Below are 56,991 nucleotides of genomic sequence, written 5' to 3' on the forward strand. Positions count from 1 at the left end.
CGTCTCTGCGCGCGCGTCTGGCGCTTGCCACGAAATGTTGACTGATCGTCATCTTTCGTAACCACTCGTTCCCGCTTTCCGACCTGTCATCGGCCCGATATTGCCTCTCGGCACCAGATGCCAATAATCTCATCATTACCTTTTGGAAATGTTTCGCCTTAAACTGGAGACCACATGCGTGCTGACCGACGCGGCTTTACCCTGATTGAGTTGATGGTGACGGTGGCCATCGTCGGCGTGCTCGCCGCGATCGCCTATCCGTCGTACACCAGCCACTTCGTCAAGTCCAACCGGGCCCAGGCGCAGGCGGTGCTGATGGAGATCGCGCAGAAGGAATCGACCTACGTGGTCGACACCCGCACCTACACCAACAGCCTCTCCACCCTCGGCGTGACCGTGCCGGACAAGGTGCTCGCCCAGTACACCATCGAGATCACCGCTCCCACCTCCACCCCGCCCAGCTATACCGCGACGGCGACCCCGATATCGACCGGCCGCCAGGTGGCCGACGGCGCCCTCAGCATCGACAGTTCGGGCGCGAAATCGCCCAGCAGCAAGTGGTAAGCACGCCATGAAGATACTTTCCCCGCGCGTTCCATGTTGTCCACGCCGCCCGCAGCGCGGGCTGACGATGGTCGAGGTGCTGATCACGCTGGCGGTCGGCGGCGTGATGTTTTCCATGGCCGGCCCTGCCTTCACGGAGATGATTGCCAGGCAGCGCATGAAATCGGCCGCCACCGACATCTACATCGCCCTCGCCAAGGCCCGCAGCGAAGCCCTGCGCCTGAATGCCAACGTCACGCTGCAAGCGGTCAATGCCTCGCAATGGGACCAGGGCTGGTACATCGCCGATCCGGATGCCTCGGTCTCGAAAAAGCTGCTCGAACACGGCGCCACGAGCAGGATCGCCATCACCGGCAGCAACGTCACTTACCGCCCGTCGGGACGCATCACCGGCTCGACCGCGCCGAGCTTCAGCATCAGCTCGACCGCGGCCACCACCAAGATGTGCGTGAACGTCGACCTGAGCGGCCGTCCCTACCAGAAATCCGTTGCGAGCAACTCATCATGCTAAGCCGCATTCCTTACCAAGGCCGGCGCGAGCGCGGCATCACGATGATCGAGGTCCTGGTGACCATCGTCATTCTCGCCTTCGGCATGCTGGGCCTGGCCGGCCTGCAGAACAAGGTCAACATCGGCATGCTCGAAGCCTACCAGCGCGGCCAGGCGGTGATCCTACTGAACGACATGGCCGAGCGCATCAAGGCAATGCCGATGATCCCCTGCCGCAACGTCAAGGCGCTGGGCAGCACCACCCGCTGCGACCAGTTTTCGACCACCGTCAACGCCAGCTACACCTCGGCCGTCGCCGTGGTGCGCGACTATGCCACCGGCAGCGCATTGGGAACGGGAGACAGCCCCGCGTCCGACTGCAGCACGCTGACCAACCAGGCCCAGCGCGACAAGTGCGAATGGAGCAAGGCCCTGCAGGGCGCGGGCGAAACGACCGGCGGCGCGAACGCGCAAAAGGTTGGCGCCATGAACGGCGCGCGCGGCTGCATCACCGAGATCAGCGCGCCGAACGGCACCAACGGCGCCTGCACCGCCGGCGTCTACCAGATCACCGTTTCCTGGCAAGGCATGCATGCCACGCAGGCGCCCAGCCTGACCTGCGGCAGCGGCCAGTATGGCGCGGAAAACATGCGGCGCTCGATCGCCACGCGGGTAAGCATTCCCGTGCCCAACTGCTAACAGGCAGGCAACGACATGACATCATCACGCACACAATGCGGTTTCTCCCTGGTCGAGCTGATGATCGCGCTCACCATCGGCCTGCTGATCCTGGCCGGCCTGACCGCGACCTTCATGAACAGCAACAGGACGCGCAGCGAAATCGAGAAGGTGAACCGGCAGATCGAGAACGGCCGCTTCGCCATGGACATGCTGACCGAGGAACTGCGCATCGCCGGCTACTACGGCGAGCTCGACGTCAGCCGCCTGACCGCGCCGCTGACTACGCCCGACCCCTGCCAGACCGGCGTGGCGGCCCTGAAGGCGGCGCTGCCCATCGTGATCCAGGGCTATGACGAGAGCAACAGCCTGAGCTGCCTGAGCGACGTCAAGACCGGCACCGACGTCATCGTGGTCCGACGCGCCAGCACCTGCTACGTCGGCGAGGCCGGCACCAACTGCGATGCCGTACAGACGAGCGTTCCCTACCTGCAGGTGGCGCTCTGCAACACGCAGTCGGCCACCCCCTTCGACCTGAACACCGACACCTCGCTGCTCACCCTCAACGCGCTGAACTGCACCGCCGCGGCCCCCCTGCGCCGCTACCGCACGCACATCTACTTCATCGCCAACAACGACCAGAGCGGCGACGGCATCCCCACCCTCAAGCGCGCGGAACTCGGCGCCGGCGGCTTCACCATCGTGCCGCTGGTGGAAGGCATCGAGAACATGCAGGTCGAATACGGCATCGACACCAATTGCGACGGCACGGCCGACCTCTACAACGCCAGCCCCGACACCTACACCGCAACGTACTCCGCCAGCTGCGTCGCGCCCAACACGCCCAACTGGAAGAACGTCACCTCGGTCAAGCTCAACCTCCTGGCACGCAACACCGAGCAGACGCCGGGCTACACCGATACCAAGACCTACGTCCTCGGCAGCAAGGCCGACGGCACGTCGAACAGCTACGGGCCGTTCAGCGACAGCTACAAGCGCCATGTCTATCAGGCCAGCATCCGCCTGGCCAACGCAGCAGGAAGAAAACAATGAAACGACCGATGCTCAAACACCAGAAGGGCGTGACGCTGATGGTCGCGCTGATCATGCTGGTGCTGCTGACCCTGCTGGCGCTGACCAGCGCGAACCTGGGCAACAGCAGCCTGCAGTCGGTCAGCAACATGCAGCAGCACAACGACGTGTACTCCGCCGCGCAGGAAGCGGTCGACCAGGCGATCAGCGACCAGTTCTACCAGAACCCGGCCGCGATGATCACCGATCCCAACTGCGGTGCGAACACCAAGTGCGTGGACGTCAACGGCGACGGCACGAACGACATCCGCGTGACGCTGCAGCAGCCGGTCTGCGTCAAGGCGCAGCCCTACATCCCGCCCGACCTGAGCGACCTGCAGGAAGTGACCTGCGCCCAGGAACAGGACCAGACCGGCATGTCGATGGAACGCAAGACCGTGAATTCCGCCTGTTACGACACGGTGTGGGAAATCCGCGCCCAGTCCAAGGACATGGTGAACAACGCGACCGTGAATTACGTCCAGGGCGTGGCCGTTCCGGTATCCGAAAAAGACGTACCCGGCAGCTGCCTGCCGTCCTGACTGCTCTGATGAAGCCAAAGGGTCCCATCATGAAAAAATACCTCCAACCCGTTTGCCTGGCCCTGTCGCTCGGCGCCGCCGCGCTGACCACCGCCCTGCCCTCGCTGGCGGAAGACACCGACATCTTCAAGGCGGCCGCCACCAGCGCCTCGGGTCCCAAGATCCTGATCGTGCTGGATAACACCTCCAACTGGGCGCGGCAAAGCCAGCAGTGGCCGGGCGGCATCCAGCAAGGACAGGCGGAAGTGCGCGCCATCCAGACGGTCGTCAACTCCCTGACCAGCACGGACAACATCAACCTCGGCCTGATGGAATTCGTCACCAACGGCAACGCCAACGACAATGGCGGCTTCGTCCGCTACGCCATCCGCGACATGGCGCAAAGCACCAACCGGACGAACTTCGGCACCAAGCTGACCACCATCTTCAACAACATCAACAGCCCGAGCGAAAAGCGCAACTCGCGCACGCCCTACGGCAACCTGATGTACGACGTCTACAACTACTTCGCAGGCGCGGCCAGCTACTGGGGCCAGAGCGCGGCGCCGAACCCGGATACCGACGCGGCGGGCTACTCGACCACCTACAGCAACTTCGCTTCTCCGCTAAGCGCCGCGGACACTTGCACCAACAATTACGTCATCTTCATCGGCAACCCCAATTCCAGCGGACCGGCGGCCGACGATTCCGCCAATACCGCGCGCCTCGCAGCGCTCGGCGGCGACACCACGCAGCTGCGCATGCCTGGCGTGACTACCAGCATCACCGTCAGCGCGGCTTCCAGCACCGAACTCGGCAATACCTCGCTGTGCTACTCCAGCCTCGGCGCCGCGCAGACCGCCTATGGCTACGGCATGAACACCAGCGACAACGTGTGCGAACTGTACAGCGCCAAGGGCACGGTGACTTCGGCTAGCGTCACCGACAAGTACACCCAGAGCTGCAAGCAGTACAGCAACGGCACCTCGGATACCGATACCGTGACCGCCACCGACTTCCAGGCGCAGTGTTCCACCTTCACCGAAGGCTGCCGTCTCGGCGACCTCGTCAACAACCCGAACGTGACCGTGGTGACGAGCGGAACGACCGCCTACCTCAGCTCCGCCCCCGCCGCCACCGCGGCCGGCGCGGGCGCGGCGGCCGGCCTGACCTGCCCCGCCAATGCCATTTCCTGCACCTACTCGGTCGATGCCGGCCAGGATGCCACCGGCGGCGTGGCGCAATCGAACATCACGTCCAACAGCTGCTACTGGACCGGTTCCGGCGGACAGCCCAGCGGCACCACGCAATGGAGCATGGCGAGCAATGACTACGGCAGCGCCACCTGCCCCGCGAACTACACCTGCTCGTACACCATGACCAGCATGACGGACGCGAACATCTGTACGACGCAGCGTACGAAGAAGGCGGTGCTGAACCAGACCCTGACGCCGAAGAAGCGCTACACCGTGACCCAGACCGCCACCGTTCCCGGGGGCACCTGCGCCACCGGCAGCAACCAGTACAAGGTCCTGGGCACCAACCTCGTGCAGACCAACGTGCTGAGCACCACCACCGTGGCCGACAACGGCCCGCGCAATGCCGACGAATGGGCCCGCTTCATGTTCCAGGGCGGCGTGCCGCTCGCCGGGGATGCCAGCAACCGCAAGTCGATCTCGACCTATACCATCGACGTCTACAACAAGCAGCCGAACGCCGACCACACCTCGCTGATGATGAGCATGGCGAAGAATGGCGGCGGCAAGTACTTTTCGGCAATGAACGAGGCCGAGATCGTCAAGGCGCTGAAGAACATCCTGAGCGAGATCCAGGCCGTCAACTCGACCTTCGCTTCCGCCAGCCTCCCGGTCAACGCAACCAACCGCGCGCAGAATGAAAACCAGGTGTTCATCGGCATGTTCCGCCCGGACAACAAGCCGCGCTGGTTCGGCAACCTCAAGCGCTATCAACTGATCAACCAGGGCGGCAACATCGAACTCGGCGACAACGACAGCCCGCCCAAGCTGGCTGTGAACCCGGTCACCGGCTTCGTGACGGATTGCGCCATCAGCTACTGGACCAGCGACTCGGCGACCTACTGGCAAAGCGTGACCGACGGCATGTCGCCCACGTCCCAACTGCTCGACCCGTCGACGATCAAGGGCAAATGCGATGGCTACAGCCCCTACTCCGACCTGCCCGATGGCCCGCTGGTGGAAAAAGGCGCGGTCGCCGAGGTGCTGCGCAAGGGCAACAATCCGAGCGGCGCGACCACCTGGGCAGTCAACCGCACCATCTACACCCGTTCCGGCAGCAGCCTGACTTCGTTCGGCGCCGCTTCCGGGCTGTCTTCCAGCCTGGTCGACTTCATTTCCGGCAAGGACGTCAACAACGAGACCGGCGGGGGCGATGCCACCAAGACCCGTCCGTCGATCCATGGCGACGTGGTGCACTCGCGTCCGCTGCCGATCAACTACGGCGGCACGACCGGCGTGGTGGTGTACTACGGCGCCAACGACGGCACGCTGCGCGCGGTCGAGGCCAACACCGGCAAGGAAAAGTGGGCCTTCATCGCGCCGGAGTTCTACTCCAGGCTCAGCCGGCTCAGCAGCGACTCGCCGAACGTCAACGTTCCGGCGTTGTATCCGAGCGATGGCAGCAACAAGGATTACTTCTTCGACGGCCCGCTCGGCTTCTACCAGAACAGCGACAACACGAAGGTCTGGATCTTCCCGACCATGCGCCGCGGCGGACGCATGCTGTACAGCTTCGACGTCACCACGCCCGACACGCCAAGCCTGAAATGGGCGATCGGCTGCCCCAACCTGGCCGACGACACCAACTGCACCACCGGCATGTCCGGGATGGGCCAGACCTGGTCGGCGCCGCGCGTGGCGCGCATCAAGGGCTATTCGGATACCACGCCGGTGCTGATCGTCGGCGGCGGCTACGATGCCTGCGAGGATGACAACACCAAGTCGCCCGCCTGCACCTCGCCCAAGGGCAGTTCGATCTACATCCTGAACGCCAATACCGGCGATGTCATCCGCACCTTCACCTTCACCGGCGCGCGCAGCATGGCGGCGGACATCACCCTGGTGGACGTGGATGCCGACGGCATGGCGGATTATGCGTATGCGGCGGACACCGGCGGCAACGTCTACCGCCTGGACTTCGTGAACTACGACAAGACCACGCTTGCTTCCAATCTCTGGTTCGGCCGCCGCGTGGCTTACACCAACGCCAGCGGCGCCGACAACGGCCGCAAGTTCCTCTACGGCCCGGCGGCCTACGCCGTCGCCGGCAAGGTCTACCTTGCCATCGGCTCCGGCGACCGCGAGCACCCGCTGCAGCAGCACTATCCGTACAGCGACGTGGTCAACCGCTTCTTCGTGTTCAAGGATGACCTGTCCATCGTGGCGACCAGCACCGCGGCACTCAACCTCGATGCAATGACCGACCTGACGACCAACACCACCTGCGACCAGACGCCGATCCTGCCGACCTCGGCCAGCAATGGCTGGTACATGAAGCTGAACCAGAACGGCCAGGGCGAACAGACGGTCACCTCGGCGCTGATCGCGGGCGGCATGGTGTACTTCAGCACCAACCGCCCAGTGCCGGCCGGCGCCTCCTGCTCGGCCCAGCTCGGCGAGGCGCGCGGCTACGCGGTGAACCTGTTCACCCGCTCCGGCGGCATCGGCACGCCGGACGCCTGCGGCGGTGCCTCCTCGGGCATCTTTACCGGCGGCGGCCTGCCGCCCTCGCCGGTGCAGGCCACGGTGCCCGTCGGCGGCAAGAACGTCACCGTCTGCATCGGCTGCGCCTCGCAAGTCACCGGCAACTCGGTGATCGATTCGAGCAAGGTGAAGTTCCTGGTGCAACCCAAGCGCCGCCGCATCTACTCGAACGCCAAGACAGACAACTGATCTTCGGCGCTCCATGCAAGCCGGCCTGCGGGCCGGCTTCTTTTTTTGGCGGGGCGCAGTACACTTGCGCCTGCGCCCCCGATACCATCGACATAAAGACCATCAACATCATGCATCTCGACAATCCCCTCTCCGACAAGGAATTCCAGGAACTCGACCAGTTCCTGCTCTCCGACCGCTGCGCCGACGACGGCATGACCATGGACTCCCTGCACGGCTTCCTCACCGCGCTGGCGATCGGTCCGGAAGAGGTGCCGATGGCAGAGTGGCTGCCGGTGGTCTGGGGATCTGCCGGCGAGAAAGGCCCCGCTTTCAAGACGCCCAAGGAACAGCAGCGCATCGTCGGCCTGATCGGCCGTTTCATGAATGAAATCCTGATGACCTTCGACGTCGCCCCCAAGGATTTCGAACCGCTCTACTGCGAGTTCGAGGAAAACGGCAAGACCCTGATCGATGGCGAGGGCTGGGCCTGGGGTTTCTGGGAAGGCATGCAATTGCGCGCCGACGCCTGGGAACCGCTGTGGGAATCCCCGCTGGCCGACATGGCCAGGCCGATCGTCCTGCTCGGCGCGGAGGAGATCGAGGAAGACGACATGCCGCTGGTCGACGACGAGGTCAAGCGCAGCAAGCTTGCCATCGAGGTCGAAGCGGCCATTCCGCACGTGCACCAGTTCTGGAAGCCGCGCCGCAAGTCGGCGGTGCAGCAGGTGCGGCATGATGCCCCGAAGATCGGGCGCAACGATCCTTGCCCCTGCGGCAGCGGCAAGAAGTACAAGAAATGTTGCGGTGCGGAGACGGCGGACGAGGCATAAGCCGTTTCATTGCCTGCCGTCATCCGGCACCTGCCTGCGACAAAGGAACATATCCCCGCTTTTGTTATCAACACAACCATGCCCTTTGCATGACGTCCTCCCGGAACCGCCGAAACGCATGCAAGGCGGCAACGACAATCATTAAGGCGAGGATCATGCATCATGTGCGGGATAGCAGGAGAAATCCGGTTCGATAACCGGTTCGCGGACGTACGCCTGGTCGCGGACATGGCCGAGAGCCAGGCCCGGCGCGGGCCGGATGGCGAAGGCATCTTCAGCCTGGGCGGGCGCTGCTTCGGGCACCGGCGCCTGAGCATCATGGACCTGTCCCAGCGCGCCCACCAGCCCTTCATCGACAACGAGCTCGGCCTGGGGATCGTGTTCAACGGCGCGATCTACAACTACCCGGAGCTACGGGCGGAACTGATGGCGGCGGGCTACCGCTTCGCCTCCCACGGCGACACGGAAGTCATCATCAAGGCCTGGCATGCCTGGGGCCCGAAGGCGCTCGACCGCCTGCTCGGCATGTTCGCCTTCGCCCTGTGGGAGCGCGACAGCGGCATTACCTACCTCGCGCGCGACCGCTTCGGCATCAAGCCGCTCTATTACGCGCGCAACGACGAGCGCATGCTGTTCGCCTCCACGCTTCCCGCACTGCTCAAGGGCGGGGTCGACACCGCGATCGATCCGGAGGCACTGCATTACTACATGAGTTTCCATGCCGTCGTTCCCGCGCCCAACACCATCCTGCGCGGCGTGCGCAAGCTGCCGCCGGGCACCTGGATGACGGTGCATTCGGATGGCAAATGCGAAGAGAAAACCTGGTGGCGGCTGTCGTTCGAGCGCAGCGCCGAGGATGAAGGGCGCGGCTTCGACGAATGGAAGGAAATCGTGCTGGCATCGCTGCGGCTGGCGGTCGAGCGGCGGCTGGTCGCCGACGTGCCGGTGGGCGTCCTGCTCTCCGGCGGGCTGGACTCCAGCCTGATCACCGGCTTGCTGGCCGAGGCCGGCGCCACGCAGCTGCGGACCTATTCGATCGGCTTCGACGCCGTGGACAAGGAAGCGGGCGACGAATACCACTACTCCGACCTCGTCGCCCGGCACTACGGCACCGTCCATGAAAAGATACACATCCCCGCAGGCGACCTGCTGACCGCCCTGCCGGAAGCCATCCATGCGATGGCCGAGCCCATGGTCAGCCACGACTGCGTCGCCTTTTACCTGCTGTCACGCGCGGTCTCGCAGCACAGCCGCGTGGTGCAAAGCGGCCAGGGCGCCGATGAAGTCTTTGGCGGTTATCACTGGTATCCGCCATTGACCGACGTGCAGCAAACGGACCAGGGAGCGGATGCCTACCGCCGCGTGTTTTTCGACCGCAACCACGCGGAAATGGGCGAGATCCTCGCGCCCGGACTCGTCTCGCGCGACTTCAGCGGCGAATTCCTGGCGCGGCACTTCGCCCTGCCCGGCGCGGACAGCGTCATCGACAAGGCGATGCGCCTCGACACCACCATCATGCTGGTCGACGATCCGGTCAAGCGCGTCGACAACATGACCATGGCTTTCGGCCTGGAGGCGCGCGTTCCCTTCCTCGACCATGAACTGGTCGAGCTCGCGGCGCGCATCCCGGCCAGGCACAAGATCGCCGAGGGCGGCAAGTATGTCCTTAAGGAAGCGGCGCGCGCGGTCATCCCCGCCGAAGTCATTGACCGGCCGAAAGGCTACTTCCCCGTCCCCGCGCTGAAATATCTGCGCGGCGACTTCCTCGACGGCATCCGGGACATCCTGGGTTCGCGCAAGGCGCGCGAGCGCGGCCTCTTCCAGTGGCAAACCGTGGACAAGATGATGGAATCGCCCGACAGCCACATCACAAAGCTGCGCGGCTCCAAGATCTGGCAAGTGGCACTGCTGGAGTTCTGGCTCCAGTCCCACGGCTTGTGAACGCCCGGCCTGCGCCCGCGGAACGCATGCCCATGCGGCGCGAGATGCGCCATGGCATGGCAAGGATTACCCTACTTGGAGAATGACGATGAGTTATCCCGAAACAAACCAGCACGCCGATGCGGGCAGGCCCATGCCGCCGCCGGGGCTGGACGACAGCGAACACGACTACCAGGAAAGGCTGGAGCAGCAGGAACAGCAGGCGAGTCAAAACGAAGACCTCCCTGAAAACTTCGCCGGCGACGGCAGCGAGGCCGCCGGCAATGCGGGCATGCTGCCGAACGCCATCATCGAGGCAGGCTGGGGGCGCGTGCTGTACGGCCCTTCCTTCGACTCGCCCCGCCACCTCGCGGAAGCGATGCTGAATGAAGCGCCCGGCAAGCGCGACATCGCCCTGCACGTGGTCGATCCGCAGCTGGTGCTGGCGGAAGCGCCGGTCGATCTCTTCCTCGACCCGTCCCTCCTGTTCCGGCGCGAGCTCGACCCGGCGGAAACGATGGAAGACGGGGCGCCCGGCGTCATCATCCGCCCGCTCACCACGCGCGCCGACATCGCCGCCATCAACCGGCTGTACAGCATGCGCAGCATGGTGCTGCTCGACACCGCCACGGTCTGGTCGCAGCGCGCCTCGGAAGCGATCACCTACCTCGTCGCGGAAGACGAGCAGACGGGAGACGTGATCGGCTCGGTGATGGGCATCGACCATGCCGCCGCCTTCCGCTGCCCGCAGCGCGGCGCGAGCTTCTGGTGCCTCGTGGTCGATCCGCAAACCTCGCTCGCCCGCACCGGCCAGTCGCTGGTGACTTACCTGATGAAGCACTATGCCCGTCGCGGGAGTGCTTACCTTGAACTCTCGGTGCTGCACAACAACGAGCAAGCCATCAACCTCTACCGCAAGCTCGGCTTCCAGCAGGCGCCCGGCTTCGTGATCAAGACCAAGAACGCCATCAATGAAGGCCTGTTCACCGACACCACCGACATCGCGGCGCTCAACCCGTATGCGCGGATCATCGTGGACGAGGCGCGGCGGCGCGCGATCAGCGTCGAGGTGCTCGACGCGGCGGCGGGCATCTTCAAGCTGCGGCATGCCGGCCATGAAATCGTGTGCCGGGAATCGCTCAGCGAACTGACCGGCGGGGTGGCAATGACCTGGTGCCAGGACAAGGTCCTGACGTCGCGGCGGCTCGCCTCCATCGGCCTGCGCGTCCCGCGCCAGCGCACCGCCGGCGACGCCGCGGCCGACGACGCTTTCCTGCAGGAACATGGCGCGGTGGTGGTGAAGCCTGCCTTGGGTGAGCAAGGCAAGGGCATCAGCATCGACGTGCGCACACCGGAGCATCTGCGGGACGCCATCGACCGCGCCCGGCAGGAAGGCGGACCGGTCGTCCTGGAGGAATTCTGCAGCGGCCAGGACCTGCGCATCGTGGTCATCGGCTACAAGGTGGTCGCCGCCGCGATCCGCCGTCCTGCGCAGGTGACAGGCGACGGCAATGCCACCATCGCCAAGCTGATCGACGCCCAGAGCGCCCGCCGCGCCGCAGCCACCGGCGGCGAAAGCAGGATTCCGGTCGACGAGGAAACCCGGCGCTGCCTCGTTGGCCAGGGACTGAGCCTGGAGTCGGTTCCGGAACAGGGACAGGTCGTGCAGGTGCGCAAGACCGCCAACCTGCACACCGGCGGCACCATTCATGACGTGACGGCCGAACTGCATCCGGCGCTCCGCGAGGCAGCCGAGACCGCGGCCCGCGCCTTGCGCATTCCCGTGGTCGGACTGGATTTCCTGGTGCCTTCGCCCGACAGCGATTCCTACGTGATCATCGAGGCCAACGAGCGGCCCGGCCTCGCCAATCACGACCCGCAACCGACGGCGCAGCGCTTCATCGACCTCCTGTTTCCCTACACCGCATGAGAACGCATGAATACGCATGAGCGACCTGCATAAACTCGAGATCGACAAGGGTTACCTCGTCGGGACCCTGCTCGACCTCCTTGCCATTCCCAGCCCGACCGGCTTCACCGACGAGATCGTGCATTACACCGGTGCGCGGCTGGACGAACTCGGCGTGGACTACGAACTGACGCGCCGCGGCACCATGCGCGCCATTCTCCGGCGCAACATGCCGGAGCGCAGGAAGTCCAGCCCGGCCTGCGCCGTGGTGTCGCATCTCGACACGCTCGGCGCCATGGTGCGCGAGATCAAGCCCAATGGCAGGCTTGCGCTCATGCCGGTCGGCACCTGGTCGAGCCGCTGGGCCGAAGGCGGACGGGTCACCATCTTCTCGGAAGACGGCAAGCGCTTCCGCGGCTCGGTCCTGCCGCTGCTCGCGTCCGGCCACGTCTACAACGAGGCGATCGATACCCAGCCGGTCAGCTGGGACCAGATCGAACTGCGCGTCGACGAAGCGGTGGAATCGGCCGCATCGACCGCCGGGCTGGGCATCCGCATCGGAGACTACGTGGCCTTCGACACCTCGCCCGAAATCCTGGAAAACGGCTTCATCGTGTCGCGCCACCTCGACGACAAGGCAGGCGTGGCGTCGGTGCTCGCCGCATTGAAGGCGGTGCTGGACGCCAAGGCAGCGGTTCCGATGGACTGCCACGTGGTGTTCACGGTCTCCGAGGAAGTCGGCTCGGGCGCAAGCGCCGTCATCGAAAGCGACGTCAGCGAAGTGATCGGCATCGACATCGGTCCCGTCGCCGCCGGCCAGGGCGCGCGCGAGAACGGCGTCACGATTCCCTTGATGGACTCGGCCGGTCCGCACGACTATCACCTGACCCGCCGCCTGCTCGCCCTCTGCGAGGAACACGGTATCCCCGCCCACCGGGATGTCTTCCGCTTCTACCATTCCGACGCCGGCGCCGCCGTCAGCGCCGGCGCGGACGTGCGAACCGCCCTGCTCTGCTTCGGCGCCGATGCCTCGCACGGCTATGAGCGCACCCATCTCACGGTGCTGACGCAGCTCGCCGAGGTCATCGCCCTGTACATGCAGGCGGGACCCACGATCAGGGAAGACCGCCAGCGGCGGCTCGATTCGGTCGAACCGTTTTCGCACCAGATCGAACAGGACGGAGATGAGCCGGGGTCGGTGATGTCGCGGCGGACGGGCGAGGAGTAGCGGGCCTCCTCGTACCTCGCCTCAGTCCTGCCGCCTCGCAAGGGGTTCAAAGTAATACGCGCAGAAAGGCGCTTTTCCGCATGCGCCGTTCATGGTCGGGTACAACAGCATCAGCGAATGCATTGCCTTTGCATCCGACGACAACGAGCACAGCATGACGTAACCAGGCGCCACGTCGCTGACGTCGATGCACTCGCTGAATGTCGCCGCGCCCTCGATCAGCGGCCGGATCTTGTGAAACTCCGGTCCGTCCTCGGCGTCGTCGTAAAAATCGGGATGGTCCTTCATCACCATCCTCGTCCGCGCCAGATTGCCGTTCGCCACCTGCACATCCCCGGGAGACGAGGGCTTTGTTTTCAGCTCTTCCTCGGGCTTGCCTGGCTGGTCGTTGCGCACAACTGAAATCCGGCAGGGTTCGTTCGTGACGCAGTTCACCAGCCACCGCGGGTCGTCATGCCCTGCCCTCGCCGCGCGGTGGAAAGTGAACCTCAATGAGTGTAAAAAACTAATGACACTAATTTGACAAGGGCGCTCGGAAAGCAAATGCTAGTATGACGATCCATTGGCACTGCATAGAGTGTTAGCAAACGGCGATTCGACCGATAAGCGGATTAATTGAGAACTAAGCGACGGCAACCGAGATGAACAGCAAAGTCAATTTCCTGAAAAATACTCGCGTCAAGCTGCGAGCCGTCACCCGCACCGCCATTCTCTTTGTATGTCTCGCAGGATGTGCCAGTCAACCTCAAGTGGTTTTCCATACATTTGAATTCGACGCCATTCTAGATAGCCCAAACGCGAGAATTCTTGACTTCAAGTACGGGAATTCAAAGCAGCCGGTGGCGTCACCGTCACGCTATGCGGTTGCCATGGACCAAGCCGGCCAGCGGATGGCAATGGGAGGGTACATCTTAAAACCTGACTTCCTTTACGTGAAATGGCGAAATAAAGCCACAGGTATCGTATTCGAAGAATCGGCTGAATTAAAGAAGAGATTACCGTCAGATATAACAAAGTGCATTGTTCGATTCGTCATCAGAAATGATCATCTCTTCATCTATCTTCTAACGCAAGAACCAAAACCGGCAGACTGGCCAAGTTCAGAATTCACCGGTTTTGAACATAAGAAGGTTTATCAAGTGTATCCAAGCGATTCAGAAAGCTAGCAGTTTTAACTGTTTCTAGTCGCCTATTACAAAAGTCGGCGCCTTATCTAGCGCATCGATTCCTTTAAATTTAACGCATTCAGCATGCCGAAAGGCAGGGCAGTGCTCATTCAAAAATATTAGAAAATTGGGATGGAAACTCAACTTCAATTAGATAAGCCGGCCACGAATTTGCTAATCTCATCGGAAATCGCTATGGCGGTCCATCAGTCGATGGACATCGCTAATTCTTCACGCGATCATGTCCCATTTGGCGAATACATCTTTTTTGCTGGGTTCGATGGAACAAATAACGACATGAATAACGTTCAACTGTCGAAGAACCCATTTGACACGAACGTAGCCGAACTATTTAAACAAACCTTCGGCGCGATTGAAGATGATAAGACAGACGTTGAATATTTCCCCGGCCCGGGTTCGAAAAATGCGCTCGATGTAGTTCTCCCTACCTCGTACATCGCCACATCGGCCAACCTTGCGTATGAAAAATTTGCCATATCTGCTAAAACTTGGCTGTTGAATCATCCAGGCGGAAACGTGAATGTGATGTTGACCTCCTTTAGTAGAGGAGGCGCTTCTGCCGCCATTTTCTCCCAACTTCTTTACGAAAAAGGCCTAGTTGATCCGACCGACAATTCAAAAATTCTTATTCCTCCCGGTCAGATCAAGGTACGCGCCGGTTTAATTTTCGATCCCGTGTACTCTCAGATTAAGGGCAATCTAGCTTTTGCGCCGAACGCCAACAACATTACTATCGTACGAGCGGAAAATGAATATCGCTATGAGTTTGAATCTGCAGATTACACAAGTCAGAGCGACATCACGATCAAGGATTCGATCGGTAATCATTGCGATATCGGCGGCGGGTACGATAACGGAATCGATGCCCTTAACTTGCAAGCAGCGACAGAGTTTTTCCGTTCTTCTGGGTTGGTAATCAAGGACCCCGATCCGGAACGAACGTTTGACTCGTCATCGCCAGTGGTGGTCCATAGCGAAAAATGGGATGCTTTCAATAACCAGAAATGGACCGAATACGGTACCTTCGCGTCTGACACGCAGCGCGTGTCAAAATCATTCATCAATCCGCCTTCGCAAACCACCGACGAAAACGGCACCACCACCCGCTTCGTCGCCCAGAACGGCAACATCCTCACCGACGCATCGCTTCGCAACCCCGACGGCAGCTTCAAGGAACGCATCTTCACCGTCACGAAGCCGGACGGCCTCTACAACGAAATGCATTTCGACGCGCAGGAACAGCTCATCGCCCGGGCATACAACTGGAAGGATGGCGCCGGCCGCGAGGTGCGCCACCACGACGTCAACCTCAGTGAAAACCTGTATCACGACTATGTCCACGAAACCAGCGACCCGGAATCCAAGGTCGTCTGGGAAGCCTACAACTGGAAGGACGGCCTGCAGCGGGAAGTACGCCATCAACACGACATCCTTGCCGACCTGTATCACGACTACGTGCATCAATCAAGCGACCCGGAATCACGCGTCGTCTGGGAAGCGTTCAACTGGAAGGATGGCGCGAACCGCGAGGTCCGGCGGCAATACGACGACCAGACGACGCTCTACCATGACTACATCCATGCCACCTACGATCCGGCCTCGCCAGTCGTCTGGGAAGCCCTGGACTGGAAGGACGAACTTGGCCGCGACGTCCGGCGGGACCTGGACACGCAGACGACGCTATACCACGATCGCATCCACGCCAACTCCGATCCGGCTTCACCGGTCATCTGGGAAGCTTTTGACTGGAAAGACGAGCTTGGCCGCGACGTGCGGCGCGACATGGACCCGCAGACCTTCCTCTACCATGACCGCATCCATGCGACGCCTGATCCGGCCTCGTCCGTGATCTGGGAAGCCTTCGACTGGAAAGACGAACTCGGCCGCGACGTTCGGCGCGACCTCGATCCCAAAACATCGCTTTACCATGACCGCATCCATGCCAACTCCGATCCGGCGTCGTCCGTGATCTGGGAAGCCTTTGACTGGAGGGACGAGCTTGGCCGTGACGTCCGGCGCGACCTCGACCCAAACACCTCGCTTTACCATGACCGTGTTCATGCGACTTCCGACCCGGCTTCGTCAGTCATCTGGGAGGCGTTCGACTGGAAGGACGGGGCGGGCCGGGACGTTCGGCGCGAAGTGGATTTGCAGACCTCGCTCTACCACGATCGCGTTCATGCCACCGCCGACCCGGCTTCGCCGGTCATCTGGGAAGCCTTTGACTGGAAAGATGGGGCGGGACGCGAGGTGCGCCGCGAACAGGATCTGCAGACGCATGCATTCCACGATTTCGTGCATGCCAGCGCCGACCCGAACTCGCCCGTGGTGCAGGACAACTTCGTCGATAACTTGGGACGCTTCATCGAGCAGGGCCATGACGTCGCGTCCGGGAAAGTCATCAACCGGACAACGCACCAGAGTTCGCAAGGGAATTCCCCCGTCGTCGAAGTCGACACCTTCAACCTCAAGGGCGAAACCATCACGACCGATACTTACAGGCTGAGCGGCGACCACGTCGACCGTCACGACTGGGTTTACCACAACGCGAACATGAAGCTTCACCAGACTGGATGGGAAACGTTCACCCGGACGTGGGCAGGCGTGGAAATGCACGCCTTCGACAAGAGCACCTACGACTCCACCGGTTTCTCGGGCAACAAGGAAGGCGTCATGCACGAGTGGTACACCAATGTCGGCAACCAGGGCGCGGTGTTCACAACGATCGTCGGGAGCAAGTCCGTGCTGCAGGGACAATACTGGGAGAACGGAGTGCATCATTATGCGGGGGATGAATTTCTTAATCCGTTCGCTTTGGTGGCTGCGTGATGCTGATGCGGTAATGGCTTGGTCGGTGGACAAAGACATACCCATAGAACGCTGCTTCAACCGCCATGTGGGAGTCAGCTTGGACGACCTCGTTCGATGATTCTGGGAGATACCATTCTCCGCCGGAGTAAGTACCTGAGTCCTGGAGCACCTGCCTCTCCTGTCATTCCCGCGAAGGCGGGAATCCCATTGTTCGCTTCTCCGGACGACCGAAATGGGATCCCCGCCTGCGCGGGGATGACAAAGGTAGGCGGAGATGACCGATGCCGATGCCGATGCCGTCAGCATTCGAAACCAACACCCGGCGCCGCGAGAGGACCAAGCCCCCCGCCCCATCAAATCCCGTAGGACCGCTTCTGGTTCGGCTTCACATTTCGCGTAGCGTCAAAAATCTCCGACAACGGCAGCTTCGGCGACCGGTCCGCCGTCAGCAAGCCGTTCGCTTCCTGGAAGGTATCGGCGAACTGGGTATAACAAAAGCCGGAGAACAGCGGCGTCTCGTTCACCACCTCCAGCAGGCGCTTGTAGGCATCGAGGAATTCCTGGTCGCTCGCGGCAAGCGAATATCCCCAGACGCCGTTGACGCCCTCCTCCGGCTTCTTGGCATAGGTGATGCCGCCGAACTCGGTGAGCACGATGGGCTGGCCGCGATGCGGATAGCCATCGAGCGTGAGGATGCGTCCGCCGGGGCGCCGCCTGTCGAACAGGTCCTTGGCGTTCTGGTGCGAATAGCGGACCGCGATCCGTTCGGGGTCGGGATCGTAGTCGTGTATGCCGAGCAGGTCGGTGGCGGAGGCTTCCCAGCCGTCGTTGCCGATGACGGGCCGCGTCTGGTCGAGGGTGCGCGTCAGGTGGTAGAGCGCCTCCACCGCGTTGCGGTGGGCCTGCATTGAGGTGAGGTTGGGCACGCCCCAGGATTCGTTGAAGGGCACCCACACGATGATGCAGGGATGGCTGTAGTCGCGATCGATGACTTCGGTCCATTCGCGCACCATGCGGTTGATGGCCTGCGGCGTGAAGCGGTAGGACGAGGGCATTTCCTCCCAGACCAGCAGGCCGAGGCGGTCGGCCCAGTACAGGTAGCGCGGATCCTCGATCTTCTGGTGCTTGCGCACGCCGTTGAAGCCCATCGCCTTGGCCAGTTCCACGTCGCGGCGCAGCGCGTCGTCGTCGGGCGGCGTCAGCAGGCTGTCGGGCCAGTAGCCCTGGTCCAGCACCAGCTTGAGGTGATAGGGCCGGCCGTTGAGCATGAAGCGGTCACGGTTGATTTCCACCGAGCGCAGGGCGGTGTACGACTTCACCTTGTCGATCACCTCTTCGCCATGCCGCAGGATGACGTCAACGTCGAGCAGGGTCGGGTGTTCGGGGCTCCACAGCAGTTCGTTGCGCGAATCGTCGATGCCCGGATCGGAGATCGCGATGCGGCGGTTGGCTTCGCCGCTGATGACCTTGTAGCGGTCGTCGGACAGGACCTTGCGGCCATTGCGGATTTTGACCTCGACGGTCAGGTCTTCCTGCAGGTCGCCGGCGATGATGGTTTCGCAGCCGACTTCGAAGCCGTCGAAATGCGGGGTCCAGCGCAGGGTCTTGATGTAGGTGGTCGGCACGCGTTCCAGCCACACGGTCTGCCAGATGCCGGTGGTGCGCGGATACCAGATCGAGTGCGGTTCGAGCTGCCAGTCCTGCTTGCCGCGCGGCTTGGCGAGGTCGAGCGGATCGTCTTCCACGTACACCGTCAGCGTATGCCGCGTGCCTTCGCCGAGGGCGCGGGTGATGTCCGCATGGAAAGACGAATGACCGCCTTCATGCTCGATGACCTGATGGCCGTTGACCCAGACCTTGCATTGGTAATCCACTGCTCCGAAGTGGAGCAGGATGTTGCCGTGCTCAGGCTGGATGTCGAACTCGCGCTGGTACCAGACGGCCGAATGGAAGCCGCGGTCGGCGATGCCGCTCGCCTTGGATTCCGGTGGATAGGGAACGGTGATGTCGTGGGTCCATTCGATCGGATCGGATGGGTGCTTGAACTGCTTGTTGTTATCGAAGGCAAATTTCCACTGCCCGTTCAAGGACAACCAGTGCTCGCGCACAAGTTGCGGGCGCGGATACGCGGTTTCAGCCATTCTTTTTCCTTATGTCGGTGGATGACCAGCGCGCCAGCCCGCCGCTCAATGCGCCGCCAGCGGGCCAGCCAACCGTGCCGGGCGTCCTCCACGGCCGCCCGGTCCACTGTTTGGAGTATTTCACGCCGAGGCTGTTCCCTGCATTGCAAAATGTCTTGCCTGAAAACCTGTTTCAGGCGGCCGCCCGCTTGTCGGCGTTCCATGCCATCGTGTTTTCATGCATGTAGCGGTCGAGGGCGCTGGCGAGGCTGGGCAGGATCAGTCCGCGCTCGCTGCTCAGGGCGGTGATGCCCCGGCCGCCGCCGTGGGTCTTCACCAGCGCGGCGGTATCCATGCCGGCCCGGTGGGCGGCGCGCTCGGCCAGTTCGTACCACGACACCAGGCCCTGGTTGGCGAGATGCCAGATGCCGGTTTCATGGTCCATCAGCAGGTCCAGCGAGCAATGGGCGAGGTCCGGGACGTAGGTCGGCGACACCAGCACGTCGTCGCGCACTTCCACCTTCACGCCGGACGCCAGGTCGCGCAGGACGTTGTGAACGAAGTTGTAGCGGTCCCAGGGTCCGAAGAAGGCGCTGGTGCGCACCACCAGCGCCTCGGGGTGGGCCATCATGACCCGCCGCTCCGCATCCGCCTTGCTGCTGCCATAGACGCACGACGGCGAGGGCTCGTCGCTCTCCACGTAGGCGCGGCCGAGCGAGCCGTCGAACACGAGGTCCGAGGAAAAGGTGATGTAGGGAATGCCGAGGTGGGCACAGGCGCGGGCCAGCACTTCCGCGCCATGCGCGTTCTCCCGGAAGCAGCGCTCCTGCTCGCGCGACGCCTCGGCCACGCGCACGTAGCCGGCGGTATTGATCACCGCCCAGGGCCGATGCCGCGCCAACGCGGCTTCCACCGAGGATTCGTCGGCGATGTCCATGTCCTTGCGGCTCAGCACGTCATGCGCGAGGCCGCGGAAATGGCAGATGCGCGACATCGCCTGGCCGAGCGTTCCGGTCGCGCCGGTAATGACCAGCTTGCGGGGATGGCTGATGATGGCCGGAGAGGATGGCGCGGATGATGCGGCGTGGTGCGGTTCCGGCGTGAAGAAATAGCGGTCTTCGCGCTGCCACCAGCCGATGCCGTCGAGCACCGGATGATCGAAGCTGCCGGTCTTGGCGAGCGAGGCGGCGGCCTTGCCCAGCGCGGTCAGGCGCGGCGGCGTGCAGCGCGCGTCGAAGGCGCCGCTCTCGTAGAACCCGTCCTTGCACAGCAGCAGCGTATTCCAGTCCACGCAGCCGAACATCGACCAGATGGTGACCGCGCGGATGTCGGCGCCCTCTTCCCGCAGCTTGAGCGAAGCCTGCCAGATCTGGGTCAGCCATCGCAACTGGTCGTCGCGGGCGCCGCCATGGTGGGCCTCGGTGACCACGATGGGCAGGCGATACCGCTCCCAGACTTCGCGCAGGCGCGCCTCCGGCCCGGTCACACCGTTCGCGAGCGGCACGCGTACCGCCTGCACGTCGACGTAATGCGGATGGTCGTCGCAGCGGAAGCCGGAGGGGTAGCGGTCCATGTCGCTGTCGAGGAAACGTTCGCTTGTCAGGTAATGGTTGATGCCGACGATGTCAGGCGGACAGGGTTCATCGGCCAGGTCCTGCAAGGCCGTTTCCGGAACGCCGGCGTCGAGGAAGGATTGGTACCAGCCGTGCTGCGGACCGACGCGGCCGACCAGCAGGTCGAAGGCCAGCCAGCGGCGCTCGTTCTGGTAATCGGCCTCGTGCTGCAGATCCGGGATGCTGAACGCCTTGCCCATGTCGTCGGTCTGGACCAGCCGGGCGCCCGGGATGACGCGGCGGATCGCCGCCATGGCCAGCTTGACGCCGCGGCATTCGTTGAACAGCGCGCGCAGCATCGTCGCGGTATCGCGGCCATGGGGATACCAGTGGCCGTAGAGGCCGGAAAAGCGCGCGGTGGTCAAGGGTTCGTTGACCGGCGTAAACATTTCCAGCCAGGGGTAGCGGCGCGCGACGTTCTCGGCATGGCGCGCAAGCTTCTCGGGAAATTCGGGATCCAGCAGGTCGGTGTAGCGCGGGCCGCTGCCATGGTGGACCAGGCCGGCGATGGGATTGATGCCCAGCTCGCGCAGGCGCTGCAGGCGCGCGTCATGCCAGCGCCAGTCGCAGGTCTCGGGATCGTCCGGCGAAATGGTCTCCCAGAGTACCGGATAGCGCAGGGTCTTGATGCCCATTTCGGCGATGGCGTCGAGGTCTTCGATGCGGTCCTGGTGGCCGGTCTCCGCGACTTGGTCGCGGTACTCGTTCCGCAGGCGCACGACCGTGCATTCGATGCCGCCCCATAGTTCGAGCGGCGGTTTGGGGTTGGCTTGGGCTTGATGGGTCTGGCTTGTGGTCATAGGTCAATCCATGGTGGGAGAGCCGCCGCGCGTGTGCGACGCGCGATGAAGACGAAGGTTGGTCTTCGCGGCTCGGGAATGCCAGGCGGAATGGAATCTCGTGCCCTGCGCAGAATCGCTGCGCCGATCGGATCGGCCGCGTCGGCAAGGAAAGCGGCAAGTCGGGATTCGAGGTCGCATTTCGCCAGGCGCTCGGCAAGTGCCGGAGACAGGCATGGCTGGAACATGCCCGTCATGCCCGGTCACATCACCCGGTTCGTGTCGTTAACAGAAGGATAAGAATTGTTAGTGACAAGCTGACCCGATATCAAGGCGATTGTTCCCCGAAGAGAGTCGCCGCACAGTGCAGCGCAAGGAAATCGCACTTGGCGTGAACCTCGCGGCACCGGCCTCAAGGCCGTCGTTCAACGGCCGAAAGACCGCAAGGCGTGGTTGAGCTGAATCTGCAGGCGATCCACCTCGATGGCGAGCATCGCGTTGTCGCGGTTGATTGTATTTTTTTCCTCGACCAGCCTGTTGAACTCGGTCAAGAGCGCGTTGCGGCGCTCGGAGGAAAGGTCGCTGCGCGCCAGCTCGGTCCGGATCGCGTTGATGCGGTCGTTGGCATTGCGGGTGCGTGTGGCATTGTGGCTCTGGCGTCCGCGGCGCTGGGCCAGGTCCTGTTCGATGGCATGGACCTGCTGTCCGCGCTGGTAGTTGTCGATGAAGGCACCGCGCATCGAGGCCGGGCAATCCGCCGCGTTCTGCTCGCTGCCGCGCCGGCCAACGGTGAATCCGTTTTCCGGCTGGCAGTAGCTGAACAGGCCCTGGGAGCGGCCGCGCAGGTAGGCATTCAGGTCAGGACGGACGCCGGATTCCGCGCAGGCCTTCGCATGATCGTTGACGCGCGCCCCAGAGAGCCCCTGGGCGCCATCCGCATAGCCGATCTGTTCCCAGTTCGCCTGCCGGCATTGCTCGGGCGAGAGGCTGGCGCAACCGCCGGCCAGGCTGGCTGCGGTGAGGAGGAGCAGGACGCGGAATGTCGGAAGTGTGTTGGTCATGGCGAAAAAAAACCGGCACCGCGGCACGGTACCGGTTGATTCAGGTTGCTCGTCGCGGGCCGCGGCGTGCGGCGTGTCCGCGCTCAGGGACGCGGCGTCACGGCCACATGCACGCGCATGCGCTGTCCCGGATCATAGGGCATCAGCGCGCTGTAGGTGCGCCCGTTGTACTCGTAGGTGACATTGTAACCGTTGTTGCGGGTTTCCCATTGGTCAACGGTATAGCAGCGCTGAACCGGCTGCTGTTCCACCACCGCGCCGCCGCCCGGGGCGGTGTTTTCCATGCGGTCGCCGACGATGGCGCCGACGATGGCCCCGGCAGCGGTGGCGGCGGTCCGGCCATTGCCGTTGCCCACCTGGTTGCCGAGGAGGCCGCCGGCCACGCCGCCGACGATGGAGCCGCCGACGCCGCGCTGGGCCGGGTACTGGTGCTGAACGGCGACGTATTCGGTGCGGCATTCCTGACGCGGCCGGTTCACCTGTTCAAGCTGGGGAGAAACGCTCACCACGCGCGCATAGTCATCCCATTCGGCGGCGATGGCGGCGGAGGACATGCATGCGCATGTCGCGGCGAATGCCAGTAAGGCCTTTGTTTTCATACATTTCCTTCGGTCAAAAACGGTCTGCGTGAATACTACGAACTTAACGCAAGGAAGGAAATCGTGTTGACCAGGAAAAATGTAACGCTGTGTATCGCCCTACTTGATCATTTTGTCAGATTGCGGTACCGCGGTTGACGGCATTGCGTGACAGCTGCACCAGCAGGCTGCCCTTCACCATCGACAGGGCGACGTTGCTGCCCAGCCGGAAGCCTTGCATGGCGGCGGCGTCGAGCAGGCTGAGGACCTGTTCCGGCGTCAGGGCGTGAATGTCATCGCGGGAGTACAGAAGGTCGCGGTTCTTATCGTGGAGGTCGGCAACAATTTCGTCGGGCGTCATGGCAGGCTCCAGGGCATGGGCGTGAACCATCACGATACGCCGGCCACGTCAGGCGGCCCTGAGCAATGCCTATGGGTCGGGGATGACCGGTTGCGAAGCATCAATCCTTATTAACTTCATGGAAAGTCCGGCGCGGCCTGGGAAGCCGTCGCGTGAATCGCGGGAAATCGTCTCAGCCGGCGGAACCGTTGAAGACTTCTTCCTCGGTGCGGTAGTCGTCCGCGCAGTCCTTGCTGCAGAACTTCCGGACGTTGTCCAGCGGCTGGTTGCAGTACCAGCATGCACCCTTGGGCCTAAGTGCCGCGAAAGGCGTGAGGGTGGCTTCGCCGCCGGCGTCCCGGCTTGCCAGATTCACCTGGTTTGCATCATCCATGGTCACGTCTCGCCTCAAGCCATCAAAAAACAACCCGCCATCCTCGCGGACGGCGGGCAAGTTCCAACCTTGGAGGAGTACGGCTACTGGAAGCCTCTCGCAGAACACCAATATCCGTAATGACAGTAAAGCATTTCCGCCAGCAAACGCAAGAAAAGAAAGTGCCCCTCTCCATGAGGATGCTCACAGTGCGGTACCGAACTTCCTGCATGCCCTCTCGAAGGAATATGTTTCCGCCGTGAACTTTTCCGCGACGGCCCGCGTCCAATCATCCCATTCCATCCATGGACCATCGCGCGTTCACTTCACATCGCCCGGGAGGCAAAGTGTCAGCAGTACGAGAGCAAGAGAAAGAGAGCCCCGAACGCAGCCAGTCGGAGACGCCGGAGAGCGGCGGCGCTTCCGGCGCAATCGAGATTCGGGAAGGCGACTGGAGGGCCTATCGCCAGCATGTCGGAAGATTCAAGGAGAACAAGGCGCTGGCCGAACGCTTCGACAATGCGCTGGCCTACAAGCGCGCCTGCGCGCTCGCCTACCTGGGACGGCGCGCCCAGCTGCATGGCGGCGTCTGCAGCACCCGCCATCCCCACATCATGACGCCGCAGCTGATCGCCGACCTCGAGTCGAGCAACCGCGCGATCCGCTATGCGCGTTATCCGTGGCTGAGGGCGCTGATGAACCTGCTGCAGGAAATCGAGCAGATCCAGGACCAGATCTCGCCCAGCAACGTGCTGACGCTGGTGCCGGGATCGAAGTGATCGGCAAGGCATGAAACAATCACCGCCCGCGCCCGCCGCGGGCGGCATCCCCGGCGTCAGGTCTGTTCCTGCGCCTCTTCCGAGTTCACCCAGAGCTCGTGCCTCACGTTGGTCGTCTCGTCGCCGACCTTGCTCTGCCAGCTGCGTTCGAAATAACTCTTTTCCTGCTCCGACGGCGCCTCGAACCACACCACGATGAGATTGCCCTTGTGGTCGTGCAGGTGCGACAGCTTTCCCAGAAAGGCCGGGTCGCCGGCCACGTCTGCCAGCGCAACGGCGTAGCCGTAAACCCGGTTCAAGCGCTCGATGCGGTCGGGTTCGGTATTGCTGTTGGTGGCGCTGATCTTCGGGTGATCAAGGTACATTGCCTGGTCTCCAATTCATTTTTCCGCCTTCGCGGATGGAAGGCGCACAGCCGATTGTAGCGCCAACCCGGCCTCCGAAGTGAGCGGAACGACCGGCGCGCCGCACTGCACCTGCGTCAAGGTCGCACGCGGCGACGCCACTACCCGCATCCTGCGCCACGACGGGCCTTCCTGCGAACGGGAAATGACCACGTATCGGGCATGATCCGCGTCCAATGGTACGTTGATTCCTGTCAAGATGGCCTTGTCGACGATCGTTACCATCGGGAACGTCAGGGCTGCAGGCAGCGGCAGCCTGGCCGCGACGACCGAAAACAACATCGAAGGAGACCGGATGAGCAGAACAATCGCAGAACCGAGGGTGGGCGAGGATGGCGTGACGTTCACCGTGGAAGTCGGATTCATCGGGCGCGAATGCCTGGTGTCCAAGAACGCGCTTGCGCACCTGCGCCGCAAGAAGGGCGGGCAGAGCGATCCGCTCGCGACCTACAGGTCGTTCGAAGACGAGATCCACAGCGTCGCGCGCAGACTGGTCGTCGCGGGCGTCAGCGGCACGCCGCTTGTGCTGGGCGCGGCGTATTTCGTCTGACCCGGTTGCGCCTGCGGCAGAGACAGGCTCAATGGCAGTGCGGCGCGCGCGGGCGCGTCGTCTGCGAGACGGATAGTCGGTAATCAATGACACACATCAGACGGCCCGCGAAGATCAGTATATTTCTGACCATTATCAAAAAAGCATCTAACTGATTGGTCAGAATAGAACCGGCTTATACCTGAACCACTCAACGGGGACTTTGACAGATGAGCGAGATGAACCAACAAAAAAGCGAACAGCAACACGGTCAGTTCCAGTACGATCCCAACAATCTGCTGGAATCCTTGATCGAAAGGCTGAACCTGAAAAACGATGCGGCGTTGTCGCGCGCGCTGGAAGTGGCGCCGCCATTGATCAGCAAGATCCGCCACCGCCGCCTGCCGGTCGGGGCGTCGCTGCTGATCCGCATGCATGAAGTGTCGGACCTGAGCATCAAGGACCTGCGCGAACTCATGGGCGACCGCCGCACCAAGTTCCGCATCAGCGACAAGCAGTTCAAGCCGAAGAATCAGGCATCGTCCTGAGCGGCGAGGGCCATGCCCGTTCCATGCTTCCCCGGCGGGAGGAAGCACGCGGGCTGACTTCCATGCCCTCTCCGCTTGTCCCGCCTGTCGGCCGCGCAGCCTGATGCGCGTTCTGGCTTACGTGGTTCATCGTCATCACCGGCGCGAAGCTCGATGACTTGCCCAAGGCATGTCATCGAGCCGTCAACGCCATTCACATTTTCCGGGCGCGGCCGCCAGTGGCCGAGCCTGGGTTTCCTTTTTCCTTCCGGTCCATCACTCATTTAGCCGCGATTTCGCGCGGACGAAAAAAAACCCGCTGACCTTGCGGAGAGCGGGTAAATCCAATTCAAGGAGAGTTGGAGGAGACAGGTATTACTTTAGGCCAAGGCACCGGGAATGTCTGCTTTCGATTCGTGATGGCAGTTATCACCTCCGCTTATAGCATGACGTTCCATGCGCTCCATCAAGCATGAAGGCTACCGCGCGCGTAGCATGAATTGCCATCGGCCGAGGGATGGGCATCCCGTGAATTCGAACAGGAGGTGGAGAATGACAATGGAAGACCATCAGGTGCCGACGGAACCCGTGCCCGTCAGCGAACCGGTTCCCGAGCAGGAGCCGGAACCGAAGGACGACCCCGTGCCTGATCACCATCCCGTCAGCGAGCCGCGCCGGCCGCGCTCCTGACTTGGGGCGCATCACCCATGTGCCGGGAGGCCCGCGTCCCGCCTGCGAGGCGATCGCCGTCCTGCACGCAACGACATGCTTGCGGGCGCGCTGCAAGCGGCGCCGGAGCCTCGTTCCCCTGAACGCCGGCGATCCGCCGGCGCTAGCCCTGCGCGGCCTTACCCGAGCAGCATTCCCGAACCACTGTCTTGCCCATGAATGAAGACTGGGTCGCCACCATCGGCGTGGCGCTCGCTCCCTGGTGGCTGATGCTGCGCGAATTGCCCTGGATGGCCATCTCCATCCAGCTGATCCTTGCCTGGATCGTCGCCGTCGTCATTCACCATTTCCTTACGCCGGTGCTGCAGCGTCTTGCCGCGCCCCTGCCCTTCTCGCGCCGGCTGCTGCAATACGGCCACCGCGCCGGCAGGGCCGTCGTGTTCCTGCTGCTGGCGCAGGTCATCCTGCGCAACGCGCCCGACACGCTGGCAGGAGTGGAAGCCGTACGCCACGTAGGCGCGCTGGCGCTGATCTCTGCCATGACCTGGCTGGGCGTGCGCTGCGTGCGCGCCGTCATGCACGTGATCATCGAACTGCATCCGGCCGATACGCCCAACAACCTGGAAGCGCGCCGCATCCAGACGCAGACCAGGGTGCTTGGCCGCACCATCATCGTGGTCGTCATCCTGATCGGTTCGGGCGCCGCCCTGATGACGCTGCCCCTCCTGCGGCAGATCGGCACCAGCCTGCTTGCCTCCGCCGGATTCGCCGGCCTGGTCGTCGGCTTCGCCGCGAAACCGGTGCTTGGCAATCTCCTGGCCGGCATGCAGATCGCGCTCACGCAGCCGATCCGCCTCGACGACGTCGTCATCGTGCAGAACGAATGGGGCCAGATCGAGGAAATCACCGGCACCTACGTGGTGGTGCGCATCTGGGACCAGCGCCGGCTCATCGTTCCGCTGCAGTGGTTCATCGAGAACCCCTTCCAGAACTGGACCCGCACCAATGCCGACATCCTGGGCACCGTGCTCATTTGGGTCGACTACCGGATGCCGGTGGCCCTCCTGCGCGAGGAGGCGGAGCGCCTGTGCCGCGACGCGCCGGAATGGGATGGCCGTCTGGTCCAGACCCAAGTGGTGGAATCGAGCGAACGCGCCATGCAGGTGCGCATCCTGGTGAGCGCCGGCGATGCCGGCCGCGCGTGGGACTTGCGTTGCCGGATCCGCGAAGGACTGGTCGACTTCGTGCAGCGCCGCCATCCGGAATACCTGCCCCATCTGCGGACGTCATCTTGGAAGGACGACGGCGACGAGCAATTACCTGCAGGAATTGATAAACGTCAATAACGTTGCCTCCTGGCTTGCTACATTGCTCTCTCCTTTACTTGGAGTCAGCAATGGAACAATTTCAAGCCGCCTACGCTCTGAACGAATACCTCATCAAGACGACGGTCGAGGTCTGGACCGCATTCGCCTTCCCCACGTTGTACATGGCGAAATATCTCTGATCCCCCGTCGCAGGCTTGCGATTGATGCGCGTGGATCGTTGATCTTGAGCAGGAGACCATTGCCGGTTCCGACCTACTATGAAATCCGGCAATGAACACCCTCGAGCAAACCGACGCATAACACCATGGGGCGAATCCATACGCATTATGACAATCTGAAGGTGGCGCGCAACGCGCCTCCCGAGGTCATTCGTGCTGCCTACAAGACGCTCTCGCAGAAATACCATCCCGACCGCAATCCCGGCAACAAGGAAGCGATCCGGATCATCCAGATCATCAATTCCGCCTACGAAGTCCTGTCCGACCCGGTCAAGCGCAAGGAACACGACGACTGGATCGCCCAGTCCGAAGCGGGTTCCGATCGCAACCGCTCCGGAAGCGGCTTCCGTTTTTCACCGGATCCGGTCGAGAGCAGCCGGTCGAGCGCCATGTACCGCCGCACCCGGTCCTCGAGCAGGCGCAGCCGCCGGGAACACAGCGTGCCAACGCCGGCCGACATGATCCACCAGCTGCGGGCCATGGTTTACCGCTTCACCAAGTTCTTCTTCCGCAAAGCCTGACATCCGGACGACCCCAGCCCGCTGCGGGACGCACGCGGCGCGGCCTTGCCGGCCGTCCATGCTGCGCCAGGGGCCTTCCGCCTCCGACCGGTACCCAATCGAACGCACGACGCCCTCATCCAGCATGATGCCTTCCCTTGCCAGCCTCCTGCCACGCCTCCTTGCCTTGTCATGCCTGCTCGGTTCTCTCTGCGCCTGCGAGAGCAGCGCCGGCACGAACGGTACGGGTTCGCGCGACAAGGCCGCCGTCGCCGGCCCCGCGGGACAGCGCGCTGAGGACTACATCCTCAGCTTCGTCGACGAGTTCGACCAGGGCGACACCATCGACCCGGCGAAGTGGACCACCGACATCTACTACAAGCCGAACCACCCCGTCCGCAACTACAAGCTTGCCGGCGGCTCGCTCCTCATCTGGCCCGTCGCGGACGACAGCGGACGATTCTTCGACCGCACCATCGTAAGCGACAAACGATTCGCGCAGCAGTATGGCTTCTTCGAGGTGGAAGCCCGCCTGCCGGCCGGCGCCGGCCTGCATCCGGTCATTTCGCTGGCCGCCAACGACGGCCCCGAGATCGCGATGATGCACGCCTACACCGGCGCGCCCGAAGGCGCGTGGTCCAGCAAGGCGCTGCATGCCGTCGACTTCGTCGTGACCGCCGCCAGCAAGCCCGACAGCTTCATCGGCGAACTCCGGGCGCGCGATGTCATGACCGTGCCCGACCTGTCCGCCGGCTTCCACAAGTACGGCGTGCGCTGGGACGAAAACACGGTGCGTTATTACTTCGATGGCGTCCAGATGGGCAAGGCGATCAACCACGCGGCGATACGCGCGCCGCTCTACTTCTACATCGGCCTGTGGATGGTGAACGAGGAGACGAGCCCGTCGGCGGGGAGCGGCAGCCTGAGCCGCGCCAACCCCTATACCCCGCAGGGCGCGGACAACGCCTTCAGGATCAATTACGTCAGGGCGTGGAAATTCCGCGGCAATTGACTGGCAAGGAACCGGGCACGGGCGCTACTGCTTCACCCAGGCAAGATAAAAATAGGTAGCGGTCAGCAGAACGATGACCATGCAGGCGAATGCGAAGCCGATGCCAGCGCTCATGCAGGCGAGCGTGACGCAGAGATGATCCGCGCTCTGCGCTGCGGTCCGCGCCATGAGGTCGGAGAAGATGCGCATGACCTGCATCAGGCACAAGGCGATCGCAATCCATTTCCACACGTAGAACGGTAGCACGCCGCGCCGCTCGCGGTTATACCGGTAATTGGCGATGCGCTGCTCGACCGTGCCGCGATGGGCATCGCGGAACATCCAGAACGGTATGGCGAGACGCCAACAGTACTGGACTCGGGATGAACATGACTGCCTTGACGGGCGAATCTCGTCTGCCATGAATGCGCCTCCTGCGACGTGGACCTGCGAGCGGCTGGCGGAATGCCCTTGGCGATGCGGCCGGCACGGAACCCTTGCATGGCAAGCGGTCCCGGCGCCATCGGCGGCATTCCGCTGAACGCTCTCGTTGACTTATCTTATTTCTTAGTCCAGCCGAACAAGTGGATGTTCATTCCACGACGGATGTTTCCTGCCATGAAGGCAATCGTTTCCGCCACGCATCGCGTTGCGTGAGCGAACAGACGCCAGGGATCAGCCCCGGATGCCGAGCACGGGAACGACCGGCGCCGGCGACGGCTTGGCCCTGCGCGCGGGAGGCGCGGCATTCGCCGCTTCGTCGGCTGCGTCGGCGCGCTTGCAGCCGCAGCACAGGATGGCGCAATACAGCATCAGCAAACTCATTGCTGCGCGTTGGGAATTTTTCATGGAGGAGTATGAAAGCGCAGCAGGGATGAAGTTCAGACCACTTCGAGGATGACGCCGCTCGGCGCCACGCGTGACATCGTTTCCGCACGCATGACCTTCTCGCGGCCGCTCTCCTCGCGCAGGAACAGCCAGCCGCCGGCGATGGCTTCCACCGTCCCCCTGAATTGCCTGAGTTCTTCCGAACGGCACCGCTCGGCGACATCGCGCCGGAAAGCCACCGTATCTCCTACCCGAAACCGGATTGCCAAGTGCAGCTCCTTCTTGAAACAGGGCAATAGACAGGTTCCGGTATGCAATGTTCCCGCGAGAACGCCTTTTCTTCGGGTATGCTTTCGCACGAAAGGCACGGCGATCCCGCGTCGTGCAAGAGTGGAATGCCAATCGTGAAAGCCAAACAGTTCATCGTTTCCATTGCCATGGGCGCGAGCACCCTCGCCTGCGCCGCCGACCCTGCCTACCTCACCGAAGGGCCGGATGAAGCGTCCCGCCTCCAGTCGGTGCTTGACCAAGCGCCGGAAAGCGCGGCGTCCCTATACCGCCAGGGCGAGTTCAGCATGGGTCCTTCGTGGCGCGGCTTGCGCGCCCTGCAGGACGCGGCGGTCTTCCTGCATCGCAGCGTGCGCCGCGGCGAGAATGGAACGATGCTGGCGTGGACCGACAGGGAACTGCTGCGGTCCGCCTACCTGGAAAAGGAAAGGCCTTACCTGTCGCTGCGAGAGCATGTAAGCATCGACTGTGCCGGCATGCGCGTGGGCGTCCTGGAATCGGTGTACTACGAGCAGCGCTTCGGGGGCGGGGAACCGCTGGCGCGCATCCGGCAGAAGCCGGAAATGATCGACATCCTTCCGGACTCCCTCGAAGACCAGATGCAGCGCATCGCCTGCGAGAGCAAGCCGTCCGCCAAGCCTGCGGGCAAGTCCGCGAGCAAGTCCGCATCGCCGAAGGCGGACAAGACCGACACGACAAAGGAGCCGAAGGAGCCGAAGGAGTCGAAGGCGCCGCAGGAAAGGAAGGATGCCGCAGCCGCTCCAAGACCGCCGCAGACCTGATGCGGCGATCGGCGGCGTTCAATAATGCACAAGGCTGCCATCAAGCCGCCCGCAAGAAAAAAGCCCGCGCGCCGGGGAGGCGAACGGGCAAAACTTACTGCAGGGAGGAGGTGTAAGAGCCGCTGTTGAGCAGCCCTGACAGCCTCAATATAGCGGTGCTTGCGGCCCGGTAATATTCGCTTTACAAAGCTTTACCCGAGCTACAAACAGATACAGAAACTGCCATCAATGTAATCATTGCCGCGCCATCGAGCGGCCCTGGAATCCTGTTTCAGGCAAGCGCCTGGCGGAGCTCGTCCATGTCGACGGGCTTGGTGAGATGCAGGTCGAAGCCCGCTTCCGCCGCCCTGGCCTTGTCGCCTTCCTGGCCGTAGCCGGACAGCGCAATCAGCTTGACCGCGGATGGATCATGCCGCGCGCGGACCGTCCTTGCGAGTTCGAAACCGTCGATGTCTGGCAGGCCGATGTCGAGGATCGCCACGTCGGGCGTGGCGGAGGCCATCTGCCGCAGCGCGGAGTTGCCATCATGCGAGACATCCACCTCGTGCCCGTCGAGGCGGAACACCTCGGCCAGCATGTCGGCGGCGTCGACGTTGTCGTCGACGATGATGATGCGCTTGCGGCGCGCATCGGCCACCGGCGGCGGCGCTTTCGTTTGCAGCTGCGGCGGCGCGATGACCGGCAGGCGCACCGTCATTTCGCTGCCCTTGCCCGGCCCATCGCTGCGCGCCTCGACCGTCCCGCCATGCAGGTCGACGATGCTCTTGACGATCGCCAGGCCCAGTCCCAGGCCGCCCGACTGGCGCGCAAGCGATTGCGGCGCCTGGTAGAACGGCGTGAAGATGCGGTCCACCGTCTCGGCGCTCATGCCGGCTCCACGGTCCCTGACAACGATGCAGGCATGCTCCGGCTCCTTCCTGACCATGAGGGAGATCGGTCCCTGCGGATCGAAGTGCATGGCGTTGTTGAGCAGGTTGGTCACCACCTGCACGAGGCGCGCCTCGTCGCCGAGCACCCAGACGTTCCCGGGCACGTCGACCAGCAGGCGCCGGCCCTTGTGGCTCATCATCGGCTGCACGGCGTCGGTTGCCTGCTGTATCACATCCGCGAGCGCCACCGGCTCGCGGCGCATCTGCAGCTTGCCGCGCGTGATGCGCGACACGTCCAGCAAATCATCGACGAGGCGCTTCATGTGGCCGACCTGGCGGCGCATGATCTCGCGTTCGCGCAGCCCGGCGGTTTCTCCGCGCGCATCGAGCAGGTCGAGCGCGGCAACCATCGGCGCCAGGGGATTACGCAGCTCATGGCCGAGAATGGCAAGGAAATTGTCCTTGGCCATGCCGGCTTCCTGCGCGGCGCCCAATGCGGCATTCAATGATTCGAGCAGGCGCTCGCGCTCCTGCTCGACGGCGATGCGCTCTGTCGAGGCGGCCTGCAATGCCGCGCCCATCTGGTTGACTTCCTGGATCACGCTGGGCATCACATCGACCGGATCGCCCTGGACCAGCCGCACCGCCTGCCGTTCAAGGCCGTCGATGCTGCCGGCGATGCGCCGCGCGATCAGCACGGCCAGCGAGAAGCAGATCAGCAGCGAGGCGGCGATCGCCGCGCCGTACACCGTGAAGTGCTGCAGCATCTGCTGCTCGAAGTAGGCGGTGGGCGCACCGACCGCGACCGTCCAGCGATGATGGGACGTGCGCGTGAAGGCGGTGATCACCTCTACCCCTTCCACCGTGCGGCTGATGCCCACGCCTTCCTGATTGCCTTCTGCCAGAAGCGTGTTCAGGGAGGGCGTGATGTTGGCGCCGACCGTCTTTTCGTGGTCGCGCGACCGCGCAACCCGATGCAGGGTCGCATCGTGGACCGCGATCACCCAGTCGACCGGCACGTTCTGGCGCTTGAGGATGTCAACGATGCGGTCCGGCTTCACCGCGACGCTGAGCGTGTAGGTCAGGTTGCCGTTATCGATGACGGGAATGCGGATCGCGAACGCGGCGGGACCGTTCACCTTCTTGACGATGGAGCCCACCACCGGTTCGCGCGAGGCGATGACCTGCGCGACGGATTCCGGATCGACGATGCGGGACTCGGTCGAGCCGAAGGGCGCGTTGGTCTTGAATAGCAGGCGGCCGAGATTATCGGTCAGGACGATCGACCGCCAGTCAGCACGCTCGCGCGTGACTTCCTGCGCCACGTTGTAGAAGCCGAGCAGGTCGCCATAGACCAGCGTGGAATTGTAGGACAGCGAACGCAGGCTGCTGATCGTGGATTCGAGTTCGGCATCGACCGCGCTCGCCAGCGCGCGGGAGATCGCCAGCACCGCCGCCCTCGACTGCTGTTCCTGCTGGTCGATGGTGGCGCGGATGCCCCAGCCGCCGACCAGCGCGATCGGCAGCAAGCCGAGCGCGGTCAGGAGCAGCAGCAAGCTGCGCAATCGTACGGGCGTGGTAATCAGCATCAGGCTCAAGCGGGATGGACGGACAGGGGCGACGCGCACCCTGCCGATGCCGGTACGCGCGGCATCGATCCATGAGGATACCATTCAATCGGCAATATTTAGTCAGGGAATGACTGGGTTCATGGCAGGCGCGGGACACCCGGCCCTCGCCTCTCTCCTCGGCTTGCCTTTGCCGCGTTCGACGCCTGTCCCGATGCTGCCCCGCTGCTTCGTGAACCAGGCCGTCGCGGCTGGACGTCACTGCATCAGATGCTTCATGGGAAACTCGATCTGGCCAGGCTCGTCGCTGTCCCTTTCCCGGGAAAACAGATAGGCGCCAACCACAAGCAGGCGACGCATTTCATCGTTGCTGATCTTTTCAGCAATATCGGCCACCGTCGCTGCATAGAGTTCGCAGATGGTGAAGGAATCGACTTTGGGTCCTTCCATATGACTCAAGGCCACGAAGATCGAGCTTCGGTCCATGATTGTCTCCATTTGTACCATTCGCCGGATTGACATGCCTTATTTGCATCGGTTCTGCAAAACAGGAAAAAAAACTGCGGGCGGCCATCATTCTCATCGTTCCCGCGATCGATCCTCTGTCCTTCCCGCACTGTTTTGCGAAGGCCATGGCGGCGCCGGCGCGGACTTGGCCCGTGTGGTGGGAAATGGTCTACCCATTCTTGCAAGCCGTTGATATTGCAGGCGATCCACCGTCAAACTGTGCGAGAATGGCGGGCCTCGAAGGTGGCCTGGCTGCAACGGCGCCACTGCAAACCCTTGCTTTCACTGACTATCGTTCTGCCCACCATGAAATTGCGCCTTGCCTTGTTCCTGCCGGTCCTGCTCGCCGCTTGCGGCGGCAGCGGCGGCGACAAATCCGCCATCTTCGAAGTTCATGCCAACAACCTCGCCTACGGCTCGACGGCGACGCTCTTGTTCGTCGGCAGCTTCGTCGCTGGACAGTCCCTGACGCCCGATACGCCGACTTGCACCTCGGGCACGGGGGTTTACTCCACGCCCACGCAGTACGTGCTCAAGTGCACGGTGACGGCGACCGGCGACTTCCCGGTTACCGTCAAGACGAGCTCGGGCGATGTGATCTACTCGAAGACCCTGAGCGTTCCGGCACCGCGCGTCACCTTCTCGACCTCGAAGGGGAACATCGTGGCCGAACTCTATCCGGACAAGGCGCCGAATTCCGTGATCAATTTCCTGCGCTACGTGCAGTTCGGCTTCTATTCGCAGACCATCTTCCACCGGGTGATCAAGGACTTCGTTGTGCAGGGCGGCGGCTTCAAGCCGGGACTCGTCCCGCAGGATGGACAGCTCGCGCCGATTCCGCTCGAATCCAACAACGGCTTGAGCAATGCGCGCGGCACGCTCGCCATGGCGCGCACCACCGATCCGAACTCCGCGACGTCGCAGTTCTACTTCAACCTCGTCGACAACACCTTTCTCGACTACAAGGATGCCAGCAACCCCGGCTATGCGGTGTTCGGCAAGATCGTCTCGGGACTGGACGTGGTCGATGCCATCGGCGCGGTGCCGACCACAACGGTGCAGGGAGCCGGCGACATCCCGGCGACTGACGTGGTCCTGAATTCGGTCACGCGCGACCAGTAAGCCCGCGCGGCGCCCGGCGCAAGCACCACACGCCCCCGCCTCCTTCCGGACGCGGGGGCGCTGTCTTTCCAATGTGGCTCAGGGAGTCTGAGGAAGGCTCAGGGCAGGCCCCGGACGATGCGCGCTAGGTCGGTGGCCATCGCCTGCGACAGCGCTTCGCTCTGGTGGATGGTGTCGGGCACCGGATTAGGCATAGTCTCGGAAATGGCATGGCCATCGGACACCGGCACGCCGAGGTTTGCGCCCAGTTCGCGCACGAGCTGGGCGAAATGGTCGACGTTCTGGTCGAGCGCCGTGCCGGTTCGGGTCACGTTCGGCGTCTGCAGGATGACCCTCTTCTTCGCCGCCAGCGCCGAGGTGATCATGATGGTCATGATGCGGTTGAACTCCTCGTCGGAAAAATGCTGGTTGGCGTCGTTGATGCCGCGGTTGAAAATGATGATGTCCGCCCGGCTTGCCGCGAGCTGCTCGGCCCAGGGCAGGTTCTTGCCATCGGTGCCTTCGAACTGCTGTCGCGAGGACGTGCCCGGCATGGCGCGGTTGATGACGTCATAGCTTCCGGCAAGCAGCTGCTGCAGGCGCTCGACTTCGTTCGCGCCGGTGATGGCATTCGAGAACGTGGATTCGCCATACGCCTCGATGACATGCGGCGCCTGCACGGACGCTTCGCCGTTCGCCTTGACCACGACCGCAACGGGCGACTGCGTTGATGATGTCCCGCCTCCGCCGCAGGCGGCAAGGAAAGGCATGATGGCAATGGCGAGCAGAACGGTGCGACGGGCAACGTGTGGGAAAAGGCGGCGGGTGATATTGGCTTGGCGTGTCATGGTCGTGTCGAACAAGGGAGGTCAGGCTGGCTGCGTGGGCGAGCGGCGACGGCACGCACCAGCCAGATTCCCCGATTGAGTTGCACCGGGGAATCACTTGTTTCAACACGATGAAGCTATTAATTCGCTTTAATCCTTGCGATACGACGCGGCAGGAATGGAACTTTTCTTTCGAATGTTCGCCAATCCGGCCACGCAAAAAAGGCCCGCATGCCAAGCATGCGGGCGATGACAGCCATGCTTATCTCCAGCGCCGGTGGCGCTTCGCTTAGCGCGAAGAATCCTTGAGCTTGAACACGCTGATCAGCTGGAACAGCTTTTCCGCCTGCTCCTGCAGGCTCCTGGCCGCGCCAGCCGCTTCTTCCACCAGCGCCGCGTTCTGCTGCGTCACGTTGTCCATTTCGCTGATTGCCCTGTTCACCTGGTCGATGCCGGCGGTCTGCTCCTGGCTGGCGGTCGAGATGTTGCCCACGAGGTCGGTGACGCGCTGGATGCTGTCGACCACTTCCGACATGGTGTCGCCCGCCTGGTGCACGAGCTGGCTGCCGGTCTCCACCTTTTCCACCGAGTCGTCGATCAAGGCCTTGATCTCGCGGGCGGCGTTGGCCGAGCGCTGGGCCAGCGTGCGCACCTCGGCGGCCACCACCGCGAATCCGCGTCCCTGCTCGCCGGCGCGGGCCGCTTCCACCGCCGCGTTCAAGGCGAGGATGTTGGTCTGGAAGGCGATGCCGTCGATGACGCCAATGATGTCGACGATCTTCCTGGCCGAGGTACTGATCGCATCCATGGTGCTGACCACGTTGCCGACCACCGCCCCGCCCTTGTGCGCCACTTCGGAGGCCGAACTCGCGAGATGGTTGGCCTGCATCGCGTTGTCGGCGTTCTGCTTGACCGTGGAATTCAGTTCCTCCATCGAGGACGCGGTCTCTTCCAGCGAGCTTGCTTCCTGCTCGGTACGCGAAGACAAGTCGAGGTTGCCGGCAGCGATCTGCTGCGAGGCACTGACGATCTGGTTGGAACTGTCCCGGACCTGCCCCACGATGTGGGCCAGGCTGTCGCGCATGCGCTTCATGGCGGCCAGCAGGCTGTGCTCTCCGCCCGTCGTCACGACGTCGATGTCCAGGTCGCCGGACGCGATCCGCTCGGCGATGTCAGCGGCATAGGCCGGCTCGCCGCCGAGCTGGTCGGTGATGCTTCGGCGGATGGCCCAGGCCGCGCCGATGCTGCTGATGATGGAAGCGATCGCCAGCAGGATGGTGACCCAGCGCGCGCTCGCATAGGCTGACTTGGCTTCCGCGGTATCCTTTTCGGTGGCTTTCTTCTGCAGCTCGATGTTCTCGTGCATGGCATCGAGCCACTGCTGGTTCAAAGGGATGGCGGTGTTCAGGAGGAGATCGGCCGCTTCCTGCGTCTGGTTGGCCATCGCCATGCCGATCAGCTTCTCATTGACCGCCCGCGCGGCATTCTGCAGTTCATGCGTCTTGCGCCGCAAGGCAATCCCGGCTTCGCTGGCATGGGTTTTCTCGAGCCTGGCAAACGCCTCGTCGTATTTCACCCGCGCGGCATTGACCTTCTCCAGCTCGTGCTTCTTCTTTTCGGGATCCTGCAATAGCAGCAAGGTGCGCGACACTCGCTGGACCACGTGAACCGATTCCGCCATGTCGGTCAGGTATGCCATCTTGGCGATCTTTTCCTCGGCGATGTCTTCCAGCCGCTCCTCGATCTCGCCCATGCGATACAGCGCCAGCGCGCTCCCCAGGAGTATCAGCCCGATCAGGAAACCAAACCCCGCGCTCAGGCGAGCGCCCACCGACATCGATCCAAATCGCATTACCTTCTCCCTGCTCCCGCTGTTGTGCGCGTCTTGTCTCCACGGCGGCATCCCGTGGCCGTTTCATTGTAGCCACGTCATTTCAGAAATGATGCAAATTTCGTCCAGGGAAAAGAGCGAATGTAAGCTTCGCGCAACGATGGGTTTGAGACGAGGATGGGGTGTTGCGGGATTGATATCGGGGTGTGGTCGGGTTTGAAATGCTAGTTAATGTTGCCATGCATCACAACGAGCTAAATTGTATAGGAGATTTACCCCACTTAAGTGAGCCCGAGCTTGATCTCCATTTTCGGGCCGAACAGAAGCTCTTATGTTTTCATGTCGAATACGCAATAAGTAGTTGGATTTACTTCTGGTTTTTAGTTTCGCATTACAATTTCGCTTAAACCAACAGTGGGGCCATAAAGTGAGTGACAACGTAATTTCGTACATTGAAATGTGCCAACGAGAAGGTGTGAGCCTCCAGCAAGGAATGAATTTTGGCTTAAGGGGCAATCATTCCGTGATTCTTATGTCTGTCCGCCCAAACGCTCCATATCGGGATCGCTTACTACATATCCCAGTAGGGTGTTAGAAGGGGAAATTGCGAGCTGATTTGCGGTCCAAGCCCATGCTGGAAGAGGAGATGATCATGGGCATGGTCAAGCAGGACGATGGTTGGCGGTTACCCGACCGACTCTGGGCACAGATGGAGCCGCTTTTACCTCCACGCAAGCCGCATCCCCTGGGTTGTCATAACCCGCGTGTGAGCGACCGGGCGGCCATGGATGCCATTCTGTTTGTGTTGCGTACTGGCTGCCAGTGGAATGCCTTAAACGGCACCGGCATTTGCTCGAGCAGCTCGGCCCACCGACGTTTCCAGGAATGGGTGGAGGCCGGCGTGTTCGAGGAGTTCTGGATGCAAGGGCTGCTCAGTGCAGCGGCATTAAGGTCCATCGACTGGTCCTGGCTGGCACTCGACGGTGCGATGACCAAGGCCCCGTTGGGTCGGGAAAAAAACCGGACCCAACCCGACAGATCGCGGCAAAGGCGGCGTCAAGCGCAGCCTGCTCACTGACGGAAACGGTCTTCCGCTGGCAGTGGTCATTGATGGCGCCAACCGCCATGACATGAAGCTGGCCAGGCCGACGCTGGAGGCCTTGAAGGTTGAGCGTCCTTCGTTGCTGACGGTGTGGCCGCAGGGCCTGTGCATGGACAAGGGTTACGATTATCCGGAAATTTGGCGGCTGGCTGTGGAAATGGGCTACCGGCCACACATCCGATCACGCGGTGAAGAAGCGCAGCGGCGCAGAGCAGGCCAGCGTGCCAGGCGATGGGTGGTGGAGCGCACGCACAGTTGGTTGAACCGGTTTCGGGGATTGCTGATTCGCTGGGCAAAGAAAGCGAAGAACTATCTCGCTTTCCTTCACTTCGCTTGCGGCATCATCACCTGGCGCACCATAGGCCTACTGGGATAGGCAGTTAGAAGACAATGGGACTACTCTGATCTATGAGGGCCACGATATGCCAAAGACTGCTTCTTGCCCTAACCCGAAAGTTGTAGATCAACCGCTAAAATTTGCAACTGGTGGCCCCACACAAAACGGAAAATTTTATGCCGCAGCTAAAGCAGCGAATGCGGGGAACCGCCTTCCAGAGCGCGTTCGGGTTTACGAAAAAATTCGTGCGGGCATATGGTCTTACAATGGTGTTTTCCATCTAGTCGATGCTTGGTCTGAGCCCGATGAATTCAGGACAGTTCACAAATTCAAATTGGTCGCAGTGAGTGGGGATGAAGACTTATCACAACCTGTTCGAATCGATGCTGAAAGACGTCGGCTTATTCCTACCGATATAAAACTGGAGGTTTGGAAAAGAGACGGAGGAAAATGCACGATGTGCGGCGCAACTAACGAATTGCACTTTGATCACATTCTACCGTTCGCAAAGGGAGGCACCTCCCTCAAGGCTGACAATGTTCAGTTACTTTGTGCTCGGCACAATCTAATGAAAAGCGATCACATACAGTGAGCCCCAAGCAAATTTTTGGATGCGCAGCGCGATTCCTCCTGATGCAACCGGCAGCCCGGAAAGTCGGGTAGAAGTAGCAAAGGCAGTGCCGCGGCTCAATGACGTGCCAAAATAATTCCCGGGCGGTTTTCCCATTAACGGGGGGACACCGGTCACTTTACAAGCGTAAAAAAGCCCGTTGGACTCCAACGGGCTTTTTGTCTGGCGGAGAGGGGGGGATTCGAACCCCCGATAGGCTATGAACCTATACACGCTTTCCAGGCGTGCGACTTAAACCACTCATCCACCTCTCCTGGATTCGGGTCGCAGATATGCGAAGCCGCAGATTATAGCAGACATTTCGGGCTTTTCCAGTCCTTCCGGTTTTTCTTCGGAAAGATCCATCGCGATGACAAAAAAGAAGGGCGTTGCTTGTGGCAACGCCCTTCCTGTCTCCTCGGGCTCGTGACTCCTCTCTGTTGTCCTTTGCGGCCTGGGCCGTGCTTACTGCGCCTGCTTGAGCTGATCCAGGATGGCCGGGTTTTCCAGCGTGGAGACGTCCTGGGTGATCTGTTCGCCCTTGGCCAGCACGCGCAGCAGGCGGCGCATGATCTTGCCGGAACGGGTCTTGGGCAGGTTGTCGCCGAAGCGGATTTCCTTGGGCTTGGCGATGGGGCCGATTTCCTTGCCGACCCAGTCGCGCAGTTCCTTGGCGATCTGCTTGGCTTCGTCACCTTCCGGACGGGCGCGCTTCAGCACCACGAACGCGCAAATCGATTCGCCGGTGGTTTCGTCCGGCTTGCCCACCACCGCGGATTCGGCGACCAGCGGATGCGCGACCAGCGCCGACTCGATTTCCATCGTGCCCATGCGGTGGCCGGACACGTTCAGCACGTCGTCGATGCGGCCGGTGATGGTGAAGTAGCCGGTCTTTTCATTGCGGATGGAGCCGTCGCCCGCCAGGTAAAGCGTGCCGCCGAGTTCTTCGGGGAAGTAGCTCTTCTTGAAGCGTTCCGGATCGCCCCAGATGGTGCGGATCATGGACGGCCACGGACGCTTGACCACCAGGATGCCGCCCTGGCCATTGGGCAGGTCGTTGCCGGTTTCGTCCACCACCGCGGCCATGATGCCCGGCAGCGGCAGCGTGCAGGAACCCGGCACCATCGGGGTCGCGCCCGGCAGCGGCGTGATCATGTGGCCGCCGGTCTCGGTCTGCCAGAAGGTGTCGACGATCGGGCACTTCTCGCGGCCGACGTTCTTGTAGTACCACATCCAGGCTTCCGGGTTGATCGGCTCGCCGACCGACCCCAGGATGCGCAGCGAGGACAGGTCGAAGTTCTTGGGATGCACGTTGGCATCGGCTTCGGAAGCCTTGATCAGGGAACGGATGGCCGTGGGCGCCGTATAGAAGATGGTCGCCTTGTGGCGGGCGATCATGTCCCAGAAGCGGCCGGCGTTCGGATAGGTGGGCACGCCTTCGAACACGATCTGCGTGGCGCCGATGGCCAGCGGGCCGTAGGCGATGTAGGTGTGGCCGGTGACCCAGCCGATGTCGGCGGTGCACCAGAAGATGTCGTCGGGCTTGATGTCGAAGGTCCACTTCATCGTCAGCATTGCCCACAGCAGGTAGCCGCCGGAAGAATGCTGCACGCCCTTGGGCTTGCCGGTGGAGCCGGAGGTGTAGAGGATGAAGAGCGGATGCTCGGCGCCGACGAACTCGGGCTCGCAGGTCGCGGGCTGGTTGGCGGTGACGTCGTGCAGCCAGAGGTCGCGGCCGGCCTGCATGGCGACGTTGCCGCCGGTGCGGCGGTAAACGACCACGCTTTTCAGGTGCTCGCATCCGCCCATGCCGATGGCTTCGTCGACGATGGCCTTGAGCGGCAGCTGCTTGCCGCCGCGGACCTGCTCGTCGGCGGTGACCACGGCCACCGCGCCGGCATCGATGATGCGTTCCTGCAGGGACTTGGCGGAGAAACCGCCGAAGACCACGGAATGGGTGGCGCCGATGCGGGCGCAGGCCTGCATGGCGGCGATGCCTTCGACCGACATCGGCATGTAGATCACGACGCGGTCGCCCTTCTTGACGCCCAGCGACTTCAGGCCGTTGGCGACCTGGCAGACCTTGTCGTGCAGTTCCTGGTAGGTGACGCGGGTGACCTTGCCGTCGTCGGCTTCGAAGATCACCGCCGTCTTGCCGGCATTGCCGTTCTGCAGGTTGCGGTCGAGGCAGTTGTAGGACACGTTGAGCTGGCCGTCCTCGAACCACTTGTAGAACGGGGCGGCGGATTCGTCCAGGGTCTTGGTGAAGGGCTTGTGCCAGGCGAGGTTCTCGTTGGCGAGGCGGGCCCAGAAGCCTTCATAGTCGCGCTCTGCTTCGGCGCACAATGTCCGGTATCCTTCCATGCCCGAAATGGCAGCGTTCCTTGCCAGGTCGGCGGGCGGTTCGAACATCCTGCTCTCTTGCTTCAACGAATCGGTCTCGGACATGCTAGGTCTCCTCAGGCGGCATTTGGAATGACGCAAAGTTAATTGTTCTGTCTTACTGAAGCCTTACACTGCCTGGCGGGCGCCCCCGCTGGGCCTCCTGGATCCGGCAGCCTATCCTTTCAAGTTATCTCTGTTCTTTGCCGCCTGGATATTGAGCAAGCTCATACCTCTTGTTTTTGTTGCATCGCAAGAAAATCCGGAAAGGCCTCCTGCCAGCGTGTAAAATGTCGGGGTTTCAATTCCGGCCCGCATGCGGCGACCCGCACGGAGCCTGGCGCCGATGTCCGAACGCCGCGGCCGGAACGAACTGGTCGACACATTGGCGCAGGCGGCTTCCCCCGGGTTCCGCCCACTCGAACAGCCACGACACCGTCTATTCCACTGACCTTTGCGAACCACATCATGACCATCATCAAGCAAGAAGACCTGATCGAATCCGTGGCGGCAGCGCTGCAGTACATCAGCTACTATCATCCGGTCGACTACATCAAGCATCTCGCGCGCGCCTACGAGGTCGAGCAGAGCCCGGCAGCGAAGGATGCGATCGCCCAGATCCTGACGAACTCGCGCATGTGCGCCGAGGGCAAGCGCCCGCTGTGCCAGGACACCGGCATCGTCAACGTCTACCTGAAGATCGGCATGGAAGTGCGCTTCGAAGGCTTCTCCGGCTCGATCACCGACGCCGTCAACGAAGGCGTGCGCCGCGGCTACAACAACCCGGACAACGTGCTGCGCGCCTCGGTCGTGGCCGACCCCCAGTTCGACCGCAAGAACACCAAGGACAACACCCCGGCCGTGGTCCACATGGAAGTCGTGCCCGGCAACACCGTCGACGTGCAGGTCGCGGCCAAGGGCGGCGGCTCGGAAAACAAGTCCAAGTTCGTCATGCTCAATCCTTCCGACTCGGTGATCGACTGGGTGCTCAAGACCGTCCCGACCATGGGCGCGGGCTGGTGCCCGCCGGGCATGCTGGGCATCGGCATCGGCGGCACCGCCGAGAAGGCCATGATGATGGCCAAGGAGTCGCTGATGGAAGACATCGACATGTACGAACTCAAGCAGCGCGGCCCGCAGAACAAGACCGAGGAAATGCGCCTCGAGCTGTACGAGAAGGTCAATGCCCTCGGCATCGGCGCGCAAGGCCTCGGCGGCCTGACCACGGTGCTCGACGTCAAGATCAAGATGTACCCGACGCACGCCGCGTCCAAGCCGGTGGCCATGATTCCGAACTGCGCGGCCACCCGCCACGCTCACTTCGTGCTCGACGGCTCCGGCCCCGCCTACATCGACCCGCCCGCGCTGTCCGAATGGCCGGAAGTGCACTGGACGCCCGACACCGAGAAGTCCAAGCGCGTCAACCTCGACACCCTGACCAAGGAAGAAGTCGCGTCCTGGAAGCCGGGCCAGACCTTGCTCCTGAACGGCAAAATGCTGACCGGCCGCGATGCCGCGCACAAGCGCATCCAGGACATGCTGGCCAAGGGCGAGAAGCTGCCCGTCGACTTCACCAACCGCGTGATCTACTACGTCGGCCCGGTCGATCCGGTGCGCGACGAAGTCGTCGGCCCAGCCGGCCCGACCACGTCCACCCGCATGGACAAGTTTACCGACATAATGCTCGCCCAGACCGGCCTGATCGCCATGATCGGCAAGGCCGAGCGCGGCCCGGTCGCCATCGAGTCGATCAAGAACCACAAGTCGGCCTACCTGATGGCGGTCGGCGGCTCGGCCTACCTCGTCTCGAAGGCGATCAAGGGCGCGAAGGTGCTGGGCTTCGAAGACCTCGGCATGGAAGCGATCTACGAGTTCGAGGTCAAGGACATGCCGGTTACCGTCGCGGTCGATTCGAACGGCATCTCGGTGCACAACACCGGACCCAAGGAGTGGCAGGAGCGCATCGCGACCGGCAACTTCAAGGGCATCAGCCTGGCGACGGCCTGAGTCCGCAGTCATGACGAGATGACGGCATGACGTCCACCACGGCGGACCATGCACCGATGGGCACTGCGGTGCCCATCGGCGTTTTTGATTCCGGCATCGGCGGCCTGTCGGTGCTGCGGCACATCCGCGCCCTCCTGCCGCAGGCGGACCTGATTTATTTTTCCGATGCGGCCTACGCGCCTTATGGCGGCCGAAGCGAGGAAGACATCCGCGCGCGCTCGGTGGCGATCACGGACTTTCTCGCCGGCCAGGGCATCGGCGCGCTGGTGGTCGCCTGCAACACCGCCACCGCCGCCGCCATCGCGGCCCTGCGCGCGCGCCATCCTGCCCTGCCCATCGTCGGCGTCGAACCCGGCCTCAAGCCAGCGGCAGCTGCCACCCGCTCGGGCATCGTGGGCGTGCTTGCCACCGAGCGCACCCTGGCCAGCGCGCGATTCCAGGCCTTGCACGACCAGGTTCAGGCCGCCACGCAGGTCCGCTTCCTGACCCAGGCCTGCCACGGCCTGGCCGACCAGGTCGAGAAGGGCGAGCTGCGTTCCGCCGATACCGCGCGCCTGCTCGGACGCTACCTGCCGCCCCTGCTCGACGCCGGCGCGGACACCTTGGTGCTTGGCTGCACCCACTACCCTTTCGTCCGGCCATTGATCGAAGAAATCGCCTTCGCCAGGCGCAAATCGCCGGTCACGATCATCGATACCGGCGAACCTGTAGCGCGACAGCTCGTGCGTCTGGTCGGCACCGCGTGCCCTGCCCTGCCCGGCTCCGGCCGGACCATGGCATTTACCACCGGCAATGCTACGGCGCTGCGGCATGCATTCAAGCGCCTGCTCGCGCTCGAGGTCGAGGTGACGCATCTCCTCGCCGAATGACCGGCCAACTTTCTTCGCCGAACATTTGCCACATTCCCTTTGGCTTTGTATAATGGCGAGCTTGCCGGATGTTCATTCCGGCGAATGTTTCAATGGTGGCCGTAGCTCAGTTGGTAGAGTCCAGGATTGTGATTCCTGTCGTCGTGGGTTCGAGTCCCATCGGCCACCCCAAAGAATACAAGCGCAAAGCCCAGTCACCCGACTGGGCTTTGTTGTTTTTGACGCCGAAAGCATCCTCAATTCGCCGTCGTTTGCGGCATGAATGAAATTCCTGAATCGTGGCGAACGACACGGACACAATCCGGTCATCGATAAAAAAGGCGCCCGAAGGCGCCTCTCCTGAGGTCCAACCCAGCCTGGCATTCAATTCAGCCTTGCCCTCCGGGGCGCCGGCAAATTGCGGACGGACGGCGTCGCGGTGGCGAATGTCACGGCCGAGGTTGGCGCCATCGCGGGAGTCGAGTCATCCAGCTTGAACTGACCGACCGCCTCAGCAAGTGCCGCTGCCTGATCCTGCAAGCTGGCCGCGGCGGCAGCGGCTTCTTCCACCAATGCCGCATTTTGCTGGGTCACGGTATCCATCTGCGTCACCGCCTGATGCACCTGCGCAATCCCGCTGCTCTGCTCCTCGCTCGCCGCGGTAATCTCGCTGGTGATGTCGGTCACATGCTTGATGCTGCTTAGAATTTCATCCATCGTCGAACCGACTTTTTCCACCTGGCTCACGCCGCGCGTGACCTGCTCGTTCGACGTGTCGATAAGCGCCTTGATTTCCTTGGCGGCCTGCGCGGAGCGATGCGCCAGGTTTCTGACTTCGGACGCAACGACGGCGAAGCCCCGTCCCGTCTCTCCGGCTCGCGCGGCTTCTACCGCCGCATTCAAGGCAAGAATGTTGGTCTGGAATGCAATGCTGTCAATGACACCGATGATGTCGCCGATCTTTGCCGATGAGGAACTGATCTGTCCCATCGTATCCACGACCTCCGACATCAGCTTGCCGCCTTTTTCCGCATACTCGGCGGATGCCATGACCAACTGGTTCGCATGGCGGGAGCTCGCGGAATTCTGCTGCACCGTCGACGTCAGCTCTTCCATGGAAGAAGCCGTTTCCTCCAGCGACGCCGCCTGTTGTTCGGTTCGGGAGGAAAGGTCGATGCTGCCCTGGGCAATTTCACCAGCCCCGAGTTTTACGGCCTCGCTGCTGGAGCGGATACTCTTGATCGTGGCGGCCAGCTTGTCGACGAATCGGTTATAGGCCTTGGCAATCTGGGCAACTTCGTCTTTACCGACTTCCTCGATCCGCCGGGTCAGGTCGCCCTCGCCCTGTCCAATGTCGACCATGGCACGGCGAACTTCCTCCAATTGACGAAGCGAACGCGCCACCAGAATGCCGATGACGCTGGCAGCCAATGCAACCGCCAGCAATGCCGTGAGTAAAGACGATTTCAACAACGCGGTCAGGCCGGCAGTCGCATCGGCTTTGTCGAGCGCAATGACGAGGTACCAGTCCGCGCCTTCTATCTTTTCGACTCGCATCAATACATCGCGGTTCTCCAGCGTGATCGCAAGCGTTTTTTTCGATGCCGCCAATTCCTTAAGTCCGTCTGCGCTAAGGTCTTTTTGCACATCCTTGACCGGCACTTCGTTGAATTTATCCTGCTTGTGGACGATGACGTTCCCGTCGCCGCCAACCAGAAAGCCGTAGCTGTTCTCCGTTGGCTTGATGGCGCGAACTTGCGCCGCGATGCGCGTCAATGCGATGTTTGCGCCCAATACCGCAATTGGCGCTTCAGGCGGACCAACCGGAACTGCAAACGTCACGATGCGCACGCCGGACAACGCAGACTTGAACGGAGCGGTCAGAGTGGGTCCCCGTTCCTTCAGCGCCTTCGTGTACCAGGGACGCACCGTCGGGTCGTAATCAGCCGCAGCCTTGCTGCCATCCCCATACACCATCCGCTTGTCCGGATAGCCGATATAAGCTCTCTCTAAATCGCCCGCCGCCGTGGCGGCACGCAATACCGGGCCGGGGTCGTCCGCTGTCACGGCTTCTTTCATCGAAGCGGTGACGAGCCGTTTTGCCCTGAGCCAAACCTCCAGCGCGGCGGCATTGCTTTTTGCAGCAGACGTTAATTGCTCTTCCAGCGCGTCCTGCAATTGAACCTTGGCTGTAATGAAATTAGCTGCGCCAAGCCCACCTACGCTTAGTACGACCCCCGCGAGGCTAATGACCAGTAGCTTAGTGCGCAAAGATGAAAACACGATTCCTCCAAATGACCATACCCAGGATTTAATTTAATGACTTTTTAAGTCGCTCTTTATTTTTTTAAAAAATCATAACAGCCACTTTTATTGCTCCAAGGCACTATTTTTCTTTTCTGAGAAGTCTGTCGGTTACTCACAACAGAACGAAGATTCTTTTTCTTTGCACCGTTCACAAGCAGAGGAATAAATGACGGTTTTGTCGGACGTCCTTTTGGCATCTAACCAAAATGACGAATCCTGTAGCACGCAAGAGGATGTCCATTACATATCTATCCGGCTTGGGCTGGCGTTCGAGGTGGAGGCCATGAAGGCGCAACGGAGCTTCGTCGTGCGAACCGTCCCCCGGCTCCACGTAAGACCAAGTGCCTGCCTCCGTCGCCCTCCTAGCTGTCGGTACTTTTTACACTTAGTAATCTCGTCTCGAAACGCCTCAAAAATTTGAAATTTAAGTTATTAATTTTTATAGGTTTTTTTCCGGGGCTCATGACAGGCATGCTTTCTGCTGTTACTAGCTTGCGTCACACCCAACCACTTGATTGAAAACGCAAGGGAGAAAAAAATGAAAAAACTGTTTGCATCTGCCGCACTGGCTCTTGGCCTCATCGCCAATGCCCATGCGGTGATTTTCAATTCACAGACGGCTATTCCGGACAGCATGGTGCTCATCAATTTCAATGGCACCGGACTGGACTGGGTGTACGCCGGACCGATCGCCCCGAATGAATTCGGCCCCAACCAGATCGCCCCCGCATCCTATCGAGCCGCCGAAGGCTGGCGTACCGCGACCGCGGCGGAGTGGGCATCGCATCCGGCCTGGAACGACTTCATCGCGCCGGGCAATCCCGGAAACATCGTGAACCCGGGAACCTTCACCGATCACTCTGCCTATCTCTTCACCACTGAATACTGGAGCGATTTCAGCCATGTCGACGCGCAGGACTTCGCCGCCGGACGGGTCACCGATGGCGTGAATGGCGTCGTGAGCGGCGTGCCGGAAACCATCTACGTCAGGACGAGCGCGGTCAGCGGCCGCGTCCCCGAACCCGGATCGGTCGCACTGTTGCTGTCGGGTGTCATCGGCCTTGGCGCCGCGCGCCGGCGAAAAGCCAGGAAATAAGCGTCCGGCCATTCCCGGTTCGAAAAAAGCAAAGGCCCGGTGGTCGCACCGGGCCTTTCTGTTTTTCGGATCAATGTATTCGCGGCGTGACCAACTGCCTCCATCCGCTAAACTGGCGGGCACGATCATCTTGAAGGAGCCCGTGCATGGAAGTCACGATCTACCACAACCCGAGTTGCGGCACTTCGCGCAATACCCTCGCCCTGATCCGCAACGCCGGTGTCGAGCCGACGGTCATCGAATACCTCAAGACGCCGCCTGACCGCGCCACGCTGCAGGCGCTCATCGCGAAGGCCGGCCTGACGGTACGCGAGGCCATCCGCGAAAAAGGCACGCCCTATGCCGAACTCGGCCTGGACGATCCCGCGCTGACGGACGACCAATTGCTGGATGCGATGGTCGTCACGCCGATCCTGATCAACCGCCCGCTGGTCGTCACGCCCTGGGGCGTGCGCCTCTGCCGGCCATCGGAACTGGTGCTCGACATACTGCCCTTGCCGCAGCAAGGGCCGTTTGCCAAGGAGGACGGCGAGGTGGTCATCGATGCCAGCGGCAAGCGGGCCAAGGCATAGTCAAGACCGCCGGCCTCAGCTTCCCTGGCGCGACTGGAATTCGGGCACGAACAGCTCATTCCACTTCGCGGGCTTGGTCTTGATGGTGCCGGCCTTGCCCATGAAGTTGATGTACTGCGAAATGCCGTTGGGCGTGGTCGAGAACTGCGTCTCCGGATCGTCCAGCATCTTTTCCACTTCATCCTGCGTCATCTTCACCTTGGACACGCGCAGGAAGGTGGCCGCCGCGCCCTTGTGGTCCTTCTGGATATAGGCGTTCGCCTCTTCCTGCGCCGCCATGAAGGCTTTCGTCAGTTTCGGATTCTGGTCGACGAAGGGCTTGGCGGCAAACACCACGTCGAGCGTGATGTTGCCCAGCACCTTGGCCGAATCCACCACGCGGGTGATGCGCGAATCCTTCAGCTCCTGGTAGGAAAACGGCGGCGAGGTGAAGTGGGCGGTGATCTCGGTCTTGCCGGACAACAGCGAGCCCACGGCTTCAGGATGGCCAAGGCTGACGGTCATCGGATCGAGCTTCGCATAATTGTCGGCGCCGAACTCCTTGGCCGCGACCATCTGTAGCACCACGGCGGAGAGCGAGGTCTTGATGCCGGGGATGGCGATCTTGTCCTTCGGCGTGAAGTCCTTCAGCGACTTGATGTTGGGGTTGTTGGTGTTGAGCCAGAGCGAGGAGGTGCTCAGCGCCCCCAGGCCGATCACTTCCGAGCGCGGAATGCCATGCGCTTTCGACCAGAGGGTGATGAAGCCCGGCGCGCCGATGCCGGCAACGTCCAGATTGCCGGCAAGCATGGCGTCATTGATGACGTTGCCGCCATCGAGCGTCAGCCATTCCGTCTTGACGTCGCCCAGCCCGGCGGATTTCGCATGTTTCTCGATGAGCTGCTGGTCGCGCATCACCATCAGCGGCAGGTAGAGGATGCCGTAGCCGTGCGAGATGCGGATCTTGCCGGCTTCGGCGTGGGCCGACAGCGCGGACGCGGCGAGGGCGGCAAGGGCAGTGTTGAGGACGAGCTTGGTGAAGCTTCTGCGTTTCATGCGAGTCTCCTTTTGTAGGTTTGAGTTATCGGTTCAGGTTCTTTGCTTAGTGCGCCATGCCCCAGCGGCGGATGGTGCGTTTTTCGATGTTCGCGAAGATCACGTTTTCCACGAACAGGCCGATCATGATGACGAAGAACAGGCCGGAAAACACGTTCGCGGTTTCAAGCTGGTTGCGGTTCTCGAAGATATACCAGCCCAGTCCGCCGGTGCCCGACGACACGCCGAACACCAGTTCCGCCGCGATCAGCGTGCGCCACGCGAAGGCCCAGCCGATCTTCAGGCCGGTGAGGATGCTCGGGAAGGCTGCCGGCACCAGGATGGAGCGGACGAGGGTGAAGCGCTTCAGGCCGTAGTTCTGGCCGACCATGGTAAGGGTCTTGGACACCGAGCGGAAACCGGCGTGAGTGTTGAGCGCGACCGCCCACAGCACCGAATGCACCAGCACGAAGATCACGCTGCCCGTGCCGAGGCCGAACCAGATCAGTGCCAGCGGCAACAATGCGATTGCCGGCAGCGGATTGAACATCGAGGTCATCGTTTCCAGGAAATCGTTGCCGATCTTCGAGCTGATGGCCAGCGTGGTCAGCAGCGCGGCGAGGCCGATGCCGATCGCGTAGCCGGCAACGAGCGTCTTGAGGGACACGGCCGCCCGCTCGAGCAGCACGCCGCTGCCGATGCCGGAAAGGAAGGCACTGATGGTCTCGCTGAAGCTGGGAAACAGCAAGGGGTTGCCGAGCCAGCGGCCGTAGATTTCCCAGACGGCGGCAAGCGCTACCAGCAGCACGGTCTTGCGCAGCCAGCCGAGGCGGTAGAGCGACTCCCAGGCCGACAGCGGCGCCTGCACGCTCGCGGCGGGCACGTGCGACGGGTCGAGGACGATCTCTGGACGATAGACGGGAGTAACGGGAATAGCGGGATTGGATTGCATGATGCGCCTCGGATGATCAGTGTGAAAACAGCATGGAATTGATCCGGCTTTCCAGCGCGGCCTGGCTGGCGGTGCCGAGCTCGCTTTCCGGGATGCTGTTGAGTTCCGCCTTGACCTGGCCGGGATGCGGCGACAGCAGCAGGATGCGGGTGCCGATGCGGATCGCTTCCTCGATCGAATGGGTCACGAAGAGCACCGTGAAGCGGGTGTCGTCCCAGAGGCGCAGCAGTTCGTCCTGCATCTTGCGGCGGGTGAGCGCATCGAGCGCCGCGTAGGGTTCGTCCATCAGCAGCACGTCCGGCTCCATGGCCATGCCGCGGGCGATAGACACGCGCTGCTTCATGCCGCCCGACAAGGTGTGGGGGTAGCTGTCGATGAACTTGGCCAGGCCGACCTTCTCGATGTAGTACGCGGCGCGCTCCTGCATCTCCCGGCCCTTCAGGCGGCCGCTGGCTTGCAGCGCGAATTCCACGTTCTGCCTGACCGTCTTCCACGGCAGGAGCTGGTCGAATTCCTGGAACACCATCATGCGGTCGGGTCCGGGCTCGCTTACCTCTTTGCCCTTCAGGCGGATCTTGCCGCTGACCGGCTGCAGGTAGCCGCCGATCGCCTTGAGCAGCGTTGACTTGCCGCAACCCGACGGGCCGAGCAGCACGAAGCGGTCCGAGGGGTAGACGTTGAAGCTGACGTGCTGGGTCGCGGTAACGAGATGCTCGCTGGTCTTGTATTGCAGCGTCACGCCGTCTATTTCCAGCAGGGGTGTGGGAAGTCCGGCGTCCGTCCCCTGGCGGGACAGCACCTGCGTCTCGATTTTCACGATCGTCTCCTTGGATGGATTGACTAAGTTTGCTTGTGGAGACATCCTAAGGGCCGAAGCTGTAACGAACCTGACATTTTCCCGCGGTCCGCCATGCGCATCCTCCTGGTTGAAGATACCGACGACGTCGCCCAGGCGATCGTCACCAAGCTGTCCGGCATCGGTCATACCGTCGACCGGGCGGCGGACGGCACCATGGCCGCCGGCATGATGACAGGCGAGTACGACCTGATTATCCTCGACGTCATGCTGCCCGGACTTGACGGCTTCACCCTCCTGTCGCGGCTGCGGGACGCGGGCCGCGACACCAAGGTGCTGATGCTGACCGCTTGCGGCGAGGTGGACGAACGGGTGCGTGCCCTCGATGCCGGCGCCGACGACTACCTGATGAAGCCCTTCGACTATCGCGAACTCGAGGCGCGCGTCAGGGTGCTGCTGCGGCGCACCGGCGGCGATGCCACCAACATGCTCGCCTGCGCCAACCTGACCATCGACCGCAAGAGCCGCGCGGCGGCGCTGGACGGCCTGCCGCTCGACCTGACGCGCCGCGAAGTCACCTTGCTGGAGATCCTTGCCTCCCGGCCCGGCCGCATCTTCGGCAAGGAAGAGCTCGTCGACCGGCTGTTCACCATCGACGACAATCCCAGCGCCAACGCCATCGAGCAATACGTTGCCAGGCTGCGCAAGAAGCTGGGCGCGGCGCAATTCGAGATCCGCACCCTGCGCGGCCTCGGCTACCAGCTCGCGCTCAAATGATCAAGGTCGGCAAGTCGCTTTATGCGAGGCTGGTGGTGCGCATGGCAGCTGTGCTGGCTGCCAGCGCGGTGCTGCTGCTGGGCGCGATCTGGTTCTCGACCCAGATCGCAGTCGACGATGCCTACGACCGCATCCTGACCGGCAGCGCGCTGCAGATCGCCGAGAACCTGTGGTACGAGCATGATCGGGTGAACATCGACCTGCCGGTGGCGGCGTTCGCCATGCTCACGCCGGGCGACCGGGTGCTGTTCAACGTCCTCGGCCCGGACGGCCGCAGCATCGCCGGCGATCCGGACTTTCGCCCGGACATTCCCTGGAAGAAGCTGGATTCCGGTCCGGTGCTCATGGATGGCCATTACCAGGACCTGCCGATCCGCATCGCCGTCATCGGCCGCGCGATGCCGGTCGCCAGCGGCAACCGCTGGGCGGTGGTCATGATGGCCCAGAGCCGCAACGCCCGCTCCGCCTTCCTCCAGGGCTTCGTCACCAAGGTGCTGCTGGTGATACTGGTGACCGGCATCCTGACCGCCATAGCGGGCATGTTTACCCTGTTTCAGGCGCTGTCGCCGCTCAAGCGCATCGAGAGCGCCATCCAGCAGCGCGACCTGAACGACCTGCAGCCGCTGCAGATGACGGTGCCGGGCGAACTGCATGCGGTGGTCAGCGCCATCAATGCCTTCATGGTCCGCCTTGCCGCGCGCCGCCAGATCATGCAGCGGGTCATCGGCGAAGCGGCGCACCAGCTGCGCACGCCCGTGACCGCGCTCATTTCCCAGCTCGAGCTGCTTGACGCCGAGACCGACGAGGACAAGCGCCAGGCCTATCTGGAGCGCCTGCGCCAGCGCCTGCATGACCTCGGCTCCCTGGTCAACCAGCTGCTGCAGCATGCGATGGTGCTGCACCGGGCGGACGCGGTGCCGAAGGCGCGCATCGACCTCAAGGCGCTGACCCGCAAGGAAGCCATGGAGGTGTTGTCGGAGGCGGACCGGCCGCTCGACCTCGAGCTCAGGGTGCCGGACGGCGACTGCTTCGTCGATGCCGACGAGGTCAGCGTGCGCGAGGCGCTGCGCAACGTCCTCCGCAATGCGCTGAAGCATGGCGCGCGCAGCTTCCTGCACATCGAGATGAACGATCTCGGCGCGCAGGTCGAAATCCGGGTGATCGAGGACGGCCCCGGCATTCCCGAGACCGAATGGGCCCGTGTGCGCGAGCCCTTCTCGGCACGCGACACGGCCGCGGGCGGCGCCAGCCTCGGCCTGTCCATCGTCGACGAAGTCATGCGCGCGCACCGGGGCGAATTGCGCTTCGAGCGCGTCGCCGGGCAGCGCTTCGCCGTCATCCTTCGCTTTCCCAGTTCCGGAGTGCCGACGCCTTAGACTTCTTCGTGCCCGCGAGGCGACGGCCGGTGCAGCGGAAGGTTGCCATGGCAGTGCGAACGATGGCAAAGTGCCTGCTGGGATGCCATCGGGCAAGGAAGGCGGTTTTCCGGGAGGTGGCCGCATCAGCCTCCAAAACATGGGAAGCGGAAAATCGCCAGCATGCATAATATTGAATCATGACAACAGCGCCCTGTCCGACGGGCGCCATCCAGCGTTTCTTTCCCTCCGAAGAGGGAAAGCGAGGAGACCATGCAGCACCAGACAGGACACGTTCCAGACATCGCACTGGAGCTTGAGAAATACCGGCGGGTGTTCCGCGCCATGCCGGATTACGCGACATTTTCACACCTGAAGACCGGCTTCTTCATCGATGTCAACCCGGGATTCGAGCGTTTGACCGGCTACCGGCGCGATGAAGTGCTCGGCAGGACCGCGGGCGACATCGATCTCTGGGTGAACAAGGATCACCGCGCCGGCGTCGTTGCCGCCCTGAATACCACCGACTCCGTCACGATCGAGACCCAGTTCCGCGACCGCGAGGGAACGATCATCGACGTGGAAGCATCCTGCGCCATCTTCAACTTCAACGGCGAGCCGCTGCTGGTTGCCATCGTGCGCGACATTACCCTGCGCAAGCGCCAGGAACAGGAGCTGCAGAAATACCGCAACACCCTGGAAAACCTGGTGGCCCAGCGCACCGCCGATCTCGAGGCGGCCATGCAGAAGCTGAGCGAGCTCGCGGTGCATGATGAGCTTACCGGCGTGGGCAACCGGCGCGATCTCAATTTCCGGCTCGACCAGGAATACCAGTCGTTCAAGCGCCTGGCCTATCCCTGCTGCATCGCGGTGTTCGACCTCGACAGCTTCAAGGAAGTCAACGACCGCTTCGGCCACCAGACCGGCGACGAGGTCATCAAGGCCTTCGCCGCGATCATCCAGCGCGAAATGCGCGCCACCGATTACCTTGCCCGCTATGGCGGAGATGAATTCGTCCTGCTGCTGAAGGGCGCCTCGCCCGATGTGGCGCAGGCGGCGCTGAACCGCATGCGCGAAGCCGTCCTGCAGCATGACTGGGCGTCATTCGCTCCGGGGATCAGGCTGACCGCCTCGATCGGCATGGCGGCCTTCGACGCGCGCGAAAGCGCGGACGCAAGCTTCCGCCGCGCGGACAAGGCGCTGTATGCCGCCAAGCACGCGGGCGGCAACCAGATCGTCATGGCCGATCAGCATCCCTGAAAGGGAGCCGCCTGGGTCAGCGGCTCAGCCAGCTTCTCACTCCGCGCCGGCAGCGACTGCCTTTCTGGCAATCCTGACTGGCTGCGATCCGGACGCCTGTCGCGGCAGGCTGGAGCGCCGCATCACGCTCTCGAGCGTCGCGCCGTCGAGCACCTTCAGATAGGCATGGGTGGCGTTGGCCAGCACGCCCTTGAGCGCGCAGGCGGCCGACAGGGCGCACGTCGCCTTGTCTTCGTCGAAACATTCCGCCATGTAGAAATCCGTTTCCGTCTGCCGCACCACGTCGCCGATGTTGATGTCGCGCGGCTCGCGTCCCAGCCGCAGGCCGCCGTTGCGGCCCCGTACCGTATCGATCAGGCCCATCAGGCCAAGCTGGTGGACCACCTTGGTGAGGTGGTTCTTCGCGATGCCATGGAAATCGGCGATCTCCTGCACCGTCACCAGTTCATCGCGGTGGGACGCAAGATACATCAGGGTGCGCAATGCGTAGTCGGTGTAGGAAGTGAGGCGCATGATTCGAGACCCGTGGCATGGCCGGCGCGATCGGACCGCAGCCCTCGCGCGGGCGGTGAACATGAAAGAAGCATTTATTCTATATGTTTGGAGACGGACGCGAGGAATTTTCGACCTATGCCCGGCATGCATGCCTTGCATGGCGGACAAGCCCGGCCGGCTTGACTCCCGGAACCCCGTGCTCACGGGCTTTGACACGCGCGGCAATTCTTCCTATAATGCGCGTCTCCATTCCCTGATAGCTCAGTCGGTAGAGCGACGGACTGTTAATCCGCAGGTCCCTGGTTCGAGTCCAGGTCGGGGAGCCAGAATGCAAGGGCCCGTGTCGTCAAGTCACGGGCCCTTTTCATTTTGTCCGTGTCATCCATTCAATGCGCCGGTGCCGGCTTGCCATTTCACCTATCGTTGCCGGAGCGCGGTCATGATACGCTCTGGCACGACATCACGACCCCGGTTTGCACGCCAGCGCATGTTCCTGAAACGACTCCAGAAATCCGTCAACGACCGCGGCATCGGCGCCTATCTTGCGCTCGC

The 56,991-nt window shown here is 62.5% G+C and carries 54 protein-coding genes and 3 tRNA genes (1 of these 57 running past the window's edge); 35 read left to right on the forward strand and 22 right to left on the reverse strand.

The window, feature by feature from the left end; translation table 11 throughout:
- Positions 1-174 precede the first annotated feature (174 nt).
- The 10 genes from G3574_RS28260 to G3574_RS04335 all read left to right on the forward strand — a co-directional run bounded on the left by G3574_RS28260 (position 175) and on the right by G3574_RS04335 (position 13,121).
- Positions 175-564: a type IV pilin protein gene (locus tag G3574_RS28260; RefSeq protein ID WP_163960788.1), complete on the forward strand. Its 390-nt coding sequence runs from the start codon at positions 175-177 to the stop codon at positions 562-564.
- 7 nt (positions 565-571) lie between these two features.
- A complete protein-coding gene (locus G3574_RS04295) occupies positions 572-1,075 on the forward strand; it encodes a GspH/FimT family pseudopilin (protein WP_163961019.1) in 504 nt (167 codons plus the stop codon).
- A complete protein-coding gene (locus G3574_RS04300) occupies positions 1,069-1,752 on the forward strand; it encodes a prepilin-type N-terminal cleavage/methylation domain-containing protein (RefSeq protein WP_163960789.1) in 684 nt (227 codons plus the stop codon). Before G3574_RS04295 ends, G3574_RS04300 begins: the two co-directional genes overlap by 7 nt.
- A 15-nt stretch (positions 1,753-1,767) precedes the next feature.
- Positions 1,768-2,784, forward strand: a complete 1,017-nt coding sequence (locus tag G3574_RS04305; RefSeq protein ID WP_163961020.1) for a PilW family protein — start codon at positions 1,768-1,770, stop codon at positions 2,782-2,784.
- A complete protein-coding gene (locus tag G3574_RS04310; RefSeq protein WP_163960790.1) occupies positions 2,781-3,344 on the forward strand; it encodes a PilX N-terminal domain-containing pilus assembly protein in 564 nt (187 codons plus the stop codon). The genes G3574_RS04305 and G3574_RS04310 overlap by 4 nt, the downstream gene beginning before the upstream one ends.
- Positions 3,345-3,373: 29 nt before the next feature.
- A complete protein-coding gene (locus G3574_RS04315) occupies positions 3,374-7,252 on the forward strand; it encodes a pilus assembly protein (RefSeq protein ID WP_163960791.1) in 3,879 nt (1,292 codons plus the stop codon).
- Positions 7,253-7,362: 110 nt separating this feature from the next.
- Entirely contained in the window at positions 7,363-8,064 is a 702-nt protein-coding gene (locus G3574_RS04320) for a UPF0149 family protein (protein ID WP_163960792.1), read from the forward strand.
- Positions 8,065-8,226: 162 nt separating this feature from the next.
- A complete protein-coding gene (locus G3574_RS04325) occupies positions 8,227-10,005 on the forward strand; it encodes an N-acetylglutaminylglutamine amidotransferase (RefSeq protein ID WP_163960793.1) in 1,779 nt (592 codons plus the stop codon).
- Between the two features lie 88 nt (positions 10,006-10,093).
- On the forward strand, positions 10,094-11,914 hold the full coding sequence (gene ngg, locus G3574_RS04330) for an N-acetylglutaminylglutamine synthetase (RefSeq protein ID WP_235952999.1): 1,821 nt from the start codon (positions 10,094-10,096) through the stop codon (positions 11,912-11,914).
- A 16-nt stretch (positions 11,915-11,930) separates the two neighbouring features.
- The gene (locus tag G3574_RS04335; protein ID WP_235953000.1) at positions 11,931-13,121 is read left to right on the forward strand and encodes an osmoprotectant NAGGN system M42 family peptidase; all 1,191 of its coding nucleotides are present in this window, start codon (positions 11,931-11,933) and stop codon (positions 13,119-13,121) included.
- A gap of 21 nt (positions 13,122-13,142) precedes the next feature.
- On the opposite strand, the gene G3574_RS04340 is transcribed toward G3574_RS04335, so the two are convergent.
- Positions 13,143-13,517 (reverse strand): hypothetical protein, encoded by a 375-nt coding sequence (locus G3574_RS04340; RefSeq protein ID WP_163960794.1) that lies wholly within the window; start codon positions 13,515-13,517, stop codon positions 13,143-13,145.
- 245 nt (positions 13,518-13,762) lie between these two features.
- Here G3574_RS04340 and G3574_RS04345 point away from each other — a divergent pair, with 245 nt between their 5' ends.
- The gene (locus G3574_RS04345; RefSeq protein ID WP_163960795.1) at positions 13,763-14,287 is read left to right on the forward strand and encodes a hypothetical protein; all 525 of its coding nucleotides are present in this window, start codon (positions 13,763-13,765) and stop codon (positions 14,285-14,287) included.
- 132 nt (positions 14,288-14,419) lie between these two features.
- Positions 14,420-17,137: a hypothetical protein gene (locus tag G3574_RS04350; protein ID WP_163960796.1), complete on the forward strand. Its 2,718-nt coding sequence runs from the start codon at positions 14,420-14,422 to the stop codon at positions 17,135-17,137.
- Positions 17,138-17,472: 335 nt separating this feature from the next.
- On the opposite strand, the gene G3574_RS04355 is transcribed toward G3574_RS04350, so the two are convergent.
- From G3574_RS04355 to G3574_RS04380, 6 genes are all read right to left on the reverse strand, one after another.
- The gene (locus G3574_RS04355) at positions 17,473-19,260 is read right to left on the reverse strand and encodes a glycoside hydrolase family 2 protein (protein WP_163960797.1); all 1,788 of its coding nucleotides are present in this window, start codon (positions 19,258-19,260) and stop codon (positions 17,473-17,475) included.
- Positions 19,261-19,432: 172 nt separating this feature from the next.
- Positions 19,433-21,652, reverse strand: a complete 2,220-nt coding sequence (locus G3574_RS04360; RefSeq protein ID WP_163960798.1) for a family 1 glycosylhydrolase — start codon at positions 21,650-21,652, stop codon at positions 19,433-19,435.
- A gap of 404 nt (positions 21,653-22,056) precedes the next feature.
- A complete protein-coding gene (locus G3574_RS04365; protein ID WP_163960799.1) occupies positions 22,057-22,692 on the reverse strand; it encodes a DUF2799 domain-containing protein in 636 nt (211 codons plus the stop codon).
- Between the two features lie 83 nt (positions 22,693-22,775).
- A complete protein-coding gene (locus G3574_RS04370) occupies positions 22,776-23,291 on the reverse strand; it encodes a glycine zipper 2TM domain-containing protein (RefSeq protein WP_163960800.1) in 516 nt (171 codons plus the stop codon).
- 115 nt (positions 23,292-23,406) lie between these two features.
- Complete coding sequence (locus G3574_RS04375) at positions 23,407-23,631, reverse strand: hypothetical protein (protein ID WP_163960801.1); 225 nt, start codon at positions 23,629-23,631, stop codon at positions 23,407-23,409.
- Between the two features lie 172 nt (positions 23,632-23,803).
- The gene (locus G3574_RS04380; RefSeq protein WP_163960802.1) at positions 23,804-24,004 is read right to left on the reverse strand and encodes a hypothetical protein; all 201 of its coding nucleotides are present in this window, start codon (positions 24,002-24,004) and stop codon (positions 23,804-23,806) included.
- A 326-nt stretch (positions 24,005-24,330) separates the two neighbouring features.
- Here G3574_RS04380 and G3574_RS04385 point away from each other — a divergent pair, with 326 nt between their 5' ends.
- Positions 24,331-24,762 (forward strand): hypothetical protein, encoded by a 432-nt coding sequence (locus G3574_RS04385; protein WP_163960803.1) that lies wholly within the window; start codon positions 24,331-24,333, stop codon positions 24,760-24,762.
- A 56-nt stretch (positions 24,763-24,818) separates the two neighbouring features.
- Here G3574_RS04385 and G3574_RS04390 read toward each other — a convergent pair whose 3' ends face one another.
- A complete protein-coding gene (locus tag G3574_RS04390; RefSeq protein WP_163960804.1) occupies positions 24,819-25,127 on the reverse strand; it encodes a hypothetical protein in 309 nt (102 codons plus the stop codon).
- 79 nt (positions 25,128-25,206) lie between these two features.
- Here G3574_RS04390 and G3574_RS28630 point away from each other — a divergent pair, with 79 nt between their 5' ends.
- The 7 genes from G3574_RS28630 to G3574_RS04415 all read left to right on the forward strand — a co-directional run bounded on the left by G3574_RS28630 (position 25,207) and on the right by G3574_RS04415 (position 29,949).
- A complete protein-coding gene (locus G3574_RS28630) occupies positions 25,207-25,332 on the forward strand; it encodes a hypothetical protein (RefSeq protein WP_268958862.1) in 126 nt (41 codons plus the stop codon).
- 129 nt (positions 25,333-25,461) lie between these two features.
- Complete coding sequence (locus G3574_RS04395) at positions 25,462-25,716, forward strand: DUF1488 family protein (RefSeq protein WP_163960805.1); 255 nt, start codon at positions 25,462-25,464, stop codon at positions 25,714-25,716.
- A 218-nt stretch (positions 25,717-25,934) separates the two neighbouring features.
- Positions 25,935-26,243, forward strand: coding sequence for a hypothetical protein (locus tag G3574_RS04400; RefSeq protein ID WP_235953001.1), 309 nt, complete (start codon positions 25,935-25,937; stop codon positions 26,241-26,243).
- Positions 26,244-26,780: 537 nt separating this feature from the next.
- A complete protein-coding gene (locus tag G3574_RS28635; RefSeq protein WP_268958863.1) occupies positions 26,781-26,912 on the forward strand; it encodes a hypothetical protein in 132 nt (43 codons plus the stop codon).
- 194 nt (positions 26,913-27,106) lie between these two features.
- Positions 27,107-28,237, forward strand: a complete 1,131-nt coding sequence (locus G3574_RS04405) for a mechanosensitive ion channel family protein (RefSeq protein WP_235953003.1) — start codon at positions 27,107-27,109, stop codon at positions 28,235-28,237.
- Between the two features lie 286 nt (positions 28,238-28,523).
- Positions 28,524-28,958: a J domain-containing protein gene (locus tag G3574_RS28925; protein WP_163960807.1), complete on the forward strand. Its 435-nt coding sequence runs from the start codon at positions 28,524-28,526 to the stop codon at positions 28,956-28,958.
- Between the two features lie 124 nt (positions 28,959-29,082).
- The gene (locus tag G3574_RS04415; RefSeq protein WP_163960808.1) at positions 29,083-29,949 is read left to right on the forward strand and encodes a glycoside hydrolase family 16 protein; all 867 of its coding nucleotides are present in this window, start codon (positions 29,083-29,085) and stop codon (positions 29,947-29,949) included.
- A gap of 24 nt (positions 29,950-29,973) precedes the next feature.
- Here G3574_RS04415 and G3574_RS04420 read toward each other — a convergent pair whose 3' ends face one another.
- Positions 29,974-30,270, reverse strand: coding sequence for a hypothetical protein (locus tag G3574_RS04420; protein WP_163960809.1), 297 nt, complete (start codon positions 30,268-30,270; stop codon positions 29,974-29,976).
- A gap of 159 nt (positions 30,271-30,429) precedes the next feature.
- Between G3574_RS04420 and G3574_RS04425 the strand changes: the two genes are divergently transcribed.
- Entirely contained in the window at positions 30,430-30,585 is a 156-nt protein-coding gene (locus tag G3574_RS04425) for a hypothetical protein (protein ID WP_163960810.1), read from the forward strand.
- 18 nt (positions 30,586-30,603) lie between these two features.
- Here G3574_RS04425 and G3574_RS04430 read toward each other — a convergent pair whose 3' ends face one another.
- Positions 30,604-30,777, reverse strand: a complete 174-nt coding sequence (locus tag G3574_RS04430; RefSeq protein WP_163960811.1) for a hypothetical protein — start codon at positions 30,775-30,777, stop codon at positions 30,604-30,606.
- A gap of 32 nt (positions 30,778-30,809) precedes the next feature.
- A complete protein-coding gene (locus G3574_RS04435; RefSeq protein ID WP_163960812.1) occupies positions 30,810-31,025 on the reverse strand; it encodes a hypothetical protein in 216 nt (71 codons plus the stop codon).
- A 135-nt stretch (positions 31,026-31,160) separates the two neighbouring features.
- On the opposite strand from G3574_RS04435, the gene G3574_RS04440 reads away from it, so the two are divergent.
- The gene (locus tag G3574_RS04440; protein ID WP_163960813.1) at positions 31,161-31,826 is read left to right on the forward strand and encodes a surface-adhesin E family protein; all 666 of its coding nucleotides are present in this window, start codon (positions 31,161-31,163) and stop codon (positions 31,824-31,826) included.
- A gap of 271 nt (positions 31,827-32,097) precedes the next feature.
- Here the strand turns inward: G3574_RS04440 and G3574_RS04445 are convergent, their stop codons facing one another.
- Both G3574_RS04445 and G3574_RS04450 read right to left on the reverse strand, forming a co-directional pair.
- Entirely contained in the window at positions 32,098-34,368 is a 2,271-nt protein-coding gene (locus G3574_RS04445; RefSeq protein ID WP_163960814.1) for a hybrid sensor histidine kinase/response regulator, read from the reverse strand.
- A gap of 153 nt (positions 34,369-34,521) precedes the next feature.
- On the reverse strand, positions 34,522-34,749 hold the full coding sequence (locus tag G3574_RS04450) for a hypothetical protein (protein ID WP_163960815.1): 228 nt from the start codon (positions 34,747-34,749) through the stop codon (positions 34,522-34,524).
- A gap of 297 nt (positions 34,750-35,046) precedes the next feature.
- Between G3574_RS04450 and G3574_RS28770 the strand changes: the two genes are divergently transcribed.
- On the forward strand, positions 35,047-35,892 hold the full coding sequence (locus G3574_RS28770; RefSeq protein ID WP_328804724.1) for a peptidylprolyl isomerase: 846 nt from the start codon (positions 35,047-35,049) through the stop codon (positions 35,890-35,892).
- A 98-nt stretch (positions 35,893-35,990) separates the two neighbouring features.
- Here G3574_RS28770 and G3574_RS04460 read toward each other — a convergent pair whose 3' ends face one another.
- The gene (locus tag G3574_RS04460; protein ID WP_163960816.1) at positions 35,991-36,719 is read right to left on the reverse strand and encodes an SGNH/GDSL hydrolase family protein; all 729 of its coding nucleotides are present in this window, start codon (positions 36,717-36,719) and stop codon (positions 35,991-35,993) included.
- 268 nt (positions 36,720-36,987) lie between these two features.
- Entirely contained in the window at positions 36,988-38,550 is a 1,563-nt protein-coding gene (locus G3574_RS28775) for a methyl-accepting chemotaxis protein (RefSeq protein WP_328804725.1), read from the reverse strand.
- A 631-nt stretch (positions 38,551-39,181) separates the two neighbouring features.
- Here G3574_RS28775 and G3574_RS04470 point away from each other — a divergent pair.
- A protein-coding gene (locus tag G3574_RS04470; RefSeq protein WP_163961026.1) for an IS5 family transposase occupies positions 39,182-40,007 on the forward strand; the annotation gives its coding sequence in 2 pieces (ribosomal slippage) (positions 39,182-39,538 and positions 39,540-40,007; 825 coding nt in all).
- Positions 40,008-40,053: 46 nt separating this feature from the next.
- Positions 40,054-40,560, forward strand: coding sequence for an HNH endonuclease (locus G3574_RS04475; RefSeq protein WP_163960817.1), 507 nt, complete (start codon positions 40,054-40,056; stop codon positions 40,558-40,560).
- A 202-nt stretch (positions 40,561-40,762) separates the two neighbouring features.
- Here the strand turns inward: G3574_RS04475 and G3574_RS04480 are convergent.
- A tRNA-Ser gene (locus G3574_RS04480) sits at positions 40,763-40,853 on the reverse strand.
- A 190-nt stretch (positions 40,854-41,043) separates the two neighbouring features.
- Complete coding sequence (gene acs / locus G3574_RS04485; RefSeq protein WP_163960818.1) at positions 41,044-43,026, reverse strand: acetate--CoA ligase; 1,983 nt, start codon at positions 43,024-43,026, stop codon at positions 41,044-41,046.
- Between the two features lie 402 nt (positions 43,027-43,428).
- Here acs and G3574_RS04490 point away from each other — a divergent pair, with 402 nt between their 5' ends.
- From G3574_RS04490 to G3574_RS04500, 3 genes are all read left to right on the forward strand, one after another.
- The gene (locus tag G3574_RS04490) at positions 43,429-44,967 is read left to right on the forward strand and encodes a fumarate hydratase (protein WP_163960819.1); all 1,539 of its coding nucleotides are present in this window, start codon (positions 43,429-43,431) and stop codon (positions 44,965-44,967) included.
- Between the two features lie 26 nt (positions 44,968-44,993).
- On the forward strand, positions 44,994-45,836 hold the full coding sequence (gene murI, locus G3574_RS04495) for a glutamate racemase (protein WP_235953005.1): 843 nt from the start codon (positions 44,994-44,996) through the stop codon (positions 45,834-45,836).
- Between the two features lie 95 nt (positions 45,837-45,931).
- Positions 45,932-46,007: transfer RNA gene (locus G3574_RS04500), tRNA-His, on the forward strand.
- Between the two features lie 192 nt (positions 46,008-46,199).
- Here G3574_RS04500 and G3574_RS04505 read toward each other — a convergent pair.
- Entirely contained in the window at positions 46,200-48,098 is a 1,899-nt protein-coding gene (locus G3574_RS04505; protein WP_163960820.1) for a methyl-accepting chemotaxis protein, read from the reverse strand.
- 562 nt (positions 48,099-48,660) lie between these two features.
- Between G3574_RS04505 and G3574_RS04510 the strand changes: the two genes are divergently transcribed.
- Positions 48,661-49,218, forward strand: a complete 558-nt coding sequence (locus G3574_RS04510; RefSeq protein WP_163960821.1) for a PEP-CTERM sorting domain-containing protein — start codon at positions 48,661-48,663, stop codon at positions 49,216-49,218.
- Between the two features lie 146 nt (positions 49,219-49,364).
- The gene (gene arsC / locus G3574_RS04515; RefSeq protein ID WP_163960822.1) at positions 49,365-49,790 is read left to right on the forward strand and encodes an arsenate reductase (glutaredoxin); all 426 of its coding nucleotides are present in this window, start codon (positions 49,365-49,367) and stop codon (positions 49,788-49,790) included.
- Between the two features lie 15 nt (positions 49,791-49,805).
- On the opposite strand, the gene G3574_RS04520 is transcribed toward arsC, so the two are convergent.
- From G3574_RS04520 to G3574_RS04530, 3 genes are read right to left on the reverse strand one after another with little or no spacing between them, the layout of a single operon-like run.
- Positions 49,806-50,825 (reverse strand): ABC transporter substrate-binding protein, encoded by a 1,020-nt coding sequence (locus G3574_RS04520; protein WP_163960823.1) that lies wholly within the window; start codon positions 50,823-50,825, stop codon positions 49,806-49,808.
- 46 nt (positions 50,826-50,871) lie between these two features.
- A complete protein-coding gene (locus G3574_RS04525; protein WP_163960824.1) occupies positions 50,872-51,756 on the reverse strand; it encodes an ABC transporter permease in 885 nt (294 codons plus the stop codon).
- A 16-nt stretch (positions 51,757-51,772) separates the two neighbouring features.
- Positions 51,773-52,573 carry an ABC transporter ATP-binding protein gene (locus G3574_RS04530; RefSeq protein WP_328804727.1) on the reverse strand — a complete coding sequence of 267 codons (801 nt, stop codon included), beginning with the start codon at positions 52,571-52,573 and terminating at the stop codon, positions 51,773-51,775.
- 93 nt (positions 52,574-52,666) lie between these two features.
- On the opposite strand from G3574_RS04530, the gene G3574_RS04535 reads away from it, so the two are divergent.
- From G3574_RS04535 to G3574_RS04545, 3 genes are all read left to right on the forward strand, one after another.
- On the forward strand, positions 52,667-53,329 hold the full coding sequence (locus G3574_RS04535; protein WP_163960826.1) for a response regulator transcription factor: 663 nt from the start codon (positions 52,667-52,669) through the stop codon (positions 53,327-53,329).
- Entirely contained in the window at positions 53,326-54,705 is a 1,380-nt protein-coding gene (locus G3574_RS04540) for a sensor histidine kinase (RefSeq protein WP_163960827.1), read from the forward strand. Before G3574_RS04535 ends, G3574_RS04540 begins: the two co-directional genes overlap by 4 nt.
- 252 nt (positions 54,706-54,957) lie before the next feature.
- The gene (locus G3574_RS04545) at positions 54,958-55,944 is read left to right on the forward strand and encodes a sensor domain-containing diguanylate cyclase (protein ID WP_163960828.1); all 987 of its coding nucleotides are present in this window, start codon (positions 54,958-54,960) and stop codon (positions 55,942-55,944) included.
- Positions 55,945-55,980: 36 nt separating this feature from the next.
- On the opposite strand, the gene G3574_RS04550 is transcribed toward G3574_RS04545, so the two are convergent.
- Entirely contained in the window at positions 55,981-56,457 is a 477-nt protein-coding gene (locus G3574_RS04550) for an RrF2 family transcriptional regulator (protein ID WP_163960829.1), read from the reverse strand.
- A 232-nt stretch (positions 56,458-56,689) separates the two neighbouring features.
- Here G3574_RS04550 and G3574_RS04555 point away from each other — a divergent pair.
- Both G3574_RS04555 and G3574_RS04560 read left to right on the forward strand, forming a co-directional pair.
- A tRNA-Asn gene (locus G3574_RS04555) sits at positions 56,690-56,765 on the forward strand.
- Positions 56,766-56,926: 161 nt separating this feature from the next.
- On the forward strand, positions 56,927-56,991 hold the start of the coding sequence (locus tag G3574_RS04560) for an ATP-binding protein (protein WP_163960830.1). Its footprint extends 2,227 nt past the window's final position; 65 of the gene's 2,292 nt are visible here — the first part of the coding sequence; the start codon lies at positions 56,927-56,929; its stop codon lies off the right edge, out of view.

This window comes from Noviherbaspirillum galbum (assembly GCF_010974945.1).
GTDB lineage: Bacteria > Pseudomonadota > Gammaproteobacteria > Burkholderiales > Burkholderiaceae_D > Noviherbaspirillum > Noviherbaspirillum galbum.

Coding starts and splice junctions, on each gene's coding strand:
- G3574_RS04450 (WP_163960815.1), bottom strand. CDS start 34,749: ATGGACCGAAGCTCGATCTTCGTGGCCTTGAGTCATATGGAAGGACCC.
- G3574_RS04520 (WP_163960823.1), bottom strand. CDS start 50,825: ATGAAACGCAGAAGCTTCACCAAGCTCGTCCTCAACACTGCCCTTGCC.
- G3574_RS04365 (WP_163960799.1), bottom strand. CDS start 22,692: ATGACCAACACACTTCCGACATTCCGCGTCCTGCTCCTCCTCACCGCA.
- G3574_RS04460 (WP_163960816.1), bottom strand. CDS start 36,719: ATGACACGCCAAGCCAATATCACCCGCCGCCTTTTCCCACACGTTGCC.
- G3574_RS04400 (WP_235953001.1), top strand. CDS start 25,935: ATGAACCAACAAAAAAGCGAACAGCAACACGGTCAGTTCCAGTACGAT.
- G3574_RS04300 (WP_163960789.1), top strand. CDS start 1,069: ATGCTAAGCCGCATTCCTTACCAAGGCCGGCGCGAGCGCGGCATCACG.
- G3574_RS04345 (WP_163960795.1), top strand. CDS start 13,763: ATGAACAGCAAAGTCAATTTCCTGAAAAATACTCGCGTCAAGCTGCGA.
- G3574_RS04380 (WP_163960802.1), bottom strand. CDS start 24,004: ATGGATGATGCAAACCAGGTGAATCTGGCAAGCCGGGACGCCGGCGGC.
- G3574_RS04405 (WP_235953003.1), top strand. CDS start 27,107: ATGAATGAAGACTGGGTCGCCACCATCGGCGTGGCGCTCGCTCCCTGG.
- G3574_RS04350 (WP_163960796.1), top strand. CDS start 14,420: ATGGAAACTCAACTTCAATTAGATAAGCCGGCCACGAATTTGCTAATC.
- G3574_RS04315 (WP_163960791.1), top strand. CDS start 3,374: ATGAAAAAATACCTCCAACCCGTTTGCCTGGCCCTGTCGCTCGGCGCC.
- G3574_RS28260 (WP_163960788.1), top strand. CDS start 175: ATGCGTGCTGACCGACGCGGCTTTACCCTGATTGAGTTGATGGTGACG.
- G3574_RS04295 (WP_163961019.1), top strand. CDS start 572: ATGAAGATACTTTCCCCGCGCGTTCCATGTTGTCCACGCCGCCCGCAG.
- ngg (WP_235952999.1), top strand. CDS start 10,094: ATGAGTTATCCCGAAACAAACCAGCACGCCGATGCGGGCAGGCCCATG.
- G3574_RS04540 (WP_163960827.1), top strand. CDS start 53,326: ATGATCAAGGTCGGCAAGTCGCTTTATGCGAGGCTGGTGGTGCGCATG.
- G3574_RS04550 (WP_163960829.1), bottom strand. CDS start 56,457: ATGCGCCTCACTTCCTACACCGACTACGCATTGCGCACCCTGATGTAT.
- G3574_RS04430 (WP_163960811.1), bottom strand. CDS start 30,777: ATGAAAAATTCCCAACGCGCAGCAATGAGTTTGCTGATGCTGTATTGC.
- G3574_RS04510 (WP_163960821.1), top strand. CDS start 48,661: ATGAAAAAACTGTTTGCATCTGCCGCACTGGCTCTTGGCCTCATCGCC.
- G3574_RS04320 (WP_163960792.1), top strand. CDS start 7,363: ATGCATCTCGACAATCCCCTCTCCGACAAGGAATTCCAGGAACTCGAC.
- G3574_RS04335 (WP_235953000.1), top strand. CDS start 11,931: ATGAGCGACCTGCATAAACTCGAGATCGACAAGGGTTACCTCGTCGGG.
- G3574_RS04395 (WP_163960805.1), top strand. CDS start 25,462: ATGAGCAGAACAATCGCAGAACCGAGGGTGGGCGAGGATGGCGTGACG.
- G3574_RS28635 (WP_268958863.1), top strand. CDS start 26,781: ATGGAAGACCATCAGGTGCCGACGGAACCCGTGCCCGTCAGCGAACCG.
- G3574_RS04535 (WP_163960826.1), top strand. CDS start 52,667: ATGCGCATCCTCCTGGTTGAAGATACCGACGACGTCGCCCAGGCGATC.
- G3574_RS04370 (WP_163960800.1), bottom strand. CDS start 23,291: ATGAAAACAAAGGCCTTACTGGCATTCGCCGCGACATGCGCATGCATG.
- G3574_RS04525 (WP_163960824.1), bottom strand. CDS start 51,756: ATGCAATCCAATCCCGCTATTCCCGTTACTCCCGTCTATCGTCCAGAG.
- acs (WP_163960818.1), bottom strand. CDS start 43,026: ATGTCCGAGACCGATTCGTTGAAGCAAGAGAGCAGGATGTTCGAACCG.
- G3574_RS04445 (WP_163960814.1), bottom strand. CDS start 34,368: ATGGTATCCTCATGGATCGATGCCGCGCGTACCGGCATCGGCAGGGTG.
- G3574_RS04305 (WP_163961020.1), top strand. CDS start 1,768: ATGACATCATCACGCACACAATGCGGTTTCTCCCTGGTCGAGCTGATG.
- G3574_RS04360 (WP_163960798.1), bottom strand. CDS start 21,652: ATGACCACAAGCCAGACCCATCAAGCCCAAGCCAACCCCAAACCGCCG.
- G3574_RS04490 (WP_163960819.1), top strand. CDS start 43,429: ATGACCATCATCAAGCAAGAAGACCTGATCGAATCCGTGGCGGCAGCG.
- murI (WP_235953005.1), top strand. CDS start 44,994: ATGACGTCCACCACGGCGGACCATGCACCGATGGGCACTGCGGTGCCC.
- G3574_RS04475 (WP_163960817.1), top strand. CDS start 40,054: ATGCCAAAGACTGCTTCTTGCCCTAACCCGAAAGTTGTAGATCAACCG.
- G3574_RS04425 (WP_163960810.1), top strand. CDS start 30,430: ATGGCAAGCGGTCCCGGCGCCATCGGCGGCATTCCGCTGAACGCTCTC.
- G3574_RS04415 (WP_163960808.1), top strand. CDS start 29,083: ATGATGCCTTCCCTTGCCAGCCTCCTGCCACGCCTCCTTGCCTTGTCA.
- G3574_RS28925 (WP_163960807.1), top strand. CDS start 28,524: ATGGGGCGAATCCATACGCATTATGACAATCTGAAGGTGGCGCGCAAC.
- G3574_RS04375 (WP_163960801.1), bottom strand. CDS start 23,631: ATGACGCCCGACGAAATTGTTGCCGACCTCCACGATAAGAACCGCGAC.
- G3574_RS04355 (WP_163960797.1), bottom strand. CDS start 19,260: ATGGCTGAAACCGCGTATCCGCGCCCGCAACTTGTGCGCGAGCACTGG.
- arsC (WP_163960822.1), top strand. CDS start 49,365: ATGGAAGTCACGATCTACCACAACCCGAGTTGCGGCACTTCGCGCAAT.
- G3574_RS04310 (WP_163960790.1), top strand. CDS start 2,781: ATGAAACGACCGATGCTCAAACACCAGAAGGGCGTGACGCTGATGGTC.
- G3574_RS04420 (WP_163960809.1), bottom strand. CDS start 30,270: ATGTTCCGCGATGCCCATCGCGGCACGGTCGAGCAGCGCATCGCCAAT.
- G3574_RS04390 (WP_163960804.1), bottom strand. CDS start 25,127: ATGTACCTTGATCACCCGAAGATCAGCGCCACCAACAGCAATACCGAA.
- G3574_RS04325 (WP_163960793.1), top strand. CDS start 8,227: ATGTGCGGGATAGCAGGAGAAATCCGGTTCGATAACCGGTTCGCGGAC.
- G3574_RS28775 (WP_328804725.1), bottom strand. CDS start 38,550: ATGCGATTTGGATCGATGTCGGTGGGCGCTCGCCTGAGCGCGGGGTTT.
- G3574_RS04545 (WP_163960828.1), top strand. CDS start 54,958: ATGCAGCACCAGACAGGACACGTTCCAGACATCGCACTGGAGCTTGAG.